The sequence below is a fragment of the Vibrio amylolyticus genome, from assembly GCF_023145695.1.
Lineage (GTDB): Bacteria > Pseudomonadota > Gammaproteobacteria > Enterobacterales > Vibrionaceae > Vibrio > Vibrio amylolyticus.
On sequence record NZ_JAJHVV010000008.1, the window covers coordinates 57672 to 115342 of the forward strand.

A 57671-nucleotide genomic window follows, 5' to 3' on the forward strand; every position below is an offset into this window, starting at 1 on the left:
AACAACCAAAGAGAGCGTCTGCGCTAACTCAGTCGGTAGTACGTGGTTTTGAACCGAGAAACCAAGCAATACAAAACCGAACTCCCCAGCCTGCGCGAGGCTTAATGCAAATAACCAAAGATCACTGCCCTTTACTTTAAATATAAGGCCGAGTACGAACAAAATGACGCCTTTTAGCAGCATGACGCCAACAGTTAAGCTCATGATCAAAAAGAACTGTTCAAAGAGTGTTGAGAACTGAATGCCCGCGCCGACGGTAATAAAAAACAACCCCAATAAAAGACCTTTAAATGGATCAATATTGGATTCAAGCTCATGCCTAAACTCACTGTTCGCCAATACCACACCCGCTAAAAACGTGCCCAAGGCTGGAGAGAGCCCCACTAGACTCATTAATGCCGCGATACCCACAACAAGCATTAACGCCGTTGCCGTAAAGATCTCTCTTAAGCCTGAGCTTGCGACGAAGCGAAATAGAGGTCGACTTAAATAGTGCCCACCAACCACAACTGAGGCGATTGATGCCATAATCACTAACCCGTAAGCCCAACCAGGAAGCCCGACGACAAGGCTTAGTTCCTCATGGTGCTGAGATGCATCAGCAGCCGCATTTTGAGCACTTTCAACAAGCTCAGGAAGCGCAAGCAATGGAATGAAAGCGAGCATAGGTATTACGGCGATATCTTGGAATAGAAGAACAGAAAAGGCATTTTTTCCACCCTCTGTTTTATTCAACCCTTTCTCATTAAAGGTTTGTAGAACAATGGCGGTCGATGACAACGCAAAGATCAAACCCACCGTAAGAGCTAAACTCCAAACCAAACCAAACAGCAACGCAATCGCCATAACCGCCGCAGTGGTGCCAACAACTTGTAAACCACCAAGCCCCATGAGTCGATTACGCATCGCCCAGAGCATTTTCGGCTCTAATTCTAGACCAACAAGAAACAGCATCATGACGACACCAAACTCGGCAAAGTGCTGAATAGTGGTTGTTTCTTCCCCTACAAGCCCAATGACAGGGCCAATAATAACACCAGCAATAAGGTAGCCAAGTACTGAGCCAAGACCTAAACGCTTAGCAATAGGTACAGCAATAACAGCGGCAATAAGATAGATAAACGCTTGTAAAAATAGACTAGTCATTGTGCGTCTCCCTAATCTTAATTCCTGAATTCAGCTCACTCGAATTTAATTCATCCGAAATCAATTCATCTAGAATATGAGTTAACTTTTCAGCACTGGCGGCCTTGTCTAAGTCGACCTTATTTTCGACCAAACCAGTAAGAAGCGAAGACCAACGTTCAACATGTTCTTGAATTCGATTCTCTTCCAGTGCGGTACGAGAGCCAAACAGTGCAAATGGCGCTAGGTAACGCATACCTGTTAAATAAGCCGTTTGTTCCAAAGGTTGGAGAAGTTGGCGAATCGTAAAGTGGTTATAGCCTTCACTTTGATACGCATCTTCTTTACCACCCGCGGTTATGGCGCAGAAAAATACTTTGTCTTTTAATGAGTCACCGTCTTGGCCATAAGCAAAACCATATTCAAGCACTAAGTCTTGCCACTCTTTTAATAATGCAGGCGTTGAATACCAGTAAAGGGGGAATTGGAAAATAACAACATCGTGATCTAGAAGTCGCTGTTGTTCATTATCAATATTGATATTAAACGTTGGATAGAGCCCATAAAGGTCAATTGCAGTCACATTGGGAATTGAAACCGCCGCTTCAAACAGTAGTTGATTCACTTCTGAACGATGCTGTGACGGGTGCGCATACAAGACTAAGACTTTTTTCTTTTCCATGTTGCCTCTAAAGGTATTAACTGCATGAATAAACTAATCATAACCCATTAATATTAAAAAGCATCTTCACTAGATTTTTATTCGTTGAGTGGGCATCGTTAAGAACAAAAAGCCCATCATAAAAAGTGATGGGCTTTAGTATTTACGCTATCAATTAACTCTAATTCTGCATCGCAAGTCGAGCGACAGGCTTATCGTTTATTGGTAAATGTATTAAGGCGGCAGCAAACGCAAGTATGACGGTTGACCACCAAATCGGATCGTATGATCCATAATGGTCATAAATTCGGCCACCAACCCACGCCCCGAGAAAACTTCCCACTTGGTGAGTAAAGAATACAAGACCGTAAAGCGTTGAAAGGTAACGGGCTCCAAATATCTGACGAACAAGGCCAGACGTTAATGGCACCGTACCTAGCCAGCAAAAGCCAATGGCTGCACCGAAAATTGCCGCGGTCTGCTCTGTAACAGGCAGCGTGACAAATGCACCGATAACCAGGGTACGTACAAAATAGAGAGCTGACATAACATGGCGCTTATTAAAACGATCACCCATGACACCCCAAAAATAGGAACCGAATATATTAAATATGCCAACATACGCCAACGCCATCGCAGCACTGGAAGCGGGTAAACTTTTGTCCGCTAAGTAGCTTGGTAGGTGAGTAGCAATAAACATCACATGGAAGCCACAGACAAAAAATCCAGCGTGAATAAGCCAATAGCCTTTGTGAGCAAACGCTTCACTTAATGCTTGTTTTAGTGTTTGTGAATCGTCGAGAGCTTGCTTTGATTGTTCAGATGACTTGGACGATTTCATAAACATTGCAAAGGCAATCATCGCCGTACACAGCAGTGCAAATGCTTGTAATGCACCTTGCCAATCAAAGTGAGTCATCAAGGTTTGTGCACCAGGGATCATTGCAAACATACCAAATGATCCTGCCGCAGTGGTTAAACCAAATGCTTTAGCAGTGTGCTGCGCAGGTACTACTTTCGCAACAGCGCCTAACACAATCACATAGCTCGTTGCGCTTAATCCAAGGCCAACTAGAACACCGAGTGATAAGTACAGCATGCTTGGCTCTACCGCTATCGATGTCAGATAAAGTCCTGCAGCATAAGAGATCGCACCCAGTATTATGATTCGTTTTGCGCCCCATTTATCCGCGGCCATACCAACGAAAGGTTGGAAAACACCAAATAGCAAGTTTTGAAGGGCGATAGCGAAGCTAAAGAACTCACGACCCGTACCAAAGTACTCTGAAATCGGCATCATAAAAATGCCGAACGACTGTCTGATCCCTAGACAAACGATTAAAATGCCAATTCCTAGCCAAACTAAAAGTGGAAAACGAAAGATACTCATACAATATTCTTAGTTAAGGTGTTCTTATTTAAAATAATAATTAATGGTGTTGAGAATGATCCATCTCACCCATGTGTTGGTGACATCCGCTATTAACCGCCTGCTCTGCCAATAGCGTTATTAGTGTTGGCGAGTTATGTACAACAACGAGAGACAGTCCGAGCAACAGCATCATTCGAGTCAGTTGGGCGACTATCGATTGTGACGACCACAGAGTTTTAAAACGCATAGGCTTTTGTCTTTCACCTGTTGAAAAGAGCGCGAAGTGTAGTGATAAAGACTTAATGACTCAAATGACATTTGGTCACAACTACTATGCGTTTTTCGCATAGTAGTTAGTGTATCGAGTTAAGAAACCGCTACGACTTGCGCCATTCCATCGCTACTTCAATCGCTTGATTCAACAAAGGCCAGTTAAGAAGGCTTTGCTGATACTCACCCGCTTTACCATTAAACGTGATTCCATAGCTTTGAAGTCTGAAAGCAAGAATAGAGTAGAAAGCATCAACAGCACCTGCGTGTTGATACATAAACGGTTGCTGAGCCTGTTCGAAAATGGACTCAACTCGTTTAATTTCAACGTTAAGATCGCTAGCTAGTTCAGCTAACGGTTCGACGGGATCCAGTGAAAAAGGACACTGCTGCCTAAGTTGAAAAAATCCAGAGTGAAGCTCTGAACATAGGCTTCTGGCTTCGGCTCGTTGTAATTCGTCCGTTGGGAAAAGGGCGCCGGAACTCTGTTCATTAAAGAATTCAATAATCGCAAGAGAGTCGTGAATAACAGACTCGCCCACGTTTAAAGCAGGAACCAACCCTGAAGGGCTATAACTAAGTAGCGTTTGTTTATAATCAGGTTTAGTCAGGTCAATAATAAGTTCGTTGACCTCCACCTTAGCGATTTTTGCACAAAGCCACGCTCTTAACGACCAGGTAGAGTCTCTTCCTACAATGAGTTCCATCTTATTCTCCATATTCATTTTATCCTTAGTTCCTTTTAGCAAGTTCAAATGGCTAGCTCAAACCCTTCGTCAATCCACCCAGTGACACCGCCAATCATCTTTTTTACTGGTCGGCCTAATTTCGCTAAACGGATGGCTGCTTTTTCTGTGCCATTACAATGAGGGCCAGCACAGTAGACGATAAACAGTGTCTCCATTGAATACTCTTTGAGTCGTTTCTCGTTCAATCGTGGGTGAGGAATATTGATAGCCCCTTCGATGTGCCCTGCGTCAAAAAGCTCATTACCTCTCACATCGACTAACACAAAATCCTGTCGTTCATTACTCAAGGCATGATGAACGTCCCAACAGTCGGTTTCAAATCGAAGTAATTGTTCAAAATGCTGTAACGCGCTCTCACTGTCTGCGGCTGGTATTCTAGAGACTGCACTTGTCATAACGTTTCCTTGTCTATTTATCTGCGTTGTCAATGAGATCCATTATTGACGAGTGCTTACTATTTAAACACTGGCGTAAAAGACATTATTCGTTAATAATAAGCCATAGTGCTGTTATATAAGTTAAGGGATATTTGATGATAAAGGTTGCCATTCTCTCCCATGCTAACGTCTCGCTGTTTGAGCTGGCCTGTGCGGTCGAATTGTTTGCTCTACCTCGGCCTGAATTTACCTCATGGTATCAAGCGGAAGTCGTTAACCTTGATGACGGTAATATAATAAGTACCGCAAATGTTGGCCTCCAGACTAAATGTGTCACTTCATTGGAAGAGTATGACCTCCTTATTATTCCTAGTTGGCCAACGAGCCTGCAGTCTATTCCGAACAATATTGATAAAGAGATTAGAAAGTTTCACGCTGATGGTAAGCGTTTACTTTCTTTCTGCTCCGGGGCTTTCCTATTAGCTGAGCTTGGCGTTTTAAAGAATACAAAGGCAACCACTCATTGGAAATTCGAATCCCTTTTCCGTCAGCGTTTTCCTCATATCTCATACGCCTCGAATGTACTTTATGTTTTGGATGGGAATATCGGGTGCTCCGCCGGCAGCGCAGCGGGGCTTGATCTTGGTTTAGCCGTCATTCGATCGGATTTTGGGTATCAAGTTGCCAATCAAGTAGCAAAGCGACTTGTCATATCAGGGCATCGAACAGGGGGACAGTCGCAATTTGTTGAATCGCCAATATTAGAAGTACCCAATCAGTTTTCAGAGGCCATTGAGTGGGCCACTGATAATATCAACAAACCTATCATCATCGACGATTTAGCAGCACGAGCGAATATGTCACGCCGCACCTTTGACCGAAAATTCAGAGCAAGCTTCAACCTCTCACCAAAAGAGTGGCTAATCGGTCAAAGAGTCGAGCGCGCAAAAGGTTTACTCGAAAGCAGTAGCCTGCCGATAGAACAGCTCTCACAAGCCGCAGGGTTTGATAACGCCGTCACTATGCGTCATCATTTTCGCCAGTATGTTGGTGTCGCGCCAAAAGTCTATCGACAACAGTTTTCTCATTAAAACCAATTTAGGGTTTCAGCGTGGACATTAATCACCAGCATTTGAAAATCTGCACTATCAACTTATTTAACTACGTTGCGCCGCCAAATGCCTTCTACGACTTTGCAAATATCTATACCAAAGAGGAGTGGCAAATAAAGACTCAATGGTTAGAAAGAAGCCTAGTGGAGATCGATGCCGATATCATTGGGTTTCAAGAGGTGTTTAGTATTGATGTGTTACGTTCTTCTTTAGAAGCACTCGGCTATCCGTACTTCGTCACGATTGATACGCCCGATATAGAGCAAGACTATATCTATTCAAACCCCGTCTTAGCGCTTGCTTCCCGTTATCCTATTCTAGAAACACCCGTTATTAATTTAGAGTCCCCTATCGCTCAGCAACAAGCGGATTTTCAATTTAGTCGTCAACCCATTCACGCGGTCATCAATATTCCAAAGCTTGGGGCTCTGGATGTGTATGTCGTGCACTTTAAGTCTCAACGTCCTGTAGAATTTGAGTCCCTAAATTTGTTATCGAAAGAGAAGAACCAATCAGCATCACAGACGGCCGATGAAGCTTCTCTTTCCACAACTGAGCGTTGGCTATTAGAGAGTCAAGGAAAGTGGTTATCGACAATACAACGAGGCATGGAAGCTCATGCATTGCATCATCATGTCATTAACACCAAGAACCATTCAAAGAGACCTTGCGTCATCATGGGTGACTTCAATCAATCACTACAAAGTAATGAATTTCACTGCCTGACATCAAAACAACTGTTTCGACAAAACGAGACACTTGAAGCGCTTTCAGAGTTCCATCTTCATAACAGTAGAGATCTTTCTATGAATGAAGAAGATAGAAAGAGCAACGCAACTTATTACGTCGGCGCACAAGCAAAGGAACTCGACTACATATTACTTTCTAACGAGTTCTCTTCATATTCCAGTCACACTCACACAATGGTAAATCGCTACGAAGTGAAAGATTCTCACCTCACTAACCCTCGCTACGGTGTCGACCATGTCAGCAGTGATCATGGCATTGTAATTGTCGATATTTCAATTATTTAGCCTTTAATGGCCATATTAGGTTCTCATTGTTCTCTTTTTGTGGTTTAACTAGAGAAGGACGGTTAAACAAAGGAGCCTCAGCTATTATGGACATTACAATCAGACCTACTCATATCAAAGATGCAGCGGCTCTCTGCGAACTCTACTCACAACCAAAAGCGCTGGCGGAAACCCTACAACTTCCCAACCCATCTATTTCTATGTGGGAAAAACGGCTAAACAACATGCCCGATGGTGTGTATTCATTTATCGCGGAAGTAGACGGAAAGGTTGTGGGTAATATAGGTTTTGAACACTCACAACGCCCGAGAACTCAGCATTGTGCGAGCTTCGGCCTTGGCGTACACGACGCATACCACGGAAATGGTATTGGAAGTCAGCTTATCGCAACCGTTATCGACTTAGCGGATAACTGGCTGCAAGTGAAACGCATTCAAATCGAAGTAAACAGCGACAACATCAGTGCTATCGCATGTTATAAAAAGTTTGGCTTTGACGTTGAAGGGACCGCTAAAGCAGGCAGCTATCGCCATGGCGAATTTATTGACACACTCTATATGGCGCGAGTAAAAACCTAGCCTTTAGAGAGCTGTAACAGTGCTCTCTCTTTAACGGCTTCCGTATAGGGGTTGATCTTCCAGTGATCTGGGCTCCACCCCTTAACGAAACGTTGAAAGTCAGCCCAAGCAACCACAAACATTGGTCGCCAATGACACTCAACATCCTGATATGACATGGTAGGATGATAAAGAAATAGCGCCTTTTCTAAATAGGAAAAATACTCATCTAACAAAGGCTTCTCAACTTTCTCACACTCTTCTGGCGTTATCGCACTACTCATAAAAAGGGCGACATCTTTCATCGCACAACCCTTCCCAACATACTGAAAATCAACCGCAGCAGCTTGTGTTCCACAGTCACTAAAACAAAAATTGGCAAGCTTTGCATCGCCATGAACCAGTGTTTGGTAAGGAACATTAGTCAATACACGATCAATGTGTGCAGCGGCTTCTTTAAGTGGCTCATCTGCTAGCTGCTTCAGTTCATCGGGTCTAGTCTGTAAATGCCAATACGTCCCTGACGGCCATAGTCCCTCACCAGTGTGACCAATGTGTTTTGCATGAAAATACGCAAGCCACTTTAAGCATGCAGAAAGCTGTTGTGGCGTTGCATCGTTACTTACCGCAGGGAATCCTTGTGTGGCGAGGTCTTCCATCATTAACAAATAGCTTTGCTCATAATGCTCCGCATGAATTGGCTTAGGGACATAACAATGTTGATCACATAAAGACGCATACTCGCGATACCAATGCATTTCTACGCGATAGGAGTTCAGTTTACGCTGGTGAGACAAATTGGTGTTCCACCCTCTAGGGTGTGACTTTGGTTGAGGCAATTCAATGTGCTTCAAAATCACACTTTGCTGCTGAAAGCCCAAACGAAGTAACTCGCCATATCCTCCCCAAAGCTCTTGGATCAACGTCTTTGATTGAACCTCTTTCCAACCCAGTACTCCCAAGATGTTTAAGTGGATGTCAGTTTTCAATTTATCAATTTCCTATCCTAATTCCATGAATCGTAATCAAGTGAAACGAGACTTCAAACACAATTCTTAGCCTAAATTCGCTGATAATGATAGATTAGTCCAATAAATAACTGCAATATGATGCAGAATTGTAATATCAGTAGTGACGTACACATTTCTGATTCAAACTATAAAATACAACGTAAGGAATTGGAAAATGGATTCTCCAACGGCAGAGGCTAGTGAACAAAAAAAACGTGCCCGTAATTCGAACCCTGTTTCCACTATCAATAGTACCGATGCGTTAGCGATTATCGAGCACGGCAGTGAACTCACCATCGCGATTACCACACCGATAGGTCGAACGTTTCAATGCAGCACGCCCTTTATCGGTACTCACGAGAATAACTTAATCTTAATCGAGCTCCCTAAAGTATCGAATGAAGACCTCTCTTTCTTTTTCCAGGAAGGTTTCTGGCTGCTCGTTAAGGCAATTTCCCCCAGAGGAGAAGGGGCTGTCATCAACTTCCGCTGTCAATTGATTCACTTTATCCATGAACCTATTGCCATGATTGCCCTTTCTATCCCTAGTACAATGCAGATTAAACAGCTTCGAAAAGAGTCTCGTTATGATGTCAACATATTAGGAAAGGTCATAACAAACTCAAACAGAGGAGACTGCGAAATCCGTGATCTTTCAAAAAGTGGCTGTCGCTTTGTGACCCCACCTTTAAGTCGAGCATTTCAAGTTGGCGATCGTGTATCAATAGAAATTCGAGATACGGCACGAAACAAACAAGACTTTGCCCCTCTCACTGGAACCATTTGTAATTTACAACGATCATTACACTACGCTCGTTATGGTTTGCAGTTTAATGAATCAGGACAAGATAACGCTAAAGCCCTACTAGGCCAGCTAAAATACAACGGAACAAAACTGACTTTTAAATAGCAGATCTTTAAAGAGAAAGGCTATAAATAGAAGGGCCATAAATTTTACTTCTGATAAAAAATAAAGACCAATCACAGGAGAGTGATTGGTCGATGGTCATTCAGGGAAAGTGTCAGTCAATGAGTTAGCCGATAAAGCTGATGTAGCTTTGCAAGATAATCAAATTAACAATATCAATAAAGAATGCACCCACAATAGGAACAACCATAAAGGCTTGCGGAGAAGGGCCATATTTATTGACCAATGAGCCCATATTCATTACCGCCGTCGGAGTAGCACCAAGACCGAAACCACAGTGTCCACCTGAGATAACCGCCGCATCATAGTTGGCCCCCATCACCTTAAACGTAACAAAATAAGCAAAGAGCCCAAGAATCACTGATTGCACCGCTAGAATAGTTAAAAACGGTATCGCCAAATCAAAAATATTCCACAGCTTTAAACTCATCAAGGCCATAGCTAAGAATAACGATAGTGACACGGTACCAAGAATATCGACGGTTTCTGTATCGACCTTATGGACTTTAGTGACTTCCATTACATTAGTAATAAAAACACCGATAAATAAGGCATACACAAAGTCAGGGATCATTAACCACTGGATATTAAATGAACTCACCCACTGCTCTAAGTACTTAGCGCCAGTGACACAGATCAGAAGAATAAACAGAACCTCAATGACCTTTTTCGCCGTTACCTTATCTTCTTCATATTCGTTATAAGTGACTAGCTCAGGAAACTTGTCATGAGTATGAATTCCAGTCCCATATTCGGATTCAAAACCATGCTTAGCAATCAACTTTTGTGCGACAGGGCTGCCAATGATACCACCGATAATCAAACCAAACGTTGCCGAAGCCATGGCGATTTCTAAGGTGTTTTCCATGCCATAAACATCTGAAAAAGTTTGTGACCAAGCCGCGCCAGTACCGTGTCCCCCAGATAGCGTAATGGAACCAGCAATTAGCCCCATGAGCGGTTCTAAACCAAGTGCGGTCGCTAAAGTGACACCCACACCGTTTTGGATAATGATATAAACCGATGCGATAGCGAGAAATAGAAAGACTTTAGCCCCACCTTTCATTAGTTGCGTATAGTTAGCCGCAAGCCCAACCGTACTAAAAAACATCAACATGAAGGTATTTTGCAACGGTAACGAGAAAGTAAGATCAAGTCCGTTAAAATGCATAACCGTAATAGCAATGGCAATAATCAAACCACCCACTATCGGCTCTGGGATATTAAACCGCTTAAGAATCGGAAGTTTGTTATTGACGAAGTGGCCTAGAAATAAAACGCTAATAGCGATTAAAAAAGATTCTAGTGGCCCAACTGAAATTAATTGATTCATATAACCTCTTTTGTTGTGTCACTCATCTTCCGTAATGAGTATGAACGGTTCTGTATTTAGATTTAGCATTCGATAGTCCGTTACTCATTATCGGTGCTTTTTCATTTTAGGTGAAAATTTGAAACATTTTCGAAAACGTCGCTAGTGGAAGGTTTTCGTCTGTTTAAATGGTGCAAGTGCTTGCAAGATACAAGGAAAAAGAGACGCAGTATGGATCATTTAAGGAGTAAATGTCGAGTTTTGTCGCTATATCAGAGAGTGGTTCGGCATAGGTAGACAAAAAAATGGCCAACCGCAAAGGTGCGATTGGCCGATATATCTTGTGAACAAAAAGTTCACTAACAACGTCAGTTGGCTAGGTGACCCTCGGCTTAAGAAGGGTCAGTTCTTATAATGCAGTATATGTGCCAACTTTTTTGTAAGGGTATTTGCAGTGGTGGATCGCATAAATGCCTAACCTGGCTCAGGACTTTCGCATATTGCAATTGCATTATGCGAGTTGTAGCAAAAAGCTACGCCATCAATTGCCTATTAACAGATTACGTATTACTTAATATCATTAGAGCTTCAGACTAGTTTTCAAAGGTGACGATTTTAATCGTTAGCAACCTGGCTCCTCCCAAATTAATACATACGTAATGCCAATTCGATTTGTTGTTGCTTGTGATTACTTATTTTTCATACTTTTCTGCCACAAGAATTTGTATACTGCACCAAACTACTTTTTCTCGATTTGACAATGAACTATTTCACTACTTTCCTAAAAGGCATGGCTATGGGCGCGGCGGATGTCGTTCCTGGCGTTTCCGGCGGTACTATAGCTTTTATTACCGGTATCTATGACACACTTCTTGAGAGCATTCGCCGTATTAACCCGACAGCAATCGGCATTTGGAGAAAAGAGGGCTTTAAAGCAGCATTCTCTTACATCAACGGTCTATTTTTAATCGCTTTGTTTAGTGGTGTGCTCACCAGTATTGCTACATTGGCTAAACTCATTTCATGGTTACTGGAAACTCACCCTATTCCATTGTGGTCATTCTTTTTTGGTTTAATACTCGTCTCTATTTTTCATATTCTCAAGCAAATTGAAAAACGTTCGTTTTCAAGACTCGCATTTATGGCGCTTGGCTTTGCCTTTGCGTATAGCATAACGGTATTAAACCCACTTCAACTTGAAGTAACCAGTTTCAATATACTGTTAGCGGGCGCTATTGCTATCTGCGCGATGATTTTACCGGGTATTTCAGGAAGCTTTATCCTGCTGCTAATTGGTATGTATACGCCTGTATTAGGTGCTGTAAAGTCATTTCAAATTGATGTATTGCTACTATTTCTAAGTGGTTGTGTAATCGGTCTACTTTGCTTCTCTCATATACTGTCTCGGTTGCTTAAGTCGTTTCGTGATTTAACCTTGATCTTTTTGACGGGATTAATGATTGGCACCCTACCTAAAATCTGGCCATGGAAACAAGCCATATCATGGCGCACTAACTCCAGCGGAGAGCAAGTACCTTTAGTCGAGCAAAACCTATCGCCATTCCAATTTGAAAGCATTACTTCAGAGCCTTCACAGCTCTTTCTTGCCGTTATAATGATGTGTTGCGCTATCGCACTTGTATTAGGGCTCGAAAAATACGCGGAAAAGAACGATATCTAACCTTGCCGGTTCTAATTTCAACAATCATGCAGAGTATTTTATACTCCGCATGATTGTTAGCACATTTTTATAATTGTCTTAAAATTCATATTTGTAAGCGTGATAACATTCATCTCTCATCACATATTGATATGGATATTCTCATGCATCCAGCGCTTAAAGTTTTGTCTGTTATTGCGGCTCTTACTATCGGTTTTTTTGCCAATGATCTTCGCCAACTGGCTTCTTCAACTCTACAAGAACCATCACCGCTCTCTATAGAAGACTACTGCTTGGTATCGACACAACCTTGCGAGCAAAGTCAGGTTCTAATGACACTCGATAAAGACACTGTTCAACCTTTAGTTCCGTCGACGCTCACAGTGGAATGGAAAGATTCTAATTCTGAAACATTAGCTCTAGATATGAAGGGACTAGAAATGGATATGGGCAGTGTTAAGTATCTACTTACCGCCACAGAGGGCAATCTTTACCAAGCCGAAATCATGCTTCCTATTTGTACAGAAGAAAAAATGACATGGGTTGGCACGCTAACCGATGGTCACCATACCGTATTTCCAGCAATAAGGATTGAACGATGAATAAAAATTGGTCACTACTTCTTGTTGTCGCCTTTGTTCTTGGGCTGGCGATCAATAGCTACATAACTCAACAAGGTAAGCTTGAAGATCCTCAATCTTCTAGTAGTACTGCATCAAAAGAAGCGTATATTTTCTTTAGTAAAGAAGGGCAAGCGGTCGATGTTTTCGATACTGAAGATGACAGAATTAGAATCATCTATTTTGGGTTCACGCGCTGCCCAGATGTGTGTCCAACGTCGTTAGCAATGCTTGCTGGTGCGCTTAATGAGCTAGATGAGCCTTCAAAATCGAATATTCGTCCAATGTTTATCTCTTTGGACCCTGAAAGAGATCAAGCGGAAACGGCTTATCAATATGCTCAGTACTTTCATCCTTTAATTGAAGGGCTGTCAGCGCCACTATCCATAACGACTGATCTTGCACATCGTTATGGGGTGATCTTTAGAAAAACGGAATTAGAAAGCTCTCAACTCGACTATACCGTTGATCATAGTTCCTATTTCTATTTTACTAAGCCTGACGGAACCTTGATAACGAAAGTACCGCATACGTTAACGCCTACACCACTGATTGAAGCAATCAATCAATTAAAAAATAATAATGAACAGTAAAGGAAATTAGCCGCATGAAACTCAAGTCTCTACTTCTTTGTAGCCTGATGGCCAGCCCACTTAGTTATGCCTCAACAGATTCTGACTCCACGACGACCAACCACGTGGCAACGATAGATATGGCAGTGATGGCTCATCACCCTTATGCTCGAGCGACAGCACCAGGTGCAGTGAACAGCGCGGTATTTGTACACTTAATGAATCATAATAAAACCGATCGTGTGCTCGTCAGTGCGTCCTCTTCTGTAGCCAAAAACGTTGAGCTGCATGATGTCATTAAAGAAGGCGATATGATGAAGATGCGCCAAGTTCAAGAAATAACGATTCCTGCTGATGGCATGGTTGAACTTAAGCCGGGTAGTCTTCACATTATGCTATTCGATTTAGAGAAGCCGCTGATTGAAGGCGAAACCATCGACCTTGAGTTATCGTTTAAAAACGGTGAAAAATACTCATTCACTGCTCCAATCAAAAAAGTAATGGCAGGCATGAAGCACCACTAAGGTGCCCTAATAATCGCATAATAAGTACGAAGGGGAGAGCAGATTTGCTCTCCCCTTTTTTGTCTATGCCGGTCCAGTAGCTCTCTGAATCTATTACACATTCTAACTAACAGATTAAAATCCACCCCACATCAGCTTCAAAAAACAGCAACGGCAACTTATAATTTTACACCAACTGCATTTTTGCAACATTTATCACTACTTTGAAATTATTTATAGACATAAAATCTTTCGCGTATATTATTGGCGAGTGATATATAACACACCAAATAATCACAATAATAAACACACATTAATCACAGGAATGATTATGCAAAGTAACAATATTTTTGCCCGTCTTGCTAGAGGAAATCTAGTTTTACAAATTCTCGCTGGTATCGTTCTCGGCGTCGTACTCGCCCTAATATCGCCCGAAAGCGCCAAGAGTGCTGGCCTATTAGGTAGCTTGTTCGTTGGAGCGTTAAAAGCTGTTGCCCCAATCTTAGTTTTCATTTTAGTTGCAGCATCAATCGCTAACCAAAAAAAGAACCAACACACACATATGCGCCCAATCATTATTCTCTATCTGATTGGTACATTGACTGCAGCATTAACCGCTGTTGTATTAAGCTTCATGTTCCCTACAACCTTGACATTAGTCGCAGCCCCTACCGGTGCTACACCACCACAAGGTATCGCTGAAGTACTTCATACACTGCTGTTTAAAGTTGTCGATAACCCAGTAAGCGCGCTAATGAACGCTAACTACATCGGTATCTTGGCTTGGGCTATCGCTCTAGGTTTGGCACTTCATCATGCGTCTGCAACAACAAAAGCGGTATTCGAAGATCTTAGCCAAGGCGTTTCTCAAATCGTACGCTTTATTATTCGTCTCGCTCCGTTAGGTATCTTTGGTTTGGTATCGGTAACGTTCGCAACTACTGGATTTGAAGCACTTGCAAGCTATGGTCAGCTAGTGATTATTCTTTTAACGGCGATGGCCTTTATCGCCCTATTTGTAAACCCAATTATTGTGTACGTTAAGACGAAGCAAAACCCTTATCCACTTGTGCTGCAATGCCTAAGAGAGAGTGGTGTAACCGCATTCTTTACACGTTCAAGTGCCGCTAATATTCCAGTAAATATGGCGCTTTGTGAGAAGCTTAAACTTGATGAAGATACCTACTCTGTATCCATTCCTTTAGGTGCAACTATCAACATGGCTGGCGCGGCTATTACTATCACAGTACTAACACTTGCTGCGGTTCATACCGTTGGTATTGAAGTTGACCTACCAACAGCAATTCTACTTAGCGTAGTCGCTGCGGTATCTGCATGTGGTGCGTCAGGTGTTGCTGGTGGTTCTTTGCTACTAATCCCACTGGCTTGCGGCCTGTTTGGCATTCCAAATGAAGTGGCAATGCAAGTCGTGGCGGTAGGTTTCATTATTGGTGTTATCCAAGACTCTGCGGAGACTGCGCTTAATAGTTCAACGGATGTTGTTTTCACTGCGGCGGTATGTCGAGCGGAACAAAAGCGTGCTGAACTAGAGCCTGCAACTTCACATTCATAATGATGCGTTTTATGTGTAACTAACGACCTTTATTTATGTAGAAAGAATCTTTCCTTAAAGGCCGTTACGTATCAAAAAGCCCAACTTAGTCTCAACTAAGTTGGGCTTTTTATTTTCTAACGAACGCTTCACTGAATCGACAACATTACCGAATTCAATGATGACCTAATGAGTCGGCTTGTTGAACCCATTTGGTGAGTAATCAAAGTCGCTGTTGGTAGATTGAGCCTGTGGCTCTACCTTTTCTTCTCCACCGCCTACACTGTCAGACTCATTTAAACTGCTTGCTACTTTCTGATCAGGAATCAGCTCCTCAAGTGAAGTATCATTCGATACAACGGCTTTGGCAGGAAGATACACATCTCGTTTATAGAGTTTATTAAGAGCTTTAATAATGGAGTGCTTGCCCACTTTGTTGGCGGTAATTTTCTGTATGAGAGGTTTAGCAAGTGATTGTAGGCCAACGACGGAATCAACGCCTATATTACCTCCCACCTTATCTCTCAAGACTTTCGCAGGTTCATAACCAAAATGAGCGGACAAGAACAACCAAATATAGGCGATAGCGTTGCCTGTTCGCCCTTTATCAATCCATGCCTCTCCAGCGTGGTACATCGATTGACTGTGCCCTTTTTCAGCCGCTACCTCTAACCAATAGCAGCCTTTGCTATGATTTTTTTCAACTCCAACTCCATTGAGATAATTGAGTCCCAACTTCATTCTGCCTTCATTACTATTTTTTTTAGAGGCTTTGGTGTACCAAAAGTTTGAGTCAGCTGGAGCAGGCATTGGATTCTTACTAGACGTACACCAATCACCCAAAAACAACATTGCGGGAACATAGCTTTCTTCAGCAGATGCATTGATCATTTCAAGGGCTTTATCCATGTTAATCTCTGTGCCCTGACCTTTCAGAAGAGCCATTCCCATGTCAAATTTACCCTTAGTACTTCCTTCAAGAGCGGATATACAAATCTGCCAATACTTAGATTTCTCTCTTAGAATGACATCTTCACGCATTTTTTGACTAATACGCACAACACCATACATACCGTTAACATTATCAAGTTCAGCGGCCTTATTATACCAATAAAGGGCCTCCTTAATGTTGGTACGCTCCGCTTCTTTAGCTAAGAAGAGAATAGTCGGAACGTGACCATTCTCTGCTTTGCTTAATCGTTCTTGTTTTTCTCTATGACGTGATTTTTCCAAGGCCTTTCGATAGGCAATTTCACGCTGCTTTCTCTCTTCATCTAGCCTTTTTCTGCGCATAGATAAAGATAGCATCCATAAAAAAGCTAAAATTAATGATAACCCGGTTGCGCCAATCGCAATCCCTATAATGCTCATACGTTGAATTCTTATTTAATCATGCTTAGTTATCGGTCATTAGATGAAAATATTGAGACATACTGACTTTTTCTACTCTCTCTAACTTAATTATATGCGAGTATACGTAAAACAGCCTTATATACATCGAGCTGATAAAGTAACACATAGACACTTTGCAAGGGGGTTTTTAACAAAAAACCCCGCTTAAATGCGAGGTTTCAGAGCTATTTAGCAATCAATTCTAACGATTTTCGAATCAATGAGTACCTATTTAGCGTTACTAAACTGCTTAGCGTTTTCCGCTATTTTTTTTTCAGCCTGTTTCTTATCGGCTAACTTCTTCTCAGCAAGTTTATTTTCAACGACCTTGTTTTCAACAACATTGCTCTCTGCCATTTTTTTCGCATCGCTTAACTCAACAACTTGCTGCTCAGGTGTTGCATGAGTGACACCCGTAAACTTACCACCGGGTTGAATGCTTAAGTTATCACTGTAGATCGTGCCAACAACACTGCCGCGTGAGAGAATTTCAATGGTTTCAGCATGACAAGTACCTTCGAACTTACCATTAACTAGTACGCGTTCGGCATAAACTTCGCCACTGACAATACCCGTTTCACTGATCGTTAACGTGTGCTCAGCTTTAATTTCACCATCGACAGCGCCATCAACTTGAAGGTCGCTCTCTAACCTGAGTTGTCCTTCAATCGAACAGCCTTTTGCGATGACAGTTGTAGCTGACTGCTGACTCTTAACTCGACCTTGTTTACTAAAGATTCCCATCGGATACCTCTTACTTTACTGAATATGGTCTCAAAATCATTTACACCCCAATCGACAAAGGGTCTAGGATCTAAAGAACGACCAACAAATCTAATTTCATAATGCAAATGTGGACCAGACGATAATCCACTATTTCCTGAGTGAGCAATTAAGTCCCCTTTTTGAACGAAATCGCCACTTTTAACTAAAAACTTATTTAAATGCGAATATGAGCTTGTAAATCCATAGCTATGTTGAAGTCTAAGGAAATTTCCTGATCCTTTATTACTTGGTCTGGTGACTTCAACCACTCCATCAGCGGGTGCATAAACAGGTGTTCCAGTATTGACTGCAAAGTCTTGTCCGCGGTGTGTTTTAACAACACCGGTGACTGGGTGTATCCGTTTCCCGTATCCTGACGAAATTCGTGCATTATGAACAGGTGCGCCACTTGGAATTTGAGTCAACATCACCATTCTAACCGAAGAAGTAATCGCAGCAGTGTCTAATCGGGACTCAAGCTCACTTTCGTCGACAATCTCACCCATACCAAGAACTTTCTCTAAGTCCCCTAACCGATCGGATACAAGATTCATTCTCTCTTCACGATCTAATAAATCGCTTTCCAAATTAACCTTTAACTCTTGAAGAGATGACACCTCTTCGGTTAAAGACATCGACTTAGTCTCAAGCTCGCGTTGCTTAAGCTTAGCAAAGTCGACTTCATCTACCAGGTGGTAAATCACACCCACTGTCACGACTACCGCAATCAACGAAAAGTAGCCGAGCCCTTTTAGAAAATGACGAATCCATTTCCCTAAATGAAAATGTCGAGTTCCGTGAATAGACGAAACTGAAACTACTACTCTTTCTTCCATACTTCTATCGGTTCAATTGCGTTAAAAAATTATCAGGATTCTAGCAAACAAGTCAGCTTAACAAAACAAAGTCCTGTTTGTGATTACATCAACCTCACAGCTTTATTTTTAACTTTGTGACTCATCACTAGGCTTATTTTGCACATATTTGACATAAGTTTTTATAAAATCAAACTATTTTCGATCCATTGGTGACAAACTCACTTCTTCTCTTTTTTATTGAGAAAAGATCTCTTAATATCGCCTCACAATTTTTTTATTAGCAAATACTATGAATAAGAGTTTATTTACTAACTTGATCGCACTGATTGTTCTTTTCAGTGGGTACTACTTCGGTAACGACATTGTCTTCTTTGCAGGCTTATTTGCCTTTTCCGGTGCAGTGACAAATTGGCTCGCGGTACACATGTTGTTTGAAAAAGTTCCTGGCCTCTATGGGTCAGGGATCATTCCAGCCAAATTTGAAGAATTTAAAGCCGCCATAAAAACACTAATGATGGATCAATTCTTCACTGAAGAGAACATCGATCGTTTTCTAAACAAAGAAATGGCAGGAGAAAAAACACTTAATCTTGAACCAATCCTTGCTAAGGTAGATTTTAATCCAACCTTCGATTCCTTAGTGGAAGTCATTGCTAACTCTTCATTTGGCGGTATGTTAGCTATGTTTGGTGGTACCGAAGCACTCGAACCACTAAAAGAACCGTTTGTAGAGAAGATGCAACAGTCTGTTGTTGAAATCAGTCAGAGCGATACCATCAAACAAGCCATTAAAGAGCAATTTGAAAGCCCTGAAATGATGGGAGAAATCACTGCTAACATTGAGAACATCATTGACCAACGCCTTAATGAGCTCACCCCTTCAATCGTAAAATCAATCATTCAAACAATGATCAAAACCCATTTAGGGTGGCTCGTTGTTTGGGGCGGTATTTTCGGTGGTCTTATTGGTGTCGCTTCTTCATTAGTCTTATAAACAAACGGCGAGTTGATAACAGAACTTAAACAAAGAAGGAAAAAAAGCGATTATTTTCCTTCTTTCGTTTTTATATCAGGTCAGTCTGCAAATTTGATTGACTACAGCGTAGACAGAAGTTCAGGGTTCACACCAAACCCACGCTTATGCTCTTCTATCACAACCTCGCTTCGAGTTTGTATAACACCAGGTAACGTCCCTAGCTTGCTCGACATAAACACCTGATAGGCTTTCATATCTTTCACCCTCACTTTTATCATGGTGTCAAAGTCACCAGAAAGCGAATAGCACTCTTCAATCTCAGGCATGAGTGAGACAGCATCTGAAAATTTTTCAAATATGGAAAAGCTTGTCTGATCAAGACGGATATGAATAAAAACCTGGACATCTAGGCCCAATTTTTCGGGGTTAAGTTCGGCGTGGTAGCCATTGATATAACCCTCTTTCTCTAGTCGCTTAACACGGTCAGAGCACGGGGAAGTGGTAAGATTAACTTGTTTTGCTAGTTCTACTACAGACAAACGCCCTTTAAGGTGAAGCGTTCTTAAAATTTCGCGGTCAATTCGGTCTAAATCCATTAGTCATACACACGTCTACAAAACTTGTTCTGATAATATAACAAGCCGACATTTTTGACGTTAAACAATGGTTCTAGCAATAGTAGAGCGTGGTTTAGATCACTCTTACATTAGAAAAGTTGGTTTCTGTTAATTCTGAACGGCTATTGCAGTCTCTGCAAAACCCTTGTTTTTCCATTTTTACGTAATGGTCGCCCTGGAATAGGCTAGAAAATAATGTCTGAACATTTTGAAGTACTGACTCTTGCTTCTCTGGCTGGCAACGTTTCATCACAACCTTATGATGAGTTGGCTTTCGACAACAATTACAGTAGATCTTCGACATTTTCTCTTCTCCAGAACGATAATAGGGTTATTGATAATTGACACATTGTGTATGCGTTAGTTCAATAGACCCAAACATATGTTTGAAAAACGTGAGCAAAGTTCAAAAAGAAACAGTGTTTTTTCACAAAGATCAACTAGTACTTGGCCTAGGTCTCAAAACTAAAACAACAATGCCCTGCACCAGCAGGACATTGTTGATAGTAAAGTGCGAAGAGAGCCTTATCGTCAGGCTTTGGTCATTGTTTCTTCAAATTATGACGTTATTGCGCTCTTTTCTAGTCTAGTTCTTGTAATTGCTTTTCAAACTTAGAATGCAAGCGAACCACTTCTTCCTCTGGCTCACCACTCATCAAGCTAACAACAACGATACTAATGGTGGATAAGATAATGCCCGGTACGATTTCATAGACATCAAACCAACCTCCAGTTAGCTGTTTCCAGATAACAATCGTGACACCACCAATAATAATACCGGCAAGTGCACCATTACGATTCATGCGTGACCAATAAAGACTAAGGACAACAGCAGGGCCGAATGCCGCACCAAAACCAGCCCAAGCGTAAGATACAAGATCAAGAACTGAGCTTTCTGGGTTCATAGCCAGTATCAATGCAATGATCGAGATACCAATAACGGAAAAACGACCAATGCGAACCACATCTTCAGAGCTCGCCTGTTTATTAATGATCTGCTTATAGAAATCTTCAGCCAAAGCAGAAGAAGAAACCAGCAGTTGTGAATCAGCAGTACTCATAATCGCAGCCAGTATCGCAGCCAGCAACATGCCCGCTATCACAGGGTGGAATATAGCATCGACTAGTAGCATGAACACTCGTTCGCCATCAGCTAACTCGATAGTCGGTGAGTTTGTTACATAAACAAGACCAACCAAACCTACCAATAGAGCGCCAACCATAGAGAGTGCCGTCCATATAACCGCAATTCTTCGAGCTGTTGTGAGATCTTTATTTGAACGAGATGCTTTGAAACGTGCAAGGATGTGCGGCTGACCAAAGTAACCAAGCCCCCAAGCAACCAAAGAGATAATCGCTATGGCAGACAACGGCTCACCTTTCGTATCATTCCAAAGCGTCAGTAGTTCTGGATTGATATTACTAAGATCCGTTGATAGCTGGCCGAAACCACCTTGCATTGCAGCAACTGGAACGATCATCAGCGCGGCGGCCATTAATAAGCCTTGCACTAAATCGGTCCACGATACCGCTAAAAATCCGCCAAATAATGTATACGAAACAACACACAACGTGCCGATAATCACAGCGATAGTGTAATCAAGACCAAATACTGTTTCGAATAATTTACCACCAGCGACTAATCCTGAACTTGTATAGAAAAGGAAAAACAACAGAATGAAAAAGGCAGAGATAGTCTGAATAAGTTTCGAATTATCATTGAAACGTCTAGACAAGAACTCAGGTAGAGTCAGTGCATCTGTCGTAATACTGTACGTTCTTAAGCGTTTCGCATTAATATACCAGTTAGCCCAAGTACCTAGTAGCAATCCACCAGCAAGCCAAACTGCTTCAATTCCCGCCGCGTAAGCATAACCTGGCAGACCCAGTAATAACCAACCGCTCATGTCTGATGCACCTGCTGACAATGCAGCTGGCCACGGACCTAGCGAGCGTCCTCCAAGGAAGTAATCCGTAGAGTTTTTGGTTCTCTGATAAGCGATAACCCCTATTGCCATCATCATGATCAGATAAGCAATAAAAGTGGTTGTAATAGCAAAGCTATTTTCCATTTGTTGTTCCTCTTATAAAAATAATTCATCCATGAATGCCTCTAGCTAGCAGTGGCAAAACGGTGAAAGAGCGTGTAACCGGAGATAAACACTCTCCGGAAACAAAATGCGCTCTACAAACACATTGATAACAAGCTTATTTCTCTGCTCGTTGGCCATTGTGTTTGAGAGCGACAAGTTCTGTTGAAAATCCTATTCGTTAATAAAGGGGCTATAAGCTAATAAAGGCTCTATAAACCACTAGTGCTCGTCGCTCCCTAACTCAAGTAGCGTGGCATTTCCTCCCACCGCTGTTATGTTGATGGTACGAGTACGTTCTGTAATAAAACGTAGGCTCAGCGCAGGATCTTGCGCATTGCTGAGACAAGTCATATCCGTTTCCGAGCTAAGTAGAACGATAGCGCCCGTTTTCTTAGATAACGTTCGATTAATAGCGATCTCATTTTCCTGAGTCCCTATATAACCCACACTTCGAATATCTGTTTCTAATAGCGGTGAATACGCCTCAAGAGATTCAAACTGTAGGACATCACTTGGTATGCCTGCAGACTGGAAAGCCGACTCAAGTAGGGACACGAGATCTGTATCATCACTACAAACAATCACACTGTTTCCCGCTAAAAGCGCTGCTGTTAGATGCGCGATTACAACAAGGCGAGAGTTCGCTAAGCTGTTGTCATGAATAACAAGAGCGACACCACGGCCAGTGGTATATAACTCGTTGGTTTCACCTGTTGGTCCCACAAGTTGATGTGTTTCTTTCAATAACCTAGCGGCATGCTTTTCATGGAATTGAACAACTCGACTTAGTGACGGTTGAGTCTTTTCTATCTTTCTCGCTGCAGATAGCAAGTACTTACTTTTTTCGCCATATTCAAGCTGATTCCAACTGGCCCAGGCAGTGTAAGAGTCAGAGTAACGTGTAATTTGATGCATCATAATCTTTCTCCTATGCTGGTTTAGTCGTTAGTTTTGCTTGAGTGAAACGGAATAGGTAATGCGGACCGCCCGCTTTTGGACCAGTTCCAGATAAGCCTTGGCCGCCAAATGGCTGAACGCCAACCACCGCACCCACTTGATCTCGATTGATGTAACAGTTGCCCACTTTAGCGTGCTGCTCAATCCATCGGTAAGTGGTCTCATTTCGGCTGTGAATTCCCATCGTCAAACCAAAGCCTGTTGCGTTTATATTCTCAACCACTTGAGCCAGTTCATTCGCCTTGTAACGAACGATATGTAAGATTGGCCCAAAGTGTTCTTGTTCCAACATTGAAATATCGTCAATTTCAAAGGCCGTTGGCGCGATAAAATCTCCAAACTGGCAAGACTCTTCTAAGGTTAATTGAGCCACTTTCTTGCCTGCACTTTGCATATGTTCGATGTGCGCTTGTAACTTTTCTTTTGCAGTTGCATCGATAACAGGTCCCACATCTGTACTATGAAGATAAGGAGCACCAACGCTCAATTCACTCATCGCACCTTGAATCAGAGACACAATGCGGTCAGCAATATCTTCTTGTACATAAAGAACTCGAAGTGCTGAACAGCGCTGCCCTGCTGACGCAAACGCGGAACGAATAACGTCACGAACCACCTGTTCTGGTAGAGCCGTACTGTCGACGATCATGCAGTTTTGGCCACCCGTTTCAGCAATAAACGGAACAGGTGATTGCTCTCTTTGAGCTAACGATTGATTAATACGCTGCGCGGTTATCGTTGAGCCAGTAAACGCAACTCCGGCAATGGAAGGATGGGCAGTTAATGCAGCCCCAATCTCGGCCCCTTTCCCGGGTAGCAATTGAATCGCTGATTTAGCAAAGCCGGCTTGATACATCAACTCAACCGCTTTTGCAGCGATCAAACTGGTCTGCTCCGCAGGTTTCGCAACCACTGTATTACCCGCGACTAACGCAGCAGTGATTTGCCCTAGGAATATCGCAAGCGGAAAGTTCCATGGACTAATACAAACAAAAACACCTAAACCTTGGCGAGATGTGATGAGCGGATTGCCATCAAAGCCAACAATTTCGCTTTCACCAAATTTCTCAACTTGATTAGCGTAATATCGACAAAAATCCACAGCTTCTCGAACTTCATCGATACCATCATGTATTGTCTTCCCTGCTTCTTGGTGGCATAGAGCAACCAGTTCAGCGAGGTTAGCTTCAAGTAAATCCGCTAGCGTATTTAGTGATTGTGCACGTGTACCCACTGCAGTGTTATTCCAGCTATCAAACGCTGCTGATGCCCCTTCAATAGCCTCAGAAACGTGCTCTAAGCTTGAGTAGCCAACACTGCCTACCTCAATACGGCGATCATAAGGTGCCGTAACGCTTACAACATCAGTAGAACTCTTACACTCACCATTAATCATTGGGCTTGCATGCCACTTCTTATTTAGAAATGACTCTACTTGCTCATCAAACAGTTTTGCTTCGCTTTCTATATCGATATTGACACCAGCAGAGTTCTTCCTGTCAGGGAAAACATCACCAGGTAGAGGGATACTCTTGTTCCCTAGCGTGTCATGAGCAAGCAGCATATCTACGGGGTGCTGAGTTAAGCTCTCAATTGGGCAGCGAGCATCCACCAAACGGTGAACAAAAGAACTATTTGCACCGTTCTCTAATAAACGACGTACTAAATAAGGCAGCAAATCTTTATGGCTTCCGACGGGCGCATAAATACGAACAGACTGTTTGTATGCTTCTTTTGCATGGTGATAAAGAGAGTCACCCATTCCATGAAGTCGTTGATACTCAAATTGATCATGACTGGCCATCACTGATATTGCTGTCACCGTATGGGCGTTATGGCTAGCAAACTGAGGGAAAATATTGCCTTTAACGTGATCGCTCAACAAGAAACGAGCACAGGCTAAATACGCAACGTCTGTCGCCTCTTTTCGAGTATAAACAGGGTAATTACCGAACCCACCCTGTTGTGACAGCTTAATTTCGGTATCCCAATATGCGCCTTTCACCAAACGAAGAGGAATCAGGTCGCCTTGCTCTTTAGCAAGCTTCGTTAGCCAAGTAAGAACAGCAAGTGCGCGCTTTTGGTAGGCTTGTACGACGATACCAAGCTTACCCCAGCCCTTCACTTTGTCACTGCGATACAGTTTTTCAAACAGATGAAGAGATAACTCTAAGCGATCGGCTTCTTCAGCATCGATTGAGATGGCAACATCCAGCTCTACCGCTCTATCTAATAGTTGTATAACGGTGTCATAGAGTTCAGTTAACACACGTTCCGAGTTAGCCACTTCGTATCGAGGGTGAAGCGCTGAGAGCTTGATTGAAACTGAAGAAGGTAGTCCGCTGTCTTGCGTCTTGATTTGGCGCCCTACCGATTCGATGGCCATTAAGTAACTTTTAAAGTACTTATTTGCATCAGCAGTTGTTAATGCAGCTTCACCAAGCATATCGAAAGAGTAGCTATAGCCCTTATCAACCAGTGGCTTTCCATTTTTCTGAGCCTGCTCGATGCTTCGGCCAAGAACAAATTGGTGACCCATGATCTTCATTGCTTGATTCATCGCCTGACGAATAACCGGCTCTGAAAGCTTGTTCACTAAACGATTGACTGCTTGCGTTGGACTGCTTGACTCTTTTTTCGGTAATCCGACGACCTTCCCTGTGAGCATTAAGCCCCAAGTAGATGCATTCACAAACACTGAGTCGGAATTTTTAAGGTGAGACTTCCAGTCAGCAACACACAGCTTATCTTTAATAAGCGCATCCGCAGTTGCACTATCTGGAATACGCATTAATGCTTCAGCTAAACACATTAAAAGAATGCCTTCATGAGTATCTAAGCTGTACTCAAGTAATAAGGCATCAATCATTTGAATGGACTTCTTATCCGCACGGATAGCTTCAATAAGGCGCGTCGTCTTTTCTTTGATCTGATTTTTTTCACTATCAGAAGACGTTGCCAAAGGTAATAACTGCTCAAGCCATTGGGATTCTTCGACCATATAAAGCGGTGAGATCAGTGACCACAACGTTTCAAGTGGCTGATCTACGAACTCTGCTTTCAACACATCAGTAGCTGTAAACATGGTTTTCCTCAATCTCACATCTAAAGCGAATCTTTAGATTTCCTACCATGGCTGGCAGTGTATTTTGAGCCTGAGTTGTTTACTTGTCAAAAACTCCGAACAAATTGCTAAAAACTACGATATTTAACAGAACATAAACAAAATCACATTCAATTAGCCAATGTTATATGCTAAAAAATTCACATCACTTAACATGATGTATATTTTTGAACTGTCGTGGTGACATTCCTTGTAAACGAGAAAAAGTGTGAGCAAACGTACTTTGTCCAGAAAAACCGGTCAGCTCAGCGACTTGTCCAAGCGAGTAGCATCCCTTTTCAATGAGAGATTTCGCTCGGTCAATTCTTTTACCTAATACGTATTGATGCGGAGTGATCCCCATTTGCTCTTTGAAAAGATGGTGAAACTGGCTTTCTGCGAGGAAGACACTACCCGCAAGTTGCGCAACCGATATTTTACGACTGAGATGCTGCTCTATATATCGATCAATGAGCTCTAGTTCAAAACGTGAATCTCTCTTTTTATGTTCAAAATCAGAAATGTGCCTTTGCAGTAAGGCAATAACCGTATCATTACATGCTCGACTCAATAGAAGATCGTCTGGGCTGGCCTGCATTTCTACCGTTAACATCTGAATTAATTTTTGAATTTGGCCATCCAGCTGAAAATAAGTTTCCGTCGACGTCAATTGATTCAGCTTTTGTAGTAGCAAGGGATCATCATTCGTTGCCATAGGCATATTCAAAACTAATATTTCGGAATTACCCACGACACCGCCAAACGCATGATCGCTCCCCGATGTCACAACGCAACCTTGCCCTGGCCCAACTAAGTTACCCTTACCGGCTACTTCGAACTCTGCTTTTCCCTTTAGACCAATGACGATCTGTGTGTACTGGTGATCATGGCAATCCATATAGGACGGTAAAATGACCAATTCCGCAGGTTTAGGTGACAAAAGTTTGGCTTTCTCATCATTCTGTATTTCATCAGTACTATTGATATGTTTCATATTTGCTTATCTACTCAGTCGACGTCGCGCATGTTATAACAAAAGCAATCGCGAATAAAACCGCCTCAACTCATTAATATTGATGTAAAATCACACTCATAACACCGATTTATCTTGGCGGTTTTTTAGTCACATCGACAAAAGGAACAATGATCAAGTGCACATTAATTACGGTTCATGTCTATTCAATCGAAATAGATGGATGCTGCATCAAATTATAGACTTGCATATTTTAAGATAAAGACCAAAATGGACGATGGACGACATAAAATTTATCAAGTGGACGTTTTTTATACCCTCATTGATAAGTTTTTAGTTCCAAAACAGCTAAAAGAATTTATTGTGAGGCGATCAAAAAAATCGTCAAAAGTTTGTCTTTCCACTGATAAGTGGGTTAACACGTTAATTTGTTGCAGGGACCTATGATCAAACGTCGAATCCCAGCGCTCTTACTTGCGCTAAGCCCTTTTTGGGTATCTGTATCGGTGAATGCAGAAGAAGCCAACCAGATCGATCCGGTTGCCGCTATCGATGAAAAAATTGAATTTAAGCAGAATGAACTTAATACTATCGCTTCAGATTTCGAAGCAGAAAGTAGCAAGCTTCAGCAGCTTAATAATGAACAAGCTCGTTTAAATCGCAGTGAGAAAGAGCTCAATGCAAAACGTAATAGAGCAAAATCCGCACTTGATAAGCAGTACAGCCGCCTTTTAGAAGATCCGGAAACAGACCTCATCTCTTTCCAAAAAAAATATCAAGAATCTTGGGCTGCGGTTAAACAAAACCAGTCAGATAAACTTGAAAATGATCAGTCTATTACTGAAGCTGAGATGCGCCTTTCTCAAGTAAAACAAAAGCAAGCACGCCTAAATACTGAATTCTCAAACTTACGAGAGCTTCGTGTTGATGCCCGTGTTAAACGTCTACAGTCTGAACTTCGTGAAAGCGATGTACTTGAAACAAGCTATAAAACGACTTGTTCAACAACAATGACGTTAGGCGAGTGTGCTAACCAAGGTAGCCACTTAACGAAGCAAAAAGCGGTTAAATCATTTAGAGCCAAACTACTGGATAATCTAACTGAATCTGTTATAGCTAAGCAAAATATTAAGGGTGTACAGCTAAACATTCATATCCAAGAAAGCCAAATGATTCGCAGTGGCTTTGAAGGTAATAATGAATACTTCACCCAGCTTCAAGCTCAGCTTCAAGCAAAACCAGAAGCGGTAGCAGCGTGTAAGCTATTGAGCGTTTCACCACGTTACTGTTTACGTGGCGAAAGTGCAGCTTCTACGAAGAAGAATGATAAGAAATGGGCAAACGTAACGGTTCGCTCAGATCAATATAATGATTCTGTTGTAATCAATGGCGTTGATTATGGAAGTACTCCTGTTGAAGTCGTTCTTCCGAATGGTCGTCACCAAGTGAGCGTTTCCAAAAATGGTTTTGAAACTTACAACCGCGTACTTACCATCAATGGTAGTGATACGGTATGGGTAAAACTACGCCCAAGTAAACAAAGCTAAGAGACTCTTTACTTTAAATAGACTCTGTATTCAAACTAAGTACAAGATACCGAACAAAAGTGCAGGCAATTTTGTTCGGTATACAAAGACTTACGACATAGGCCATTTTGTCGACTACGGTCAGTCACTGATTCAAGGCAAAATGGTGTTTTTATTTATACCACCCATATTTTTAACTAATGAAGTAGGAAGACAATGCGTCGAGGTTTACCCGCTCTCTTACTAGCACTCGCTCCCGGTTTAGTCGCCACGTCGACCATTGCAGAGGATGTTCCTACCTCCGTGATCGCAATCGATGATGCGATTTTCACAAAACATTCCGAGCTATCAAGTGCCAAAAAAGACAGAGATAACCAACAGCAAACTCTCAATGAGCATGAAGAAAAGTTGTCTGGCTATAATAAAGCAGCTAAAAAATTAGACCGTTCATTAAGCAAGTCTAAATCAAATTTAGAGCGTGATTACTCGCGTATGATCGATGAACCTGATCTCGACCTTTCTTCTTCTCAGACCCAATATCAAGAAGCTTGGGCTGGCGTAAAGCAAAACCAAGTTCTCCGCCTTGAAGCGGAACAAGAGCTTGAAGAGCAACAAGCAACTCTTGCTAAAAAACAAGCTGAAGTAACACGTATTGAAGAGAATATCGCTTCATTAGAAGACTCTAAGCTAAGAGCTCGCGCTGAGCGGTTAAAACACGAACTAAGACAATCTGGTAGCCAGAAAGTAAGCTTTACCAATGTCTGTTCGACGTCAATGACTATTGCACAATGTGATAAACAGACGGTTGATTTAGCCCTGCAAAAGTCTGTCAATCAATTCCAAGCCGCTTTAATAGACGAAACGACTGAAGAAAATCTGATAAAGCAGAACCTTGATAAAGTGTCACTGAACATCCATGTTCTTCGACACCAGATCGTTGAATCCGGCTTCTATGATGGAAAACGCTACCGCGCGATTATGGATGTTCAACTTGATGCAAGACCAACCGAAGTGACCGCATGTACTCTTCTCGACCTTGATTCTCAATACTGCTTTGCTCCAGGCCAATATAATGAGTCACAAGTAAAGCAAAAAGAGACGGCGTGGGTAACGTTGATCATACGCTCGAACCAACACAACGATCGTGTCGCAGTCAATGGGGTCAGTTATGGCAGCACGCCCGTAGAAATCATGTTGCCAGTTGGCGCTCACATGGTTAGTGTTGCAAAAGAGGGTTATCGTTCATTTAATCAAGAACTTAAGATTGACTCCGACCATCAACTTCGAGCTGTGCTTAGAGAAAACCGAAATGAATTAAAAGCCGGACAGATCTTCGCAGACGCGCTTTCTGATAATAGTTCAGCACCAAATTTAGTCACATTTACCCCTGGCACTTACCACATTGGAGAACACGCATCGAAACAAGTTCACCTTGATCATGCTTTCGCAATTGGGGCAACGCCAACTACCGTTCAGCAATTTGAACATTTCGTTAAAAGCACGAACTATCAAACTGATGCAGAGTTGACCAAGGTCTGCACCACGATTAAGCGATCTGAGATTACACCAGTTCCAGATAGCTACTGGAGAAACCCCGGCTTCAAACAGTATGTGAACTCTCCCGTTGTCTGCGTTAGTCAAAATGACGCCTTTGCTTATACACGCTGGTTGAGTGAGCAAACGGGCTACAACTACCGACTTCCTACAGAAGACGAGTGGGAGATAGCAGCAAGAGCAGGAACTGAGACAAAATACTGGTGGGGCGACAAGTTTAAGCCAGGAGAAGCAAATACAGGTTGGAGCGGAACACCATGGTCTAATACCAGTACTTCACCAGTCAGCGCGTTTGAACCTAACAGTATGGGCTTATACGACATGATCGGTAATGTTTGGGAGTGGACTAATGACCGTCGCGGTATGTCGAAAGGCGGTGCATGGAGCTTCTCTCCAGCAATGGCTTCCGCTCACGAAAGACTATTCGTTGCGCCATCATCGGCTTCAAACTACGTTGGCTTCCGAATCATCCGTGAGATTAACTAGTCTTTTCTAGTTCGAACATCACTTTAATAACAAAAGCCGCTGATGATAGCGGCTTTTTCTTTGGTTTTAGATTCTTAATCTTGCAAAGTCACTTAAGGTGCTAAACGATCGATGTCCCATTGGCCATCGTGATTAGAAAATAAGAACCGGTCATGTAGGCGACGCTCACCACCTTGCCAAAATTCAATACTTTCTGGCTTGATACGATAACCACCCCAAAAACTTGGAACAGGAATCTCTCCACTTTCAAACTTCTTCTTAAGTTCTAAAAATTTCCCTTCTAAAACCCCTCTTGCTGAAAGTCTGCTGCTTTGCTTACTTGCAATAGCCGCAATTTGGCTGTCTTTTGGTCGAGACGTAAAGTACTTCATATTCTCTACCGTACTTAGTTTCTCTGCGATACCAGTAATATGAACTTGGCGCTCCATTGGATGCCATGGGAAATGCAAACTAACTTTACTATTTACCTCAATCTGCTGAGCCTTCCGACTCCCTAAATTGGTGTAAAACACAAAGCCATTTTTATCCGCATTTTTCAATAACACAATACGCTGGAAAGGCTGACCAGTCTCATCCACGGTTGCGACGGTCATCGCCGTTGGGTCTGTTAACTTAGCATCGATCGCCTGCTGAAGCCAAAGGTTAAATTGCTCAATGGGGTCGGCCTTTAAATCACGTCTTCTTAAGCCATCGCGCGCGTACTCACGGCGAATATCTGAAAGTTCCATTTCGACTCCTGATAATTTTTCCTAGATTGTGCTCCGATAGTGCCAATAACTCAAGAGGGAGTTGATTTGCCGTAACAAACAATCTTTGAAAAGAGAGCTAAACTCTATGATGAGTCACAAAGGTGACATTAAAGGTTACTTAAAGCAGATAGATATCTTTGATAATAGTTATCAAATCCTTAACATTTGCTCCAAGTAGTAATAAAATCAATAGAATAATCGTTATTGTAAGGATACAACGTGAGCAAAGGCAGTTATGAAAAGCTCTCACCTACAGAGTTAGACTACGTCGATGACAAAACCGCTGCTCTGCTACTTAACACTCCAAGCAGTGCGAGAGTCATGCTATGGGTTATGATCCTATTCTTCATCGTTGCTATCGCATGGTCATCTTGGGCCGAGATTGATAAAGTCACTGTAGGCCAAGGTAAAGTCGTCCCCTCCTCGCAACTTCAAGTCATTCAAAATCTAGAAGGCGGTTTAGTGAAAGAAATCCTCGTTAAAGAGGGTGACTTTGTTGAACAAGGCCAACAACTGATATTAATTGATGATACGCGTTTTCGTTCAGATTTTCGTGAGCGTGAACAACAGGTCGCGAACCTTACCGCTAATGTACTTCAACTGTCGGCATCAATGACAAGCGTTGTGATTAACGAAGAGTTCGATGAAAATAATTGGCGCGATAACGTTAGATTAGATTATGGCAAACTCGCCTTCCCTCCCATACTCTCGGAAGCCAAACCCAAGCTAGTTGCTAGACAAAAAGCGGAATATCGACAGGATTTAAATAACCTCAGAAACCAAATATCTGTAATCGATCAACAAGTCACACAAAAACTTCAGGACCTCATTGAAATTCAAGCGAGAGTGAAAAACCTTCGTCAAAGTTATAATTACGCCAACAAAGAGCTAGAAATCACAAGACCACTTGCTGAAGAGGGTGTTGTACCCAAGATTGAGCTGTTAAAACTTCAAAGGCAGGTAAACGATACTCGCCGAGAAATGACCTCAAGTGAACTAAAAGTTCCAGTGCTACGGTCTGCTATTAGAGAATCCATGTTGAGTCGTATAGACGCGGCACAGAAGTTTCGATCCGAGCAGCAAGAAAAACTAAACCAAGCTCAAGATAAGCTCTCTTCGATTACTGAATCTACAGTAGGTCTTGAAGATCGAGTGAATAGAACCGTGGTGATGTCACCTGTCAATGGAACCGTAAAGACACTGTATGTGAATACTGTAGGCGGCGTCATTCAACCGGGTATGGATATTGTTGAGATTGTCCCTGCGGAAGATACGTTGTTGGTTGAAGCGCAAATTGCTCCACAGGACATCGCATTTTTACGCCCAGACTTAACAGCGATCGTAAAATTTAGTGCTTATGATTTTACAAAATATGGTGGACTTGAAGGGTCATTGGAGCATATCAGTGCAGACACAACGCAAGATGAAGAGGGAAACAGTTTTTACCTTGTAAGAGTTCGGACCGCACAAACGAGCTTAGGTGAAAATGAAACATTGCCTATCATTCCCGGAATGACCGCCTCTGTGGACATTATTACTGGTAAAAGAACCGTGATGAACTATTTACTTAAACCTATCTTAAGTGCTCAACAAAACGCATTAAAAGAGTAAATGAAACCCAACCTTCAAAGGATAAAAGATGCTCAAAACCATAACACTTGCTCAGCTAAATCACGCTAAATGATCAATACAAGGGCACAACCTTAACAATGTTCAGGTACTGGTTCGCATTATTATTAGTGTTATTTACTTCATCGACGTCTGTCGCTCTTAATACTCGAGAGCAACAATGGATTGATGCGGTCAGCCTTACGTATGGCGACCGAGCAGGAAAACGCGTCGAAACCTGGCGCAAACAGATTGCTGTTTTTCATGGTTTATCTGAACAACAACAGCTAACAGAAGTAAATCGCTTCTTTAATCAACTCAATTTCGTTAATGACATTCGCCTTTGGGGTAAAAAAGATTATTGGGCAACGCCGCTTGAATTTCTTGGAAGTAATGCCGGCGACTGTGAAGACTTCACAATAGCCAAATATTTTTCGTTACTTGAGCTTGGTGTTTCAGATAAGAAACTGCGTTTAGTTTATGTTAAAGCCTTGGAGCTAAATCAGTTTCATATGGTTTTAGCTTATTATTCTAAACCCAGTGCAGAGCCTGTCATTCTCGACAACATTAACGGACAAATAAAACCAGCCTCACAACGAAAAGATCTATTACCAATCTACAGTTTTAACGGTAAAAACCTGTGGCTGATGAAATCGAAACAAGGCCAATTGGCTGGAAAATCCTCTCGCTTGAGCTTATGGAACGATCTAAGAGCAAGAGAACGATCACTAAAACTTAACAAACCTATTGTTAGTTACGATGAGTAAGCAACATGACACTATATAAACAGCTTGTCGCGGGTATGATTGCGGTATTTATAATGCTGATGGCTTCAGTATTTATTATCGAATTTAATACCACACGAGATAACCTCGAGCAGCAACAACGTTCTGAGATAAATAACACAATCAATACCGTTGGATTAGCACTCGCTCCCTACCTAGAAAATAAGGATGTGGTTGCCGTAGAGTCGGTCATTAACGCCCTGTTTGACGGTAGTAGCTATGCGATCGTAAGGCTTATCTTCCTAGACACTGGAGAAGAGATTTTGCGCTCATATCCTGTAAAGCCTAATGATGTTCCAACTTGGTTTACTGATCTTCACTTATTCGAGCGCATTCACGATCGACGAGTTGTGACCAGTGGTTGGATGCAGTTAGCAGAAGTTGAAATTGTCAGTCACCCTGGTGGGGCCTACTCTCAGTTATGGATTGCGCTCAAACGATTGGTCATTGCTTTCAGCATGATCTTCACAATAGGCTTAGCCGCCATCGCGTTTATTCTTAAACGAGCATTAAGACCATTACAGCTGATCGTCGAAAAAATGGAACAGGTAGCCAAAAACCAATTTGGCGACCCCCTTCCTCGTCCCGCGACCAGAGATCTTACTTATGTGGTTGATGGCATTAACAGTATGTCAGCGCAGGTTGAAAAGGCCTTTAAAGCCCAAGCCCAAGAAGCACAACAACTTCGCGAACGTGCCTATATCGATCCAGTATCGAAATTGGGTAATCGAGCCTACTACATGAATCAATTGAACGCGTGGCTAAATGAGGGGGCTAACGGTGGCGTTGTCATTCTAGAAGCTGGCTTTATTAAGGAGCTTTATGATGAAAAAGGCTATGAATCCGGAGATGGAATGGTTCAGCAGTTAGCCGAGCACCTCAAAATCTCAATCTCATTCCCTAACCTCACTATCGCTCGGATCTCAACTGAAGAATTCGGTTTCATCTTCCCTAACATGGATGACAGTGAACTTAAGATCATGGCCGATAGCCTGCTAAATTATGTCGAAGACATTAATTCAGACCCAACAGGGACGTCTTCGCTCAATATGTCACTAGGGGTTGTCCATACTAAAGAGTCTAAATCATCAACTGAAATTCTAACCTTACTAGATAACGCTCTTGCAAACGCTAAATCGAACCCAGAAATTGCCTACGGTTATGTCTCAAGCGAGAACAACCAGAACATTATGGGTAAACAGCAGTGGAAAGCGTTGGTTGAAGAAGCCATTAACAACAACCTTATTCAATTTAGGTTCCAAGCGGCTAACAATAGTTGGGGACAAACTTATCACCGAGAGGTCTTCTCGGCGATTGAAAAAGATGGAGAACGCTTTAGCGCTAATCAATACTTGTTTGCCCTTGAGCAACTTAACTCTAGCCATATCTTCGATCAATTCGTTATTACTTCTATGATTGAGAAGCTCGATAGTAAAGAGCTAACCGATGCAGTTGCGATTAACATATCCCAAAGCAGTATTTCTCAACCGAGCTTCATTCGCTGGATAGGCCAGAAACTGGCGAAACATACTGACGTAGCGGATAAACTGCATTTTGAAATCCCAGAAACCTGTTTTAATAATGCGCCGCACCACACCGCATTATTCTGTAACGCTGTACGCAGTGCTGGCGCTGAATTTGGGGTGGATAATTACGGGCGTAACTTCCAATCATTGGATTATATTAATGAATTTAGACCCGCATATGTAAAACTTGATTACTTGTTTACTCACCATTTGGATGATGAAAAGCAGAAATTCACTTTAACCTCAATCTCTCGTACTGCCCATAACCTTGGTATTAAAACCATCGCGTCAAGAGTAGAAACGCAAACACAGCTCGACTTCTTATCAGAGCACTTTATTGAAGTTTTCCAAGGCTTTATTGTCGATAAATAACATTGAAGGTTTAACTTAATGCAGGACCCGCTACTCAACTCGCTCATTTATGTGAGCCGTTATTATGGATTGGCAAACTCTCCTGAAGCGTTGATCAATGGATTACCGCTTTCTGAAGGCAAACTAACGCCCTTTTTGTTTCCACGTTCAGCGGAACGTGCGGGGCTCGTGGCTAAAGAAAATCGAGCGCCCTTAGCTGAAATTCCAGAACTTATACTCCCCGTCGTTTTGCTTCTCAAGGACGGTGACGCCTGTGTACTAAATAGTATTAATACAGAAAAACAAGAAGCTGAAATTGTTACCGGAGAATCTGGTTTAGTTCCTATCTCTATCTCTTTAAGTGAGCTTGACCAGTTATTTATTAACCGGTACTTTCTCGTTAAAAAGCAATTTCGATATGATGAGCGCTCTCCTGAGGTACTAAAAACAAAAGAAGGCCATTGGTTTTGGGGAACCATTTGGCAGTCGAAGCGCATTTATCGTGATGTATTTATCGCTTCAATCTTGATTAATATCTTTGCTATTGCCGCCCCCATGTTTACTCGTTTGGTGTACGACAAAGTGGTTCCTAACCTCGCGTTTGAAACATTATGGGTGCTTGCAAGTGGTATTTTTGTCATCTTTTTGTTTGACTTGTCGCTCAAACTACTTAGAAGCTATTTCATTGATGTAGCAGGGAAAAAATCTGACATTCTGATCTCCTCAAAGCTATTTAGTAAGGTACTTGGCATTCGAATGGAGTCAAAACCACCGTCTGTCGGTGCGTTTGCAAGACACCTGCAAGAGTTTGAATCAATACGCGAGTTTTTCACCTCGGCCACGATTTCATCGTTGATCGACTTACCATTCTCACTGCTGTTTTTGCTGCTTATCTGGTTGATGGCCGGCGATATTGTTTACGTCCCTATCGTCGGTGTCTTGATTTTGATTATTTACTCTTTACTTATACAGGGCCCACTTCGCCGTGCAATCGAAGAAGGTTCACGCTTAGCATCCCAAAAATATGCGAATCTAATTGAAAGTATATCTGGGCTTGAAACAGTGAAACTCTTTGGCGCGCAAAGTCAGTTTCAATATCGCTGGGAAGAAGCCGTTGCCCATATGGCAAACTGGAACATTAAGAGTAAGCGTATTACGGATGGTATCCAGAATACCGCAGGGTTTGTTCAACAAGCGTCGAATGTTGGAATGATCATAGTGGGTGTTTACCTTATTGCTGAGGGCGATCTCACGATGGGTGGCTTGATTGCGGCAACCATGCTTAGTGGGCGAGCAATCGGCCCAATGGTTCAACTTTCCCTATTATCAACTCGTTATAATCAAGCAAAATCATCAATGTCAATAATTGAACAGGTGATGGCAATGCCTGATGAACAAGAAGAAGGCAAACGCTATATTCACCGCCCAATTGTGCAAGGGAAAATTGAGCTTGACCGAGTAACATTCAGTTATCCAGATGCTCCAATCGCGTCAATTCGTGAACTGAGCCTAACCATTAACCCAGGAGAAAAAGTCGCCATTATCGGACGAATTGGTTCTGGCAAGACAACGCTTGAGCGCCTGATCATGGGGTTATATCAGCCAACAGAAGGGAGTGTGAGAATTGATGATACCGATATCAAACAGCTTCATCATATCGACATTCGAAGAAATATTGGCTGTGTTCCACAAGACAGTAATCTGTTTTATGGGTCGATCCGAGACAACATAACTTTAGGGCGACCTCTCGCCGATGATAGAGATGTCATGGATGCCGCGAACCGAGCGGGTGTTACCGTCTTTACCCAGCAAGATCCTGCAGGTCTTGAACGTCAAGTTGGCGAAGGTGGCTTGTTACTATCTGGTGGTCAAAGACAAGCAGTAACCATTGCCCGAGCTATCTTAGGGCGGCCACCCGTTCTATTACTCGATGAACCTACTAGCGCAATGGATAATCGTTCCGAAATGCACATCAAGCATCAGCTTGGACAGATGACAGAAAACGAAACGTTGATTTTGATAACCCATAAAACCTCTATGTTGGATATAGTAGACAGAGTTATCGTCATGGAAAAAGGCAGCATTATCGCTGATGGGCCAAAAAATCAAGTTCTAACCAATTTAAAACAAGGTAAAGTTCGGTCAGCAAGCGCTTAATCAAGCCATGCAAACCTAAACCAAATTAGTCGACGGTTATCATTTGGTACCGATATAAAAAAGCTCCGCTAATACGGAGCTTTATTTTTATTCTAAACCTCTAAATACTCGATTTTTTGAGTGTAGGGTCTGTATTAGTTTGCCGTACAATCGGCAGCGCCAAGGTCTTTCCATACACCCCATTGGCCCGACTTCGATGGGTCTTCATTGGTTGTCCACCACTTCGCTTCATAGACCTTTCCAGCCCATGTCACTTGTTGACCTCCCGTGTAGACAGCTCCTGCTTCCCAAAGGTTAGTACATGTTCCGCCACCCGATACCGTTTTAAGTACCAATACGCTAGCAGAAGTTTCCGAGCTAAGTTGACCATCGCTCACTGATACAGAGAAGCTCAACGTTGTATCTACAGCGTACTCAGCAGCCACAAAGCTAACGGTTGCACCATCAACAGTTACACCGATTGAAGCTGGTACACTCCACGTATACGTTAAGCTATCGCCTTCAGTATCTGTCGAGCCTGATGCATCAATAACAACCACATCCCCCGCATTAGCCTGAGTAGGGCCCGTAATAACGGCCACTGGCGCTGTATTAACTGGCTCAGTAATCACCGGATTAACCATTACTTGAACGACATCAGACGCAACTGCACCTTCATTATCAGTCACAGTTAAAGTGAAGGTGAATACCTGAGATTGGGTCACTTCTGCAACGTCAAAACTTGCAATTGACGTACTTGCATTCGATAGTGTTACCGCAGAGCCTGATGTTTGTTCCCATAGGTAACTTACAATCGAGCCGTCGGTATCTTTTGAAGCACTGCCATCTAACGTGATTGAAGCAGGTCCAACTACAGTTTGATCCACACCAGCACTCGCCGTTGGCTTACGGTTTACAGGGTCGGTTGTTCCACCGGCTAAACCTTCATGCATCGCATTTAAGATATCACCGTTATCAGCATCAATCTCCCAAGAGAACAGACCTGCAAGACCTAAACTACGTACATAAGCACCTTTTGCTTTAACTGACTTATCATCATCGAAGGTAATCAAGGTTCCTGATGTCGGATTCCAAACCCAAGGGGCTTGAGCCTGCTCGTCATATCCATATTCAAAACCATTAACACCCGTGTGGCTAGCACCTAACATGTGAGTTTTAATGCCTTTATAATCGATGACACCGTCTTCCCATACGCCTTGCTCGGTTGTGCCTGTTAGTTTGCCAGTACCCGTTCCTGTCATTGGATCATTTGGATCCGTTAATGTATCCGGTGTGACACCTTCCCAACCACGGCCATACATCGCGGTACCTACGACTAACTTGTTCGCTGGAACACCTTGAGAAAGTAGTAACTGAATACCATTATCCGCTGTATATGCAGGGCCTTTATAAGGAACGCCTTCTGCATCAACCCCTGAACCATCGCATTGACCTGGGCGCATGAACGAGCCACAGTAAAGCGCTGTTTGGTGACCTGGTACATTATTCCAGCCGCCATAGAAGTCATAAGTCATCGCAAAGATGTAATCCATGTACTGCACAGCATCGGCATAATCTACATCTTCAATTTTGTCGTAACCCACACCAATCGCAGATGTGAGTTCATAAGTACGACCCGTTTCAGCTTGAAGTCCATCAAGCATGGCACGTAATTCAGCCATTAGTGCAATGTACGCTGGTCCATCATTAATAGGGTCACCTAAGTCTGCAGCAGCACCGCCGCCACCAGGGAATTCCCAATCAATGTCGACACCATCATAGAACTTCCATGTCTTAAGGAACTTTTTAACAGACGCAACAAATGTATCTCGGTTCGCCTTCGTCGTGAAATCAAAGAATGGGTCAGATAGGGTCCAGCCGCCGATTGATGGAATGATCTTTAGAGCAGGATTACGCTGTTTCAGCGCCATCATCATCGCGTAGTTACCTTTGATCGGTGTGCTGTACTCATGCCCTGCTTGAGCAAAACTTTTTTGAAACGCTGCCCATGGGTCATGGATAACAACTTCATAATCGTTAACGCCCTGACACGCCGTTTTCAGCGCGTTGTAACTGTTACCACCAACAGACTTCACCGATTCGTTTGGACCACAAATAGGAATGAAGCCGTAAAGAATGTGGGTCAGATTGTCTGCTGGAATATTGTCAACCGTATACTCTCGGCCGTAAATTCCCCACTCAACAAAGTAAGTACCTACTACTGTGTTAGGATCCGTATTATAAGTTTTATTGTTACTATCAATATTCATTGCAAGCGGTGCCAAGTGTGCACCATCGGTATCAGCAATCGTCACTTCTACCGCAGAGCTTTTGCTACAGCTTGTCGCATCACAGGCTTCAATTTCCATTTGGAATAAACCGCCGGATGGGTATTTGAAGTTTGCAGCTGTTTGACCGCCAGATATAGGGCCTGTTGCGACCTCTACACCATCAAAATAGATTTTGTATGTGTCACCTGTTGTACCACTCCACTGATTGAACTTAATCGTGATGTCTGCTTCATCATGGTAAGTCACCATGCTGTTATAGCCAGATGTGGTTTCCATCGCCAACTCAATCTTCGAAAATTGTAGATTGTTTGACCCATAAACATCAACACTCGGTGCTGTTGGGGCAGCATTCGCTAAGCCCGATAGGCTCATAGCAACACCAGCTGCGCACATAGTTATACGATTCATATCGTTATCTTTCCTTGAATAATTCAATAAAGTTATCGGCGCGACTACTATTGCCCAGTTTTTCAACTGTTTAATCATTTCAGCTATCTTCGCTTCTTTCTGCGCCAAACATTCTGTTTCCAACTTGGAAATTGAAGAACATCCTTTTCAGTATTCGAGAAACTTAATTATTAAGGCGAAAAAATAAAATGATTTTCGAGTGATGAATAAAAAATATACAAATGTTAGCAGATTGTTACATTCTAAATATGATATTGAGTCAGGAAATTTAGCCCTTGCGAACCATTCACAAGAGCTATCACTTCAACTTTATTCACTCACTAAATAATGAATGTTAGTTGAAACCGTTAATTGAAGGGGAAATTAGAGAGATTGAAACTTAGCAGTAAAGTGCCTAAGCACTGGGGGTTCATATTCAAACACTAACCCTTTTAACTGAGCGGCATTTTTTGCAAGTTCAATGATCGCATCGGCGATATAATCCATATGATCATTGGTATAGACCCGCCTCGGGATCGTTAACCTCATCAATTCAAGCTCCGATTCTTTCTGTTCACCAGTGTTAGGATCACGCCCAAGTAACAACGAGCCTATCTCTACCGCTCTTATTCCTGCTTCAAGGTACAAAGCATTACACAGAACTTGTGCAGGAAACTGCTCAGGTGGGATATGTGGCAAAATCTTTGCCGCATCCACAAATACCGCATGCCCACCCGTTGGGTCTTGAATCGGAATACCTGCTTCTTTTAATCGTTCACCTAAATAGGCTACCTGACTAATTCGATAATGAAGATAATCTTCATCAGCTCCCTCATACAGACCCCGAGCTAACGCTTCCATATCTCGACCCGCCATTCCGCCATAGGTGACGAAGCCTTCCATTGGAACACATCGAGTTCGTACCGCTTGAAAAAGCTCTTCGTGGTCTCGTATACAGCACAGACCACCAATATTAACTAAGGGATCTTTTTTCGCTGACATCGTTAACATGTCACCATATTGGTACATCTCGCGAATGATCGCTAAGATAGTACTCTCTTGATACCCCGACTCTCTCTGCTTAATGAAATAAGCATTCTCGCAGTAACGCGCGGAATCAATCACAACCGGAATATCATTTTCCTTCGCTATTTCATAAACAGCACGCATGTTCTCCATCGAGACAGGCTGCCCACCCGAACTATTACAAGTGACCGTTGTAATTATGGCGCAGATATTTTTGGCCCCATACTCTGCAATGGTACTCTCCAATTTAACGAGATCGAAATTCCCCTTCCAGTCGTAAGTCGTCGTTGTATCAAACGCTTCACTGGTTAATACATTGATTGCTTTACCGCCGTTAAGCTCAATGTGCCCAGCGGTTGTATCAAAGTGATAGTTCGAAATAAAAACTGGATTATCTCCACCTCTAACATGGCGCATTCTTTCGATCAAAGCTGGAAACAGAATCTGCTCTGCACCTCGACCTTGATGGGCGGGAACCGTGAGTTTGTAACGGAAAAAATGCTCAACGGCATCACACAAATGATAGTAGTTACGACTGCCCGCATACGATTCATCGCCCATCATTAAACCCGCCCACTGGTGATCACTCATCGCACCGGTACCCGAATCGGTCAATAAATCGATATAGACATCATCACTGCGTAGCAGAAAAGGGTTGAGCCCTGCTTCATTCAGTGCGATTTTTCGATCTTCATAAGTAGTCATTTTGATGGGTTCAACCATCTTGATACGGAATGGTTCTGGAATACGTTTCATACTTATTTCCTTTCTATTTCACGTAGTAAAACAGGTAGCCAAAAGCGGGCAACGCTGCCTTAAACTAAATTGCTAAACGAGACAAATAGGTGCTTTGCACCAATAGAAAGGAATTAACGGTTTTGTTTGTTAAGAAGAGACAAGCAGTAATCAAGGTTATACCAAGGTGACAACACTAACTTGCTATCAAACTGATTATAATGACTCATAGCGCTACCTCCATGCTTGCGTGTGATAGTTAAACTATAGCGCAGTAATCAATCCATCATCTGTGATATCCAGCACAAATACATTGCACTCTAATATTTATACGCCAAATTATTAGCAAGCTAACACATCGAGATTAAATATAGGCGCGACGCTCCCTATGTGAAATTCAAATTAAATTTTCATTCTTCTCACATACTCCTATTGCCTTTAGTCCCCATACTAGGCAATCTCTTGTGAGTCATTTTCAAGCCTCATGTTTAGGATATAACTAATGAAATTACTAAAAACGTTTTCCTGTACTTGCGCTCTACTCGTTAGCCAAGCTGCCTTTGCTGATGTTACGGTTCAAATTCCAGACAATATCGATCTCTATATCGCCAATGGTGAGAAGCCTGAGCTTTCTGGTGGCTTTTTCTCGTCTAATAAAACACTCACGCTACCCAATGGTGAAAACCAAATTGCATTTCGTCATAACGTCTATTTTGACAAGAGTAACGATAGAGTTTCTATTGAAGGCGATACCATCATTGCGACATTCACAGCGCAAGATAAAGAGCTGACGTTCTCACTTCCTCGTTTCCGTAACGAAAGAGAAGCGCAAGCACAGATTAAAGACCTAGATTGGGCTTTAGTAGATTCTTCAGATCAAGCTATCGAAGTAAAGCAAGACAAACTGATGAAAGATGGCATGCAGATTGGTCGTGACTATCAACGCGAAGTTGAAGATTACAACCGAGCAGGCGGAATAGCAGCGATCGCGGCAGGGGCGGCTGCGGTGCTCCCTGCGACATTACCAGAGCCAGTGCCAGCACAACTTCCTGAAACATCGGCGTCTTCAGCGACTGCCGAAGAGATGCTTCACTTCTGGTATGACAAAGCGGATGCTGAAACAAAAGCTCGCTTCAAAGCGCACATTAACCAGTAATATATAAATAGGCGCTCAGTGTCACCACTAAATCTGAGCGCTCAATATTTTAGAACCCTGATCCGATCCCAATGTAATCCACTTCCCCCACCCTCTCAATTTAGATAGATGCATATAGCCACCCATTTGAGACTTTGCTAGCGTCATGCTTTCATTGTTTAAAATGGTAGATACATCATGTTTAACTACGCTGTTGATGACGAGATCAAACTTGCTTTAGTTCAAGAATCTTTTGCTGCTCACTATGCCGAATTAGTGTGTGAACAAGTCGACTATTTATCCCAATGGCTTGTTTGGCCAGCGTACTGCCAAACAGAGCAAGATTTTCGCCTGTTTATACAACGATCACTTCATGACTACGCAGACGGAAAGTCAATGACTTGCGCAATTATCTATAACGATAAGATTGTTGGAAATTGCAGTTTTAATAGCATTGATCACTGCCTAAAAAAGGTAGAAATCGGTTATTGGCTTTCAAAGCAAGAACAAGGAAAAGGGATCATCACTCGGGTTGTAGAAAAGCTCATTTCGATCGCTTTTGAAGAGCTAGACATGGAAAAAGTACAGCTATCAGCGGCGACCGAAAACCGAACAAGTCGAGCGGTCGCTAAAAGAGTCGGTATGACACTGGAAGGAACTATCACCAATCAAGAAAAAATCGGCGATCAAATTTTAGACCATGCGGTGTATGGAATTCATCGAAATCAATAAGGTACGTGAAATCTGGCGAATTTGATCAAAATCATTTTGCTCTGAATTAGTGTTGATTTTTATTGGAGAAAGAACAACTTACATTACTCGCTTAAATCAATCACTTTTAACGATGAGAACAATAGGAAAATCCTAATATCAATTAGAATGCGATACTGGTATTGTGCGCCCATATTTACGCCTTAATTCTTAAAGGAAAGATGATGGTAATACCTGAAAACAGCAGCATTGTCATTTTTGGTGCTTCTGGTGACCTTACCTATCGTAAGCTGATACCTGCTTTATACCACCTTTATGCAAATAATCAGCTTCCAGAATCTTTTGCGATTCTAGGGGTGAGCAGAACGGATTATAGCGACGAGTCATATCGTTCAAAGCTAAAGCATTCACTTCAGGAAATGGAAAAAACCGAACCTGAAGTACTCAATGCATTTATCGAGAAGCTTCACTATCAAGCCATTAATACCTCGGATGTTGATGATTACGCTCGCTTAGCGACTCGACTTGATTCTCTAGAAAAAGAGTATCAATTTGAGAACCACAACACCCTGTTTTATCTTGCAACACCGCCAAGCTTATACGGTGTTATTCCAGCAAATCTAGCAGCTCATGGCTTGAATGATGAGTCTAATGGTTGGCGACGTTTGATCATTGAAAAGCCATTTGGCTATGATCTAGAGTCAGCGCAAAATCTCGATACAGAAATACATAATCACTTCCAAGAACACCAAATTTACCGAATTGATCACTACTTAGGTAAAGAGACCGTTCAGAATCTACTGGTTCTTCGTTTCTCCAACGCCATGTTTGAACCTTTATGGAACCGTAATTTTATTGATTACGTTGAAATCACAGGTTCAGAATTCTTAGGGGTTGAAGAGCGCGGCGGATACTACGATGGCTCAGGTGCTGTTCGAGATATGTTCCAAAACCACCTGCTACAAGTACTAGCAATGGTAGGTATGGAACCACCGGCACAGATCAATGCGGACTCTATTCGTGATGAAGTGGTTAAAGTGCTTCAGTGTTTAAAACCACTTGAAGAAGATGATTTGCGTAACAACCTAGTATTAGGTCAATACACCGCTTCAGACGTTCGTGGTTCACACCTGCTAGGCTACCGTGAAGAGCCAGGTGTAGCGGATGACTCTCGTACCGAGACTTACATCGGTTTGAAAGCATACATCAACAACTGGCGTTGGAATGGTGTTCCTTTTTACGTTCGTACAGGCAAACGATTACCAACACGTGTCACCGAAATCGTTATCCACTATAAGAACACGCCGCATCCTGTCTTCGGTCAAAATGCACCTGAGAATAAGCTGATTATCCGTATTCAACCGGATGAAGGTATTCAGATGAGCTTCGGGCTAAAAGAGCCAGGCGCGGGCTTTAATGCCAAAGAAGTGAAGATGAACTTCTCTTACTCTGATCTGCCTGAGACTCAAATGCTAACGGCTTACGAGCGTCTTCTTCTTGATGCATTAAATGGCGATGCGACATTGTTCGCACGTACCGATGCCGTAGAGGCGTGTTGGAAATACGTTCAACCAATTTTAGACTTCAAACAAGATCCTCAAGCACTCTTTGGTTACGCTTGCGGAACTTGGGGCCCTCAAGAGGCGCACGATCTTCTTCAAAGAGACAATCGCTCTTGGCGCTTCCCATGTAAAAACTTAACTGACACGGATTATTGCGAATTATGATCAACCATAAGATCTTTGCAACACCTGAGCTAGTTGTAGAAAACCTAGCCAATGAAATGAAAGCGTATAGTGAACTTGGTTCGCCAGTTCATATTTCTCTTTCTGGTGGTAGTACGCCTAAGATGCTGTTCAAGCTATTAGCAGCGGCACCTTATGCGGAAGGTATTCAATGGAACAACCTTCACTTCTGGTGGGGCGACGAGCGTTGTGTTGCACCTAACGATGCAGAAAGCAACTATGGGGAAGCAAATACGCTTCTTTTCAGCCAAGTTAACTTACCAGCTGAAAACATTCACCGTATTCGTGGTGAAGACGAGCCTAAAGTTGAAGCAGAGCGTTTTGCTAAAGAGATGGCTGACGTTATCCCAACTGAAGATGGCACGCCTGTTTTCGATTGGATCTTGTTAGGTGTAGGCGCAGATGGCCACACAGCATCACTGTTCCCAAATGTGACAGACTACCAAGATGAGAACCTATCTGTTTTGGCTTCTCATCCTGAGTCTGGTCAAATTCGCGTCTCTAAAACAGCGAAAGTTTTAGAAGCCGCGAAACGAATCAGCTACCTAGTGCTTGGCGCAGGTAAAGTTGAGATCGTAAAAGAAATTCACACAACCCCTGCTTCAGAGTTGCCTTATCCGGCAGCGAAAATTCAGTCAAAAACTGGCGAAACAGAGTGGTTCCTAGATTCAAATGCAGCAAGTGCTATCGCTTAATCGCGAAGCAGTAAGGAGAATAAAAAATGAAAGGTGATATCGGCGTAATTGGCTTAGCAGTAATGGGCCAAAACCTTATCCTAAACATGAACGACAATGGCTTTAAAGTTGTTGCTCACAACCGTACTGCAGCAAAAGTAGACGAGTTCCTAGAAGGCCCAGCTAAAGGTACTAACATTGTTGGTGCTTACTCTCTAGAAGAGTTAGTTGAGAAGCTAGAAGCGCCACGTAAAGTGATGCTTATGGTTCGTGCTGGTGACGTTGTAGACACGTTCATCGAAAACCTAATCCCACTTCTAGACGAAGGCGACATCATCATTGATGGTGGTAACACTAACTACCCAGACACTAACCGTCGTGTAGCGCATTGTCGTGAGAAAGGCATCCACTTCATCGGTACTGGTGTATCTGGTGGTGAAGAAGGTGCTCGTTTCGGTCCTTCAATCATGCCAGGCGGCGCGGCTGAAGCTTGGGAAGCGGTTAAGCCAATCTTCCAAGGTATTTCTGCAAAAACTGACGCTGGTGAGCCTTGTTGTGACTGGGTTGGTAACGACGGTGCTGGTCACTTCGTTAAGATGGTACACAACGGCATCGAATACGGTGACATGCAGCTAATCACTGAAGCATACCAGTTCATGAAAGATGGCCTAGGTATGTCTGCTGACGAAATGCAAGCAGTATTCGCTGATTGGAACAAGACTGAGCTAGACAGCTACTTAGTTGAAATCACTGCGGACATCCTTGGCTACAAAGATGAAGACGGTGAAGCACTTGTTGAGAAAATCCTAGACACTGCAGGCCAAAAAGGGACTGGTAAGTGGACAGGTATTAACGCACTAGACCTAGGTATCCCACTAACTCTAATCTCTGAGTCTGTATTCTCTCGTTGCCTGTCTGCACTTAAAGACCAACGTGTTGAAGCTGAAGCTCTGTTCGAGAAAACAGTGACTCCTGTTGAGGGTGATAAGCAAGAGTGGGTTGACGCACTTCGTCAAGCGCTACTGGCTTCTAAGATCATCTCTTACGCTCAAGGTTTCATGCTAATGCGTGAAGCGTCGAACGAAAATGGTTGGGATCTTAACTACGGTAACGTTGCTCTAATGTGGCGTGGTGGTTGTATCATCCGTTCTGCTTTCCTAGGCAACATCCGTGATGCATACGAAGCGAACCCAGAGATTGCATTCCTAGGTTCTGATGAATACTTCAAGAACATCCTACAAAGCAGCCTAGCGGCGTGGCGTAAGGTTTCAGCGAAGTCGCTAGAGTCTGGTATTCCAATGCCATGTACTATTTCTGCACTATCGTTCCTAGACGGTTACACTACGGCTCGTCTGCCTGCTAACCTTCTACAAGCTCAGCGTGACTACTTCGGTGCTCACACTTATGAGCGCACTGACCGTCCACGTGGTGAGTTCTTCCACACAAACTGGACTGGTACAGGCGGTGATACTGCTTCGACAACTTACGACGTTTAATTACTCGTATACCTAATAAGAAAGGATGCCAATTGGCATCCTTTTTGTTTTATCGGGTTTTCTTTTGTTTCCGTTTACTTCGCTTCCTCTTATTTAGATTCGGCGAGCTAATAATCAACACTTTACTCGCTAGGCCCAAAACAGCATGGCTATTAAGGTTAGCGCTGCGATGCAGGCAATATTGAGTATTATGCCGACACGCATCATCTCGTTTTGCTTAATATGACCCGAACCAAATACAATCGCATTAGGTGGCGTCGCGACAGGTAACATAAAGGCACAAGAAGCCGCGACAGCAATCAGCACAGAAAGAATAACTGGCGACATACCAAACGCCTCAGCCACGGTGGCAAAGACTGGGATCAGTAACGCTGCACTTGCTGTATTACTCGCAAACTCAGTAAGAAAGACCACAAATGCCGCCACAACCAAAATGATAACAACGATACCAAGTGAAGAAATCAACCCACTGAGTTCATTAGCCAGAAACACACTGGTACCGGTAGCGCGAAGAACGTTACTTAAACAAATACCACCACCAAACAAGAGTAAAACACCCCAATCAGCGGTTTTTTCAATATCTTTCCAGTGGACGACTCGAGCAAAGTTCACCATTACAATGGCCCCTAGGGCAACAATGGTATCAAACTTAGCGTATCCCCCAATCATGGCATTAATCGGCTTGCTAAATATCCATAAAAGTACCGTTGCGGAAAAAATGGCTAATGTGACGACCTTACCTTTATCCCATTCAATCGGATTGTGGTTCAATTCGAAATCACCTTTTAAATCGGGCTTTATCACCAAGTAAAGAACCAAAATAGCCACAGGCAATAGAATCATCGCCGCAGGGACACCAAACTTCATCCACTCTGTAAATGACAAGCCTACCTCTACCGCCGCTATTGCATTTGGCGGGCTTCCAACGATGGTAGCGATGCCACCAACACTGGCGCTGTACGCAATACCGAGCAGCACAAACACATACGTTTTGTGCCCAGATTCAGAGTTTACCTTACTCAAAACACCAAGCACTAAAGGAAGCATCATAGCCGCCGTTGCCGTATTGCTTATCCACATAGATAAACCTGCAGTAACGCCAAACAACATGAATACCGCAACGCTCATTCGGCCTTTCGCTAAAATCAGCACCTTATCAGCAATCACTTTATCAAGTCCTTGAGTATGCATAGCCGCAGCTAGTGCAAACCCACCTAGAAATAGAAAAATGATCGAATTAGAAAAGTTATTCAGTGCGGTTTGTGTATCAAACACACCAAATAACACGGCGAGAATTGGAACAAGGATAGCCGTCACCGTGACATGCAGAGCTTCTGTTAACCACAGTATTGCGATAAACGACAGCATGCTCAGGCCCAATACGACCTGCGGATCAAACGGCAATGTTTTGTACATAAAGAGGCACAAAACGATATTTGAAATTATGATGAGGCTATTGCGATTTAAAAACCACTCCCTAGTGTTGGAAGGGAGTGGCATACTGTCATTTCTATTCATTGTTATCATTCCTTAAAGGGCGTGCGACAACAATATGCTTACATACAAATAACGTTTTATATGATTTATTTGGTTAAGTTGTTAACCACATCATAAGAAAGGTTTTTATGATTAACACGCTGAAATAATTAGAGAATTAAAATAAATTCACCATCACTATTCTTGCCTATTTAACCGATAGAACTGTAATTTACTTCATTAAACTGTCAAAACTATCTAAGACTTCCTGGCTCGTCATTACCCTTCCATGACCTTGCCCTTTCGTCGCGCGTAATGTGACATTTTTATATTCAGTATCCGCTCGTACAGATACAGAGAAGTCGGCAAACTTGTCTTTTTCATCATGAACAATGATTGTTTTCGATTCGCGCAAACCTAATTTTTTAAAAGGATCAATCGATTGAAGCGGGTAGTGGTATTGATCTTCAATTTCAGAGACGACTTCTTCAAATAAACGCATGGAGTACCCAGAGCGAGCCACGCTACCAAATAAGTTATCTAGGTAGTCCAACACCGGAGCAATTAAAATCATCGGACACTGTTGAACCTTTCGATGGCGGCACTCTAGTGACGATGCCGTCCCCATACTATGAGCAATAAGGCCAGCCAATTCTTCGTCAAAACTGTCTAGGATAGCTTCTAATCCCCGTACAAAAGCAGGGATATGACCATAGGCACCGTCGCTGTTACCATGTGCAGGATGGTCGTATGCCAATGCCGTGTACCCTCGACCGGCAATATGTTCCATTAAAGGAAAAAACTGACTCGCCGTTCCTGACCAACCATGACTGAGCACCCATATTGGACCACAGCCAAGGGTGTAGGTTTTTAGCTCGCCACCAGGCCAGTCTACTTTTCCTTTAACCAACCCTTCAGGTTCAGTATTTTTAGGTTTACTTCTCACAGGAGTCAACAGTAGCTTTCTTGCGGTTTTTTTAGCGTGTTTTGGGGCTACCGTGTGATGTAGACGGGTAGTCAAATTCAGCAAACTGCGTTTAACACTAAACTTTGCTGATGTATTGAAATAGATCTTGTCACTCATGTTAACTCCTTTACACTGCCATTAAAGAACGACCGTGCTTTTTTAGAATGTAATAAATTAAATTATTGAAAATAAATAGCTTGTTACGCTTTCCACTGAGACAGTAGTCTTCGAACCCCACACCAAAAGTGCTGATAACTTGCCTCTTCACCACGAATTGAATAGAAAAGGTGAGCACTCAAGTAGAGTCCATACAGTTCAAATACCGCCTGACTCGGCTGAAGATCCTGATGAAACTCCTTAGTTTCAACTCCTTTCTCAATTTGGATCTGTAAATAATTTATCCAAGTCGAAATCGTTTTCTTCAGTGCAACCTGAGTTTCGCTTGGTGTTGCTGGTGTATCTTTCCAAGCATCCAAAAACATACAACTGCCTTGAAATGAATGGTTCCAGTTCAACCAGTTATCCATTAAAGCCGTCAGTTTTTTTTCAATACTAATGTCTGTTTGTGCTCTAGCTGGAGCAATAACACGCTGTGTGAAGGTCAGGTTAGCGTATTCAAGAACACAAACTTGAAGATTGTCCTTCGAGTTAAAATGAGCAAATAGACCACTTTTTGACATACCGCACTCTTTTGCTAGCGCTCCAATGGTCAAACTTTCTAACCCGTTGACGCTCGCTAAATCAAATGCCGTACTCAAAATATGCTCTTTAGTAACTCTTCCTTTGCTCATATTCACCACCACAATGCATTACCTGTTTATATTTAGCACGTTCGTACTTTTTTGCAAATTAAATTTTAATCGTTTAACAATCTAGGCACAATGGGAAAAGAATATTATCAAGGTCAACTATGAACACACTACTCGAGCAGCTTGCCTTTTCGGCATCGATAACAGGCCCTATTTGCTTAATGCTATTTCTTGGTGTGTTCCTTAGACGCATTGAGCTCATCAATGAAAATTTCATCGATGTCGCCTCAAAACTCGTCTTTCAAGTGACCTTACCTACAATGCTATTTCTTAGCATCGTTCAGTCTGAACATGACTTTTCGACCAGTGGTCGCCTCGTTGTTTTTGGGTTTATTATTAATGTGCTGTTTTTTATTTTCACCACGGTGACCACAAAAAAAGCATTTCGCGATCCAAAAGATCAAGGCGTGATCATTCAAGGGGGGTTTAGGGCGAACACCGCCATTATTGGTTTGGCGTATGTTGCGAATATCTATGGCGACTCCGGCGTTGCACTAGCGGCCATCTATGTCGCTTCAACAACGATGCTATATAATGTTCAAGCCGTTATCGCTTTATCTCCCACAGAGAAAGGGGTTGGCCCACAAGCCTTGTCAGTCATAGGGAAAGCCCTTACCCGTAATCCCTTAATTATTTCAATTTTACTCGGAATTACCGCCTACTTACTCTCTATTCCAATCCCAAAAATGGTGATTGATGCAGGGCAGTACTTTGCAAATATGACTCTGCCACTTGCTCTACTTTGCACTGGTGGGTCGCTTAATATCCAATCTCTTAAGCACGATAAGTTACCAACTTGGTTTGCTACCTGCTTTAAATTGGTTCTTGCCCCTTTAACGGCCACTCTGGCAGCGTTGGCATTTGGTTTTGAAGGTCTGGAACTAGGGCTTATTTTCTTAATGACAGCGGCACCAACCGCAGCAGCTAGTTATGTGATGGCAAGAGCTATGGGTGGCAATGCGATTCTTGCCGCCAATATCATTGCACTGACCACAGTGTTATCACTGATTACCTGTACTGCTGGAATTTTTATCCTCTCTTCACTTGCGCTTATTTAGCCTAACAACGATTTGGCCTAGCAATAGTAAAGCCACTATTTCTTGACCACCTAAAGAAAAGCAAAGTAGATAGCAAAAACAACAACAAAGTGATCTAAGAGCTTGTCATCGCTTAATTAGTTGATAAGTTATCAGTTCATTCACTCTACACTGACTTACTATGTCTTCTACAAATAAAATTGCCAGCTTTGAACTTGGACGTGTCGTCGCAATGTTGGCTATTCTCTCTATGCACTGCCAACTTTTTCTTGGCTACTTACACTATAATGATGAACCTTGGTTTGGCTATATTTTCAACCAAGCCACACGCTTTGCCGTTCCACTGTTTTTCCTGATTTCTGGCTATCTCATTCAACCAAAGTTAACTTCTGCCCCATATGAGACACTCAAGTCATACTCAAAGCCACTGATTAGAGTTTGGTTAGTTTGGAGCATTCTGAGCCTAGTAATGCCATTTAATCTTGGTGTTGTTATGGAGCACGGCTATATTGCAGAAAGAACCGGCTACTGGAGCTATTTAATGAGTGCTCCTTTTAATTCCTTACTTGAAGGAGGGCTTGTTCATTTATGGTTTATTCCAGCCTTGATAAGTGCAATAGCCATCATCGCTTTTCTTGTTCAAAGTAAGCAGTCATCACTGATTATTCCGATCGCTGTGATTTTATACATTTATGGCGTGTTGGCAGGAAGCTATCAAACCATTACAGAACTAGAGCCGCCATTCTTTACTCGAAACGGGCCATTTTTTGCCACTTTGATGGTAGCGATTGGTTTTGTCATTCGTCAGAAGGATATTCACTGGAGTAGCTCAAAATCACTAATGGTTGCACTTCTGGGTCTATTTGTTCATATGGGCGAAGCTTGGTACTTACACTCTTTAGGTCAATTATTTAACGCCAATGACTTCCTGTTTGGCACTGCTGTTTGGGCTACGGGCTGTTTTTTCTGGTTATTATCAAAGCCAAATCTCGGAAATTCACCTCTTGTCTTTGCACTGTCAAAGCGTGTTCTCTCGGTCTATGTAAGCCATATGCTTATCATCATTATCATGATTAACGTTGCTGGTTTCTATGAGCTAGAAAATGGTGCGAGAGATCTAACAGTCTGGCTTGGCTCAGTTTTACTTACTGGCCTATTCGTTCTAGGGTTAGAGAAAACACCACTTAAAAAAGTGCTCTTCCGCTAACAAAGCGCACTTCGTAACGTACACCTCCATACATCTAGAGGAGAAAATCATGACAATGCGATTCCTGTTTTTCTCCTTACTTCTTCCCTCTTTTTTACTTCTCTCCCCGCTCGCTTATGGTGCCCCTACTGTTGACTGGCAATTTGTAAAAACAGAGGATGCCATTACACTGCATACTCGCCCTCACGAGGGTGGCTTAATTGAAATCCGCGCTCAAATGTTCATTGAGACCAATTACTCAGCTTTCTTATTACTTTTGGAGGACACTGAACATGTACCAAGATGGATTAATAACGTAGAGAAAAGCCAAGTTCTACGGCAGATTAGTCCAAATGAAAACGTGGTGTACACTCAGTTTAAAGCGCCGTGGCCAGCGTTAGACCGAGACATGGTTACCTATTCTCGTTACGATTTTAACCAAGGAGCGTTTGTCTTGCAGATCAACGATGCGCCAAGCATGCTACCTGAACAACCTGGTTATATTCGAATTTTTGACATAGAAGCAACCTGGACACTGGAAAAACTCACAAACGGCATGACTCATATCGAGTACATTGCTTTTGCTGACCCCTCTGGAATATTACCAGATTGGCTAGTGAATAAACTGGCGATCAATAGCGCCTTAAAGACATTTCAAGGGTTACGCACTGAAATCGTTCAATATCAAAATTCCACTCATCCCAATATCAATCATTCCGAATCTTCACTCATCAACCTAAATATCGATAACAAAGATACAAGCCAATAAAAAGGACCCTGATAAAATCAGAGTCCCTTTAATCGTTGAAGCACTAAGTAATCAAGCCTCTTGACGAATAAACTCCGCTAAGCTGCTCAAACGACGCTTAGAATCCTTTACATATGGATTACTGTCATCCCAAGCATACCCAGCAAGAATAGAGCAGATCATTTGCTTAATTCGTGCATTCGGATCCTGATGAAAAATCACATCTTGCAGTGAACCGTCATACCAACCTTCGACATAGGTGCGAAACGCATCCACACCGATCATCAATGGTGTTGCGTACTCATCATTCCAGTCTACTTTTTCACCCTTCAGCTGACGCGCCACACACTCACTGGCAAATTCAGCCGATTTCATCGCGATAGTGACACCAGAAGAAAACACAGGATCTAGAAACTCCCCAGCGTTTCCGAGCAGCGCATAATGATCCGTGGCCAGATGTTTTACATTAGCGGAATACCCCCCAAGCTCCCCTGCCGGGTTAGGGTAGTCTGCCTGACTTAAAAGTGACGACAACAACGGTTCTTCCTTAACCAGCTGTTGAATCGCTTCGACTCCCTCTTGAGAGTAATCATCAAAAAACGCTGGTTCACCAACAATGCCAAAAGAACTGATACCATTTGAAAATGGAATCAGCCAGTACCAGACATCGGGATTTTTGGGGTGAACAGAAACCAAAATCTTGTTTCGATCGTAGTGGTTATGTTGGTGAGTATCGATGTTATCAACAAGGTGAGTAAAGAGAGCTTTTCTTGGTGGTAAACACGATGGTGTTTCTAAGTCCAATAGCTTAGGTAAGACCCGCCCGAAACCACTCGCATCCAAAACATATTGCGCTTCCATTTGATAACGGTGACCAGCAGCAGTAACAACACTTAGAATCGAGTGATTCGATTTGAATTCGATACTCTCCAATTCGTGTTGATATCGAATTTCGACACCTAGCTTTTGTGCGCAATCGGCCAGAATCTTATCAAAACTACCACGCTGAACTTGGAAAGTAGTGCATGGGCCATCCGTAAATTTATCTTGAAAGTCAAACTCTGTGTAACGACCGCCACAACGAAACGCCGCGCCATCTTTAAATTGAAATTGAGCCGCTTCCACGGCGGGTTTCATTCCCGCTTTCTCAATGATTTCCATACAAGCAGGCAGTAGGCTTTCACCTATCGAAAAACGAGGAAAAGTTGCCTTTTCAATCACTACTACATTAATGCCCTGCTGATTTAATAACGCTGAAGCGACAGAGCCCGAAGGCCCTGCTCCAACGATAACGACTTGAGCAGATTCTCTTTCCATGATGATACTCTCAGATTAGGACTTGGCTTTAAGTTGCAGCAGCGTATGGCCTAAGCCAATATTGTCTGTGCGCTCGACAACTTCTAAATCAGCCTCTTCCACTATTTCCAAGAAATCCTCACTACGATAAAAACGGCTGTTACCATTCGCAAGACAGGTAAAATAGAGCGATGTAGCGTTCAAGCTAAAAGCTGCCGCATCATATTTTTGTGCATCCCAGAACAACTCTAATATGTACACTGTTGAGTCTGGCTTAAGCTGTGCTTTAACACGTTTTAAAATGCTTAGAATTTCCATTGGTGAGAAGCAGTCTAAAAACTGACTCATCCACCAAACATCTGCACTTTCAGGTAAGCTCTGCTGTTTATCCAACATGTTAGCAGGATAAGGTGTCACACGCTGCTCAAAGCCATGTTCCTTGGCATTTTTCATTGCCATCTCTAACTGTTGAGGTAAATCCACGATCGTGACTTCTACCTTCTCATCATGCTGACAACACTGCATCGCCCATTTACCTGTATTACCGCCAATATCAACGATACGTTTAGGTTTTGAAGCGAAGACTTTTTGAAGCAGAACTGGGAACGAGCGATCTGAATAAAAGTGGTCAAACTTAAACCAGCTCTCTTTCGCTTTTTCCGGCAATCGAGAGAGGCCTTGATAAATGGTTTCCCAATCACCAAGCTCTTTGAGTCCCGCAGGTTTTCCCTCTTCAATAGACTCTGTTAGGTGCATCATAGCGGCATAACATACATCAGCAGTGAAATCTAAATTGGCGTTAGTCATTCCATCGTGAAGCAGGAAAAAACCAAGGTTTGCTAATGAATAGTTAGTGTTATCCCACAATACGATATGCGCGCTGATCGCCATATCAAGTAGCACTTTCACACCATATTCTGAAACACCTGTTTTCTGTGCGATTTGATCAGCACTCAGCCCTTCATTGCCAGCGTCATCAATTGCAGTAAGAATACCTAGATCGCGTAGAGTACGCGCCGTTTGGAATACGATAGGAGCAAACGCTAACTTTTGCGCTTCTGTTTTTGCTTCAAGAGCATTATATGGGTCGATATTTTGATTCAACACGGGTAAACCTAATTGATTAAGTGATTATTGAGATGCGGCTAATAGAGACAGTTTTTTCTGAATATCTACATTTAAGTTGTTAATCCAACGGTTGTAATTGCGATGTATACTGCCATCACTTGCCTTTAGGTTTTTAGATTCAACATAATGAATTGAGTAATACTTGTTGCTATACGGGATCTCAATCGTTGCAGAATGTGTGCGAACGTTAACCGTTGCCGTTAGCTTTGCGCTAGCCACTTCATTGATAACCCAACCACGATTCATTGCCGCTTCTAAAATAGCTGATTTCACTTGCTGCTTATTTAACTCATAGGCAACCGGTGTATCCTCAACGTTCATAATAGGTTGAACTCGACCACATCCTACTAAAAGAAGCGTCAAAAATAGAGAAATCGCAATTTTAAAGGTTTTCATAACCTCTCCTTGTCTTTAACATATGCTTTGGTATTCACGAATTACTGTGACCCCCTAGTATTTAGCCAGTAAGAAAACAAATCAATATCTTATGTCAAATCAAACACAAATAGCCTCTTTTGAAATCGTCGATTATCTTGCACAGTCGGCAGGCATACATTTGCCTGAACAATGGCAACAGTGGGCTAACGATAATCAATGGCCGCAGGAAGGTAAAGTCGAAGTCAGCCATATTCCACCTATGATGCGTCGACGTATGAGTAGTTTAAGCAAACTTGCACTGCAAACCGCCCTACAACTGCTTAACAAACATAATGTTGATTATCTTGTCTTTGCTAGCCGCCATGGTGAGCTGCAACGAAGTGCAGCACTGATCAAAGATATCGTGCAAGGTGAAGAGGCTTCTCCAATGGCATTTTCCCAATCGGTTCATAATACCGCGGCTGGCTTAGCGACTATTGCCGCTAAAAAACCGTTGCCAGCGACCTCTATTGCTGCTGGAGTAAACACTTTTCAAAGCGCTATTGTCGATGCTTGGCTTTACCTGACGCAACACCCTACGCATAAAGTGCTGTTAATCGACTTCGATGAGCCTGTAC

At 42.6% G+C, this 57671-nt stretch carries 51 protein-coding genes (2 of these 51 cut by a window edge); 25 read left to right on the forward strand and 26 right to left on the reverse strand.

Annotation, left to right across the window (positions count from 1 at the left end):
- The 6 genes from KP803_RS13605 to KP803_RS13630 all read right to left on the reverse strand — a co-directional run.
- On the reverse strand, positions 1–1146 hold the 5' portion of the coding sequence (locus KP803_RS13605) for a monovalent cation:proton antiporter-2 (CPA2) family protein (RefSeq protein WP_248009391.1). The gene continues 771 nt to the left of window position 1, outside the view; only the first 1146 of its 1917 coding nucleotides appear in the window; it begins with the start codon at positions 1144–1146; its stop codon lies beyond the left edge, outside the window.
- Positions 1139–1807 carry an NAD(P)H-dependent oxidoreductase gene (locus KP803_RS13610; protein WP_248009392.1) on the reverse strand — a complete coding sequence of 223 codons (669 nt, stop codon included), beginning with the start codon at positions 1805–1807 and terminating at the stop codon, positions 1139–1141. Before KP803_RS13610 ends, KP803_RS13605 begins: the two co-directional genes overlap by 8 nt.
- 160 nt (positions 1808–1967) lie before the next feature.
- Positions 1968–3176, reverse strand: coding sequence for an MFS transporter (locus KP803_RS13615; protein ID WP_248009393.1), 1209 nt, complete (start codon positions 3174–3176; stop codon positions 1968–1970).
- A 40-nt stretch (positions 3177–3216) separates the two neighbouring features.
- The gene (locus KP803_RS13620; RefSeq protein WP_248009394.1) at positions 3217–3405 is read right to left on the reverse strand and encodes a hypothetical protein; all 189 of its coding nucleotides are present in this window, start codon (positions 3403–3405) and stop codon (positions 3217–3219) included.
- A 130-nt stretch (positions 3406–3535) separates the two neighbouring features.
- Positions 3536–4135, reverse strand: a complete 600-nt coding sequence (locus KP803_RS13625; RefSeq protein ID WP_248009395.1) for a glutathione S-transferase N-terminal domain-containing protein — start codon at positions 4133–4135, stop codon at positions 3536–3538.
- Positions 4136–4179: 44 nt separating this feature from the next.
- Positions 4180–4572, reverse strand: a complete 393-nt coding sequence (locus KP803_RS13630; RefSeq protein WP_248009396.1) for a rhodanese-like domain-containing protein — start codon at positions 4570–4572, stop codon at positions 4180–4182.
- Between the two features lie 137 nt (positions 4573–4709).
- On the opposite strand from KP803_RS13630, the gene KP803_RS13635 reads away from it, so the two are divergent.
- The 3 genes from KP803_RS13635 (at position 4710) to KP803_RS13645 (ending at position 7278) form a co-directional block, all read left to right on the forward strand.
- Positions 4710–5645 (forward strand): helix-turn-helix domain-containing protein, encoded by a 936-nt coding sequence (locus tag KP803_RS13635; protein WP_248009397.1) that lies wholly within the window; start codon positions 4710–4712, stop codon positions 5643–5645.
- Between the two features lie 20 nt (positions 5646–5665).
- On the forward strand, positions 5666–6700 hold the full coding sequence (locus tag KP803_RS13640; RefSeq protein ID WP_248009398.1) for an endonuclease/exonuclease/phosphatase family protein: 1035 nt from the start codon (positions 5666–5668) through the stop codon (positions 6698–6700).
- An 86-nt stretch (positions 6701–6786) separates the two neighbouring features.
- Positions 6787–7278 carry a GNAT family N-acetyltransferase gene (locus KP803_RS13645; RefSeq protein WP_248009399.1) on the forward strand — a complete coding sequence of 164 codons (492 nt, stop codon included), beginning with the start codon at positions 6787–6789 and terminating at the stop codon, positions 7276–7278.
- Here KP803_RS13645 and KP803_RS13650 read toward each other — a convergent pair.
- Positions 7275–8234: a phosphotransferase gene (locus KP803_RS13650; RefSeq protein WP_248009588.1), complete on the reverse strand. Its 960-nt coding sequence runs from the start codon at positions 8232–8234 to the stop codon at positions 7275–7277. The genes KP803_RS13645 and KP803_RS13650 overlap by 4 nt on opposite strands.
- A 208-nt stretch (positions 8235–8442) precedes the next feature.
- On the opposite strand from KP803_RS13650, the gene KP803_RS13655 reads away from it, so the two are divergent.
- Positions 8443–9177, forward strand: coding sequence for a PilZ domain-containing protein (locus KP803_RS13655; protein ID WP_248009400.1), 735 nt, complete (start codon positions 8443–8445; stop codon positions 9175–9177).
- A gap of 124 nt (positions 9178–9301) precedes the next feature.
- On the opposite strand, the gene gltS is transcribed toward KP803_RS13655, so the two are convergent.
- On the reverse strand, positions 9302–10528 hold the full coding sequence (gene gltS / locus KP803_RS13660; RefSeq protein ID WP_248009401.1) for a sodium/glutamate symporter: 1227 nt from the start codon (positions 10526–10528) through the stop codon (positions 9302–9304).
- A gap of 739 nt (positions 10529–11267) precedes the next feature.
- On the opposite strand from gltS, the gene KP803_RS13665 reads away from it, so the two are divergent.
- The 5 genes from KP803_RS13665 to sstT all read left to right on the forward strand — a co-directional run bounded on the left by KP803_RS13665 (position 11268) and on the right by sstT (position 15435).
- Positions 11268–12188 carry a polyprenyl-phosphate transporter gene (locus tag KP803_RS13665; protein ID WP_248009402.1) on the forward strand — a complete coding sequence of 307 codons (921 nt, stop codon included), beginning with the start codon at positions 11268–11270 and terminating at the stop codon, positions 12186–12188.
- 143 nt (positions 12189–12331) lie between these two features.
- The gene (locus KP803_RS13670; protein WP_248009403.1) at positions 12332–12769 is read left to right on the forward strand and encodes a hypothetical protein; all 438 of its coding nucleotides are present in this window, start codon (positions 12332–12334) and stop codon (positions 12767–12769) included.
- Positions 12766–13380, forward strand: coding sequence for an SCO family protein (locus KP803_RS13675; RefSeq protein ID WP_248009404.1), 615 nt, complete (start codon positions 12766–12768; stop codon positions 13378–13380). The genes KP803_RS13670 and KP803_RS13675 overlap by 4 nt, the downstream gene beginning before the upstream one ends.
- 14 nt (positions 13381–13394) lie before the next feature.
- Positions 13395–13883 (forward strand): copper chaperone PCu(A)C, encoded by a 489-nt coding sequence (locus tag KP803_RS13680; RefSeq protein WP_248009405.1) that lies wholly within the window; start codon positions 13395–13397, stop codon positions 13881–13883.
- A gap of 310 nt (positions 13884–14193) precedes the next feature.
- A complete protein-coding gene (gene sstT, locus KP803_RS13685) occupies positions 14194–15435 on the forward strand; it encodes a serine/threonine transporter SstT (protein ID WP_248009406.1) in 1242 nt (413 codons plus the stop codon).
- Positions 15436–15600: 165 nt separating this feature from the next.
- On the opposite strand, the gene KP803_RS13690 is transcribed toward sstT, so the two are convergent.
- The 3 genes from KP803_RS13690 to KP803_RS13700 all read right to left on the reverse strand — a co-directional run bounded on the left by KP803_RS13690 (position 15601) and on the right by KP803_RS13700 (position 18407).
- On the reverse strand, positions 15601–16785 hold the full coding sequence (locus KP803_RS13690; RefSeq protein WP_248009407.1) for a tetratricopeptide repeat protein: 1185 nt from the start codon (positions 16783–16785) through the stop codon (positions 15601–15603).
- A gap of 249 nt (positions 16786–17034) precedes the next feature.
- Entirely contained in the window at positions 17035–17550 is a 516-nt protein-coding gene (locus KP803_RS13695; protein WP_248009408.1) for a bactofilin family protein, read from the reverse strand.
- Positions 17454–18407, reverse strand: coding sequence for a M23 family metallopeptidase (locus tag KP803_RS13700; protein WP_248009409.1), 954 nt, complete (start codon positions 18405–18407; stop codon positions 17454–17456). Before KP803_RS13700 ends, KP803_RS13695 begins: the two co-directional genes overlap by 97 nt.
- 271 nt (positions 18408–18678) lie before the next feature.
- Here KP803_RS13700 and KP803_RS13705 point away from each other — a divergent pair, with 271 nt between their 5' ends.
- Complete coding sequence (locus KP803_RS13705) at positions 18679–19383, forward strand: DUF445 domain-containing protein (protein ID WP_248009410.1); 705 nt, start codon at positions 18679–18681, stop codon at positions 19381–19383.
- A 101-nt stretch (positions 19384–19484) separates the two neighbouring features.
- Here the strand turns inward: KP803_RS13705 and KP803_RS13710 are convergent, their stop codons facing one another.
- The 6 genes from KP803_RS13710 to KP803_RS13735 form a co-directional block, all read right to left on the reverse strand.
- A complete protein-coding gene (locus KP803_RS13710; RefSeq protein WP_248009411.1) occupies positions 19485–19961 on the reverse strand; it encodes an Lrp/AsnC family transcriptional regulator in 477 nt (158 codons plus the stop codon).
- A 94-nt stretch (positions 19962–20055) separates the two neighbouring features.
- Positions 20056–20286, reverse strand: coding sequence for a hypothetical protein (locus tag KP803_RS13715; protein ID WP_248009412.1), 231 nt, complete (start codon positions 20284–20286; stop codon positions 20056–20058).
- A gap of 277 nt (positions 20287–20563) precedes the next feature.
- Positions 20564–22054 carry a sodium/proline symporter PutP gene (gene putP / locus KP803_RS13720; protein ID WP_248009413.1) on the reverse strand — a complete coding sequence of 497 codons (1491 nt, stop codon included), beginning with the start codon at positions 22052–22054 and terminating at the stop codon, positions 20564–20566.
- 240 nt (positions 22055–22294) lie between these two features.
- A complete protein-coding gene (locus KP803_RS13725; protein WP_248009414.1) occupies positions 22295–22993 on the reverse strand; it encodes a 1-pyrroline-5-carboxylate dehydrogenase in 699 nt (232 codons plus the stop codon).
- Positions 22994–23003: 10 nt separating this feature from the next.
- Positions 23004–26117, reverse strand: a complete 3114-nt coding sequence (putA, locus tag KP803_RS13730) for a bifunctional proline dehydrogenase/L-glutamate gamma-semialdehyde dehydrogenase PutA (RefSeq protein WP_248009415.1) — start codon at positions 26115–26117, stop codon at positions 23004–23006.
- A 184-nt stretch (positions 26118–26301) separates the two neighbouring features.
- Positions 26302–27129 (reverse strand): AraC family transcriptional regulator, encoded by an 828-nt coding sequence (locus KP803_RS13735; protein ID WP_248009416.1) that lies wholly within the window; start codon positions 27127–27129, stop codon positions 26302–26304.
- Between the two features lie 422 nt (positions 27130–27551).
- Here KP803_RS13735 and KP803_RS13740 point away from each other — a divergent pair, with 422 nt between their 5' ends.
- Both KP803_RS13740 and KP803_RS13745 read left to right on the forward strand, forming a co-directional pair.
- Entirely contained in the window at positions 27552–28655 is a 1104-nt protein-coding gene (locus tag KP803_RS13740; RefSeq protein ID WP_248009417.1) for a PEGA domain-containing protein, read from the forward strand.
- 195 nt (positions 28656–28850) lie between these two features.
- The gene (locus KP803_RS13745) at positions 28851–30674 is read left to right on the forward strand and encodes an SUMF1/EgtB/PvdO family nonheme iron enzyme (RefSeq protein WP_248009418.1); all 1824 of its coding nucleotides are present in this window, start codon (positions 28851–28853) and stop codon (positions 30672–30674) included.
- Between the two features lie 92 nt (positions 30675–30766).
- On the opposite strand, the gene pdxH is transcribed toward KP803_RS13745, so the two are convergent.
- Positions 30767–31402, reverse strand: a complete 636-nt coding sequence (pdxH, locus tag KP803_RS13750) for a pyridoxamine 5'-phosphate oxidase (RefSeq protein ID WP_248009419.1) — start codon at positions 31400–31402, stop codon at positions 30767–30769.
- A gap of 240 nt (positions 31403–31642) precedes the next feature.
- Between pdxH and KP803_RS13755 the strand changes: the two genes are divergently transcribed.
- The 4 genes from KP803_RS13755 to KP803_RS13770 all read left to right on the forward strand — a co-directional run bounded on the left by KP803_RS13755 (position 31643) and on the right by KP803_RS13770 (position 37850).
- Positions 31643–33034: an HlyD family type I secretion periplasmic adaptor subunit gene (locus KP803_RS13755; protein ID WP_248009420.1), complete on the forward strand. Its 1392-nt coding sequence runs from the start codon at positions 31643–31645 to the stop codon at positions 33032–33034.
- A 98-nt stretch (positions 33035–33132) separates the two neighbouring features.
- Complete coding sequence (locus KP803_RS13760; protein ID WP_248009421.1) at positions 33133–33798, forward strand: transglutaminase-like cysteine peptidase; 666 nt, start codon at positions 33133–33135, stop codon at positions 33796–33798.
- 5 nt (positions 33799–33803) lie between these two features.
- Positions 33804–35714, forward strand: a complete 1911-nt coding sequence (locus KP803_RS13765) for a bifunctional diguanylate cyclase/phosphodiesterase (RefSeq protein ID WP_248009422.1) — start codon at positions 33804–33806, stop codon at positions 35712–35714.
- 18 nt (positions 35715–35732) lie between these two features.
- On the forward strand, positions 35733–37850 hold the full coding sequence (locus KP803_RS13770; protein WP_248009423.1) for a type I secretion system permease/ATPase: 2118 nt from the start codon (positions 35733–35735) through the stop codon (positions 37848–37850).
- Between the two features lie 134 nt (positions 37851–37984).
- Here the strand turns inward: KP803_RS13770 and KP803_RS13775 are convergent, their stop codons facing one another.
- Complete coding sequence (locus KP803_RS13775; RefSeq protein WP_248009424.1) at positions 37985–40528, reverse strand: glycosyl hydrolase family 18 protein; 2544 nt, start codon at positions 40526–40528, stop codon at positions 37985–37987.
- Positions 40529–40891: 363 nt separating this feature from the next.
- On the reverse strand, positions 40892–42289 hold the full coding sequence (locus KP803_RS13780) for a tryptophanase (RefSeq protein ID WP_248009425.1): 1398 nt from the start codon (positions 42287–42289) through the stop codon (positions 40892–40894).
- 481 nt (positions 42290–42770) lie between these two features.
- On the opposite strand from KP803_RS13780, the gene KP803_RS13785 reads away from it, so the two are divergent.
- The 5 genes from KP803_RS13785 to gnd all read left to right on the forward strand — a co-directional run bounded on the left by KP803_RS13785 (position 42771) and on the right by gnd (position 48029).
- Positions 42771–43424, forward strand: coding sequence for a DUF2057 family protein (locus KP803_RS13785; RefSeq protein WP_248009426.1), 654 nt, complete (start codon positions 42771–42773; stop codon positions 43422–43424).
- 177 nt (positions 43425–43601) lie between these two features.
- Positions 43602–44135 carry a GNAT family N-acetyltransferase gene (locus KP803_RS13790; RefSeq protein WP_248009427.1) on the forward strand — a complete coding sequence of 178 codons (534 nt, stop codon included), beginning with the start codon at positions 43602–43604 and terminating at the stop codon, positions 44133–44135.
- A gap of 203 nt (positions 44136–44338) precedes the next feature.
- Positions 44339–45841, forward strand: coding sequence for a glucose-6-phosphate dehydrogenase (zwf, locus tag KP803_RS13795; protein WP_248009428.1), 1503 nt, complete (start codon positions 44339–44341; stop codon positions 45839–45841).
- Positions 45838–46554, forward strand: coding sequence for a 6-phosphogluconolactonase (pgl, locus tag KP803_RS13800; protein WP_248009429.1), 717 nt, complete (start codon positions 45838–45840; stop codon positions 46552–46554). The genes zwf and pgl overlap by 4 nt, the downstream gene beginning before the upstream one ends.
- A 26-nt stretch (positions 46555–46580) precedes the next feature.
- A complete protein-coding gene (gene gnd / locus KP803_RS13805; protein ID WP_248009430.1) occupies positions 46581–48029 on the forward strand; it encodes a decarboxylating NADP(+)-dependent phosphogluconate dehydrogenase in 1449 nt (482 codons plus the stop codon).
- A gap of 129 nt (positions 48030–48158) precedes the next feature.
- On the opposite strand, the gene KP803_RS13810 is transcribed toward gnd, so the two are convergent.
- The 3 genes from KP803_RS13810 to KP803_RS13820 all read right to left on the reverse strand — a co-directional run bounded on the left by KP803_RS13810 (position 48159) and on the right by KP803_RS13820 (position 51263).
- Entirely contained in the window at positions 48159–49547 is a 1389-nt protein-coding gene (locus KP803_RS13810) for an SLC13 family permease (RefSeq protein ID WP_248009431.1), read from the reverse strand.
- 190 nt (positions 49548–49737) lie between these two features.
- Positions 49738–50589 carry an alpha/beta hydrolase gene (locus KP803_RS13815; RefSeq protein WP_248009432.1) on the reverse strand — a complete coding sequence of 284 codons (852 nt, stop codon included), beginning with the start codon at positions 50587–50589 and terminating at the stop codon, positions 49738–49740.
- Positions 50590–50672: 83 nt separating this feature from the next.
- On the reverse strand, positions 50673–51263 hold the full coding sequence (locus KP803_RS13820; protein WP_248009433.1) for a TetR/AcrR family transcriptional regulator: 591 nt from the start codon (positions 51261–51263) through the stop codon (positions 50673–50675).
- A 119-nt stretch (positions 51264–51382) separates the two neighbouring features.
- On the opposite strand from KP803_RS13820, the gene KP803_RS13825 reads away from it, so the two are divergent.
- From KP803_RS13825 to KP803_RS13835, 3 genes are all read left to right on the forward strand, one after another.
- Complete coding sequence (locus KP803_RS13825) at positions 51383–52339, forward strand: AEC family transporter (RefSeq protein ID WP_248009434.1); 957 nt, start codon at positions 51383–51385, stop codon at positions 52337–52339.
- A 160-nt stretch (positions 52340–52499) separates the two neighbouring features.
- Positions 52500–53525 (forward strand): acyltransferase family protein, encoded by a 1026-nt coding sequence (locus KP803_RS13830; protein WP_248009435.1) that lies wholly within the window; start codon positions 52500–52502, stop codon positions 53523–53525.
- Between the two features lie 55 nt (positions 53526–53580).
- Positions 53581–54273, forward strand: coding sequence for an START domain-containing protein (locus KP803_RS13835; protein ID WP_248009589.1), 693 nt, complete (start codon positions 53581–53583; stop codon positions 54271–54273).
- Positions 54274–54324: 51 nt separating this feature from the next.
- Here the strand turns inward: KP803_RS13835 and KP803_RS13840 are convergent, their stop codons facing one another.
- From KP803_RS13840 to KP803_RS13850, 3 genes are read right to left on the reverse strand one after another with little or no spacing between them, the layout of a single operon-like run.
- Positions 54325–55569, reverse strand: coding sequence for an NAD(P)/FAD-dependent oxidoreductase (locus tag KP803_RS13840; RefSeq protein WP_248009436.1), 1245 nt, complete (start codon positions 55567–55569; stop codon positions 54325–54327).
- Positions 55570–55584: 15 nt separating this feature from the next.
- The gene (locus KP803_RS13845; protein WP_248009437.1) at positions 55585–56655 is read right to left on the reverse strand and encodes a class I SAM-dependent methyltransferase; all 1071 of its coding nucleotides are present in this window, start codon (positions 56653–56655) and stop codon (positions 55585–55587) included.
- Between the two features lie 24 nt (positions 56656–56679).
- Positions 56680–57072: a hypothetical protein gene (locus KP803_RS13850; RefSeq protein ID WP_248009438.1), complete on the reverse strand. Its 393-nt coding sequence runs from the start codon at positions 57070–57072 to the stop codon at positions 56680–56682.
- Positions 57073–57163: 91 nt separating this feature from the next.
- Between KP803_RS13850 and KP803_RS13855 the strand changes: the two genes are divergently transcribed.
- Positions 57164–57671, forward strand: partial view of a beta-ketoacyl synthase chain length factor gene (locus KP803_RS13855; protein WP_248009439.1) — the 5' portion only. Its footprint extends 239 nt past the window's final position; 508 of the gene's 747 nt are visible here — the first part of the coding sequence; the start codon lies at positions 57164–57166; its stop codon lies off the right edge, out of view.

Bases quoted from the DNA above. Each gene is read 5' to 3' on its own strand.
- KP803_RS13610 (WP_248009392.1), bottom strand. From the start codon at position 1,807: ATGGAAAAGAAAAAAGTCTTAGTCTTGTATGCGCACCCGTCACAGCAT.
- KP803_RS13615 (WP_248009393.1), bottom strand. From the start codon at position 3,176: ATGAGTATCTTTCGTTTTCCACTTTTAGTTTGGCTAGGAATTGGCATT.
- KP803_RS13620 (WP_248009394.1), bottom strand. From the start codon at position 3,405: ATGCGTTTTAAAACTCTGTGGTCGTCACAATCGATAGTCGCCCAACTG.
- KP803_RS13625 (WP_248009395.1), bottom strand. From the start codon at position 4,135: ATGGAACTCATTGTAGGAAGAGACTCTACCTGGTCGTTAAGAGCGTGG.
- KP803_RS13630 (WP_248009396.1), bottom strand. From the start codon at position 4,572: ATGACAAGTGCAGTCTCTAGAATACCAGCCGCAGACAGTGAGAGCGCG.
- KP803_RS13635 (WP_248009397.1), top strand. From the start codon at position 4,710: ATGATAAAGGTTGCCATTCTCTCCCATGCTAACGTCTCGCTGTTTGAG.
- KP803_RS13645 (WP_248009399.1), top strand. From the start codon at position 6,787: ATGGACATTACAATCAGACCTACTCATATCAAAGATGCAGCGGCTCTC.
- KP803_RS13655 (WP_248009400.1), top strand. From the start codon at position 8,443: ATGGATTCTCCAACGGCAGAGGCTAGTGAACAAAAAAAACGTGCCCGT.
- gltS (WP_248009401.1), bottom strand. From the start codon at position 10,528: ATGAATCAATTAATTTCAGTTGGGCCACTAGAATCTTTTTTAATCGCT.
- KP803_RS13665 (WP_248009402.1), top strand. From the start codon at position 11,268: ATGAACTATTTCACTACTTTCCTAAAAGGCATGGCTATGGGCGCGGCG.
- KP803_RS13670 (WP_248009403.1), top strand. From the start codon at position 12,332: ATGCATCCAGCGCTTAAAGTTTTGTCTGTTATTGCGGCTCTTACTATC.
- KP803_RS13675 (WP_248009404.1), top strand. From the start codon at position 12,766: ATGAATAAAAATTGGTCACTACTTCTTGTTGTCGCCTTTGTTCTTGGG.
- KP803_RS13680 (WP_248009405.1), top strand. From the start codon at position 13,395: ATGAAACTCAAGTCTCTACTTCTTTGTAGCCTGATGGCCAGCCCACTT.
- sstT (WP_248009406.1), top strand. From the start codon at position 14,194: ATGCAAAGTAACAATATTTTTGCCCGTCTTGCTAGAGGAAATCTAGTT.
- KP803_RS13690 (WP_248009407.1), bottom strand. From the start codon at position 16,785: ATGAGCATTATAGGGATTGCGATTGGCGCAACCGGGTTATCATTAATT.
- KP803_RS13695 (WP_248009408.1), bottom strand. From the start codon at position 17,550: ATGGGAATCTTTAGTAAACAAGGTCGAGTTAAGAGTCAGCAGTCAGCT.
- KP803_RS13700 (WP_248009409.1), bottom strand. From the start codon at position 18,407: ATGGAAGAAAGAGTAGTAGTTTCAGTTTCGTCTATTCACGGAACTCGA.
- KP803_RS13705 (WP_248009410.1), top strand. From the start codon at position 18,679: ATGAATAAGAGTTTATTTACTAACTTGATCGCACTGATTGTTCTTTTC.
- KP803_RS13710 (WP_248009411.1), bottom strand. From the start codon at position 19,961: ATGGATTTAGACCGAATTGACCGCGAAATTTTAAGAACGCTTCACCTT.
- KP803_RS13715 (WP_248009412.1), bottom strand. From the start codon at position 20,286: ATGTCGAAGATCTACTGTAATTGTTGTCGAAAGCCAACTCATCATAAG.
- putP (WP_248009413.1), bottom strand. From the start codon at position 22,054: ATGGAAAATAGCTTTGCTATTACAACCACTTTTATTGCTTATCTGATC.
- KP803_RS13725 (WP_248009414.1), bottom strand. From the start codon at position 22,993: ATGATGCATCAAATTACACGTTACTCTGACTCTTACACTGCCTGGGCC.
- putA (WP_248009415.1), bottom strand. From the start codon at position 26,117: ATGTTTACAGCTACTGATGTGTTGAAAGCAGAGTTCGTAGATCAGCCA.
- KP803_RS13735 (WP_248009416.1), bottom strand. From the start codon at position 27,129: ATGAAACATATCAATAGTACTGATGAAATACAGAATGATGAGAAAGCC.
- KP803_RS13740 (WP_248009417.1), top strand. From the start codon at position 27,552: ATGATCAAACGTCGAATCCCAGCGCTCTTACTTGCGCTAAGCCCTTTT.
- KP803_RS13745 (WP_248009418.1), top strand. From the start codon at position 28,851: ATGCGTCGAGGTTTACCCGCTCTCTTACTAGCACTCGCTCCCGGTTTA.
- pdxH (WP_248009419.1), bottom strand. From the start codon at position 31,402: ATGGAACTTTCAGATATTCGCCGTGAGTACGCGCGCGATGGCTTAAGA.
- KP803_RS13760 (WP_248009421.1), top strand. From the start codon at position 33,133: ATGTTCAGGTACTGGTTCGCATTATTATTAGTGTTATTTACTTCATCG.
- KP803_RS13765 (WP_248009422.1), top strand. From the start codon at position 33,804: ATGACACTATATAAACAGCTTGTCGCGGGTATGATTGCGGTATTTATA.
- KP803_RS13770 (WP_248009423.1), top strand. From the start codon at position 35,733: ATGCAGGACCCGCTACTCAACTCGCTCATTTATGTGAGCCGTTATTAT.
- KP803_RS13775 (WP_248009424.1), bottom strand. From the start codon at position 40,528: ATGAATCGTATAACTATGTGCGCAGCTGGTGTTGCTATGAGCCTATCG.
- KP803_RS13780 (WP_248009425.1), bottom strand. From the start codon at position 42,289: ATGAAACGTATTCCAGAACCATTCCGTATCAAGATGGTTGAACCCATC.
- KP803_RS13785 (WP_248009426.1), top strand. From the start codon at position 42,771: ATGAAATTACTAAAAACGTTTTCCTGTACTTGCGCTCTACTCGTTAGC.
- KP803_RS13790 (WP_248009427.1), top strand. From the start codon at position 43,602: ATGTTTAACTACGCTGTTGATGACGAGATCAAACTTGCTTTAGTTCAA.
- zwf (WP_248009428.1), top strand. From the start codon at position 44,339: ATGGTAATACCTGAAAACAGCAGCATTGTCATTTTTGGTGCTTCTGGT.
- pgl (WP_248009429.1), top strand. From the start codon at position 45,838: ATGATCAACCATAAGATCTTTGCAACACCTGAGCTAGTTGTAGAAAAC.
- gnd (WP_248009430.1), top strand. From the start codon at position 46,581: ATGAAAGGTGATATCGGCGTAATTGGCTTAGCAGTAATGGGCCAAAAC.
- KP803_RS13810 (WP_248009431.1), bottom strand. From the start codon at position 49,547: ATGAATAGAAATGACAGTATGCCACTCCCTTCCAACACTAGGGAGTGG.
- KP803_RS13815 (WP_248009432.1), bottom strand. From the start codon at position 50,589: ATGAGTGACAAGATCTATTTCAATACATCAGCAAAGTTTAGTGTTAAA.
- KP803_RS13820 (WP_248009433.1), bottom strand. From the start codon at position 51,263: ATGAGCAAAGGAAGAGTTACTAAAGAGCATATTTTGAGTACGGCATTT.
- KP803_RS13825 (WP_248009434.1), top strand. From the start codon at position 51,383: ATGAACACACTACTCGAGCAGCTTGCCTTTTCGGCATCGATAACAGGC.
- KP803_RS13830 (WP_248009435.1), top strand. From the start codon at position 52,500: ATGTCTTCTACAAATAAAATTGCCAGCTTTGAACTTGGACGTGTCGTC.
- KP803_RS13835 (WP_248009589.1), top strand. From the start codon at position 53,581: ATGCGATTCCTGTTTTTCTCCTTACTTCTTCCCTCTTTTTTACTTCTC.
- KP803_RS13840 (WP_248009436.1), bottom strand. From the start codon at position 55,569: ATGGAAAGAGAATCTGCTCAAGTCGTTATCGTTGGAGCAGGGCCTTCG.
- KP803_RS13850 (WP_248009438.1), bottom strand. From the start codon at position 57,072: ATGAAAACCTTTAAAATTGCGATTTCTCTATTTTTGACGCTTCTTTTA.